Source organism: Longimicrobium sp., assembly GCF_036399255.1.
Taxonomy (GTDB): domain Bacteria; phylum Gemmatimonadota; class Gemmatimonadetes; order Longimicrobiales; family Longimicrobiaceae; genus Longimicrobium.
In genome coordinates this window covers 1-57671 of record NZ_DASWNM010000014.1, presented here as the reverse complement: position 1 = coordinate 57671, position 57671 = coordinate 1, and the positions used below count along the sequence as shown (strand labels likewise).

Genomic DNA, 57671 nt, shown 5'->3' with positions numbered 1-57671 from the left:
CATGCAGATCACGCTGGGCCCGGAGCATCCATGGACCACGACCGCGGCGTGGCACCTGATGCGCACACTCGTCGCCATGGGCCAGCGGGGAGCCGCTGGTCAGGTTTTCCGTGATTCCCTGCAATGGCTCATGGATCGTGACCCCGATTCATTACCGAAGGAGCAGCGGGAGATCCAGGCGGACCTGCGGGCACGGATGGAGGAACGAACAGACCATTCCATCGAACTCGCATAGACGCCGTCGCATCTGCGCCGCGTCATCTCACCCGTCCCAAACGCGTGGACTCCCGCTGACCTTTGTCGTCAGCGGGAGTCCTGTTCATGCGGGAAGTGGTGGTGCCGAATCCGGCTGTCGCGGCGGCTGTCCGACGACGTAGCCGCGACGCCCGTCGCGGCGGTCGCGAGCGCCCTGTCGCGCGCAGCGTTCATCCACTCCGTGAGCGCGGAGTAGACAGGTGACGACCGCACCGCTTAGGTGAAGAGCATCTTGATACGCACCTCAGTGAGGACGAAAGCTGAGGGCATGGGGCGATCAGTCCCATTCCGCACGGGGCCCGCGACAACGTCGCCGTCGCGCTGGGCAACTGGGGCGCGCCCGAAGCCGTCCCCGCGCTCGCCGCCGCGCTGAATGACGAGGAGCCGCTGGTGCGCGGGCACGCCGCCTGGGCGCTGGGGCGCATCGGCACGGAGGGGGCGCGGCAGGCGCTGTCCAGACGCGCGGCGATGGAGGAGGACGCGTGGGTACGGGAGGAGATCGCGGCGGCGCTCGGCCAAGAAGAATCCTGACGGCACTTTGTGATCAGTGTGACTGGTGTGAGGAACCCGAAACGTAGTGATTGTCGCCTTAATGTTTGCCTGCTGATCGGCTCGACGACTTAGGACCTTGAGATCTTCGTCCAGCGTTGACCCTGCTCGTTCACGCGGACCTCGATACTGAGTAGGCGCGTCGGAGGTGCGCCTAAAACGTCATGATCGTCTGCAGTGCCGCTCATAGTCAGGTCAGGGATTGGACGGCTAAGATCAGGCGTTCACGATCGGTTCGCAGCGCCTCCCGCCGCGGCTTGCACGTCGAATCCATCACGCGATTCACCGATACGCCCCAGATCCCCGACGTCTGTTTCCTTTCACCTCCTCGCCCTGGATTCCCTGTCCCGCGTGGGATGGCGATCCGGACGACGCTGTGGGACTCCGCTGACAGCGTCTCCTCCTCCGTCGCACGCACGCCTATTTAGAGTCAGAGATACTGGCGCCAAACAATCCTGAGCGTTATCGTTGCCAAGGTTGTACGCGCACGGATGCGGAGCGCTTCCGGTCGACTCTGAGCCAGCGGTACCATCCAGATGTTCCCATACGGTTCCCATATACAGTTTCTCGTCTGCCCTTATCGGCCGTGAGGTGCACTGCGGCGGTCCCGTAGGTCTCAGCAGATTGGCGGCGACGCTTGCGGTCGCTTGGATTTGTCTGCAGCGAGCGGTTCCCACCCGCATTGGGTTGGATAGGAGCCCAATGAAGGATAGTGCGTTCCACATGTTGCCAGTCTAGTCCTTGCCCACATGCATACGGTGCAAGAGATGCCCGTGACTAAGAACGCCTTGGCGGAAACCTGCTTGTCTGATGGTCGAAACGGAGTTCACGCCGTTCCACCCCAGTCCGCGTTAATCCAGAGCGTCTTCCATGGGTTTTATGAGCAACTCGTCGCATCCGTCCGCTGAATCGTCGATCGGAGAGTCATGCACCATCAGTTCGCCTCAGGCTGATGCCGCGGCGGGTTTGAAGACGTCAGAGCTTGCGAAGTCGTTGGCCGCGTCTGCCACCCTGCAGCTCGGAAAAACATTGCGTGTCAGTGCGTCTTCAGTTCATTCAAGAGTTGTCGGTGCGCGGGTCTGAGCGCAGGGCCCAGATTCGGCGTGCTGCTTGTGATGCACGCGACAGGCTGAGCCGGGTCGTGGATACGACGGACGCTGACGTGAGGGCGGCAGTTCGCCGCTACGGCTTCAGGGTTGTGGCGATAGAAGGCGCCGCCCGGCGTCGCTTTCATGTTTTCATTTCGACGCTGATTCCTGTCTTGCTGCTCTTGGATGCAGCGCCTTTCATGCTGCTCGCACCTGCCGCCCAGCCTGTCTTGGGCCGCCTTGCCATCCAGTCGTTCGGATTCAGCGATGCGTTCGCGATGTCGCTCCTGTTCGCGGTATCGTACTTGGTGTGTGCTTGGCCAGCGCTGGTGCCGCCTCCTCTCAAATCGCGCTATCGTTACCTGGCGTTTCCGGCTGTGACCTGGATCTGCATTTCGTCTCTGGCGTCGGCTATCATGGCTGGACTGGCGTATCCTACCAACCCGGCGCTTGGCATCAGCTTCGCCGCGGTTTCGCTGCTGGTTCCTGCTTCGTTCCTGCTGGCTTCGTGCGCGGGATGGTATCTGATGCGGTCCGAGAGGGCCTCTCCCGATTCACTCGCTCTCTTGCTTCGAAATCTAATCGATACATGGCATGATCTTCAGAATGCCCGCCGCTGGGCCAAGCCTCAGTTAAGACAAAGAACCACGAAGCGGTTGCAAGATGCCGAACTGGTTTCCCAGAACCTGTGGAAGCTCTTCAACCCACAGAACAGCGAACAACGAAGGTGGGCAAAAGAACGAGGGGAAGAGATCGCACGTTCGATCCGTCGCGTACATCGCGAAATGATTTTTTCCGCATCGGACACTAGGCCCCGCTTGGCCGATGAGATTAGCCGAATCTGCTTTTGCCTCGTCACATTTGATCTTCGCGATATCGGGAGTGAAAGCGCGCCCGAGAGTGTCACTCGCCTCACAGCCGGGACGCTGTTTCTCGGCAGTGTGGTCATCGTCGCCCCTCTTGCCGCCGTACTTCTTGTCAAGCTGGCGGGTGTTCCCATCAAGAATGAGGACTATATCTCCTTTGCCGCTCTTCTGTGGCTACTGCTTGGTGTTGTCGTCGTGAGTGGACCGCTTCTAGGGAATCAACTACCTGTTCTGGGTAGTTTCATGCGGATCATCGGAGGGAAGTGAAATGCAGCGACGTCCCGCACGTGATCCTGTGAGTGGCCGCCGCGGCGGAGATCGGTGCCTCAGCTGGGCACGCGCGGAACCGTGTTGATCCGCGTCTTCACCCATCATCACAGCCAACGTGTCAACTTCAGACTTCGACGCAGCGATCCCTGGCGGAGCCGACGAGCCCGGAACGATCCCGGAGCCCATACGGGATCCCGCAGCGCCACCGTCTCTGGCCGGCATCGCCGAAGGCGGCGCGGACACACCGGCAGCCGAAGCCACCGGAGAGTACGGTGTCGCACCGGCGGCAGTGTCCATGCCAGATCCGGCTGATCTCGTGGCGGCGATACTACAGCTGGAAAGGCACGTGTCCGCAGAAACCGGACGGATCCTGCAGGCATTCACCGAAAAGCTGGCGTTCGACAGGTTCAAGGAAGATCAGGTCGCGCAGCTGCACGCGGAGCTTCAGCAGCATCGTGAAGGGATGCTCGAACGCGCCACGCGTCCCTTGCTGAATGCGGTGATCCGCGTACACGACAACCTGGGCAAGGTGGTCGCCTCGTTGCGCACCCGGCCTCAGGAGGAACTCACGCCCGAACGGACCTTTCGCGTCCTCGACGGATTCCGCGAAGATCTGGAGCTGCTGCTGGCGCAGCATGGCGTGGAGCCATTCGATCCGTTGGACGATCGTTTTGACCCGCGGCTGCACACCGCATTGCGCACCGTCCACACGGATGACCCGGTGTTGACCGGACGAATTGCGGAGCGCCTTCGCCCTGGCTTCAGCCACGGCGAAGCGCTGCTGCAGAAGGCCCGCGTGGCCGTGTTCACGGCCCAGAGCGCCCCGAGGGCCCCTGGCCAGCCTACCGCACCCATCGAGAGCCCGGCGAACGGAGAACAGGGATGAACGCAACGCGCGTGTACGGAATTGATCTCGGCACGACCTACTCGTGCATCGCCTACGTGGACGAGCACGGAAAGCCCGTGGTGCTCCCCAACGAGGACAACGAGCTCACCACCCCCTCCGTAGTGTTTTTCGAAAGCGCCGAGAACCTCGTCGTGGGGCAGCAGGCGAAGTCGCAGGTGGCGATCTACCCGGAGCAGTGCGTCTCCACAGTCAAGCGGGCCATGGGCGATCCTCACTGGCAGTTCGAGGCGTTCGGGCAGACGTACCGGCCGCAGGACATTTCCTCGTTCATTCTGCGCAAGGTGGTTCGCGACGCGGAGAAGATCGTGGGCGAGGACATCCGGAACGTGGTGATCACCGTGCCCGCCTACTTCGGGCAGAACGAAAAGGAGGCTACACGCCAGGCGGGCGAGCTGGCCGGCCTGAACGTGCGCAACATCATTCCCGAGCCTACCGCCGCCGCGCTTGCCTACGGGATGGAGCGCGACACGGACGAGGTGATTCTGGTATACGACCTTGGGGGCGGCACGTTCGACGTCACGCTGATTGAGGTCAAGGCCGACGAACTGAACGTGATCTCCACCGGGGGTGACCACCAGCTGGGCGGAAAGGACTGGGATGATGCGATCGTGGAGTTCTTCGCTCAGACCATCGCCGCCGAGACGGGCACCAGCGCCGAAGCAGTCACGGAGGATCAGGAAACCTACCAGGAGCTGCTGAACATGGCCGAGCGCTTCAAAAGGGCGCTCACCAGCCGCACCTCATTCGCAGAGGCCACGCGCTTCGAGGGCGAACGGGTGCGGGTGGAGCTGAGTCGCGAAAAGTTCGAGGACCTCACCCGGCACCTGCTGGAGCGTACGCTGGCACTGACCGACCAGGAGCTGGAAAAGGCGCGTGAGCGCGGATACAGCCGGATCGACCGGCTGCTGCTGGTGGGTGGCAGCACGTTCATGCCGCAGGTGACGGAGGCGGTGCAGAAGCGCTTTCCCTTCGAAGTCCGCCAGTTCGATCCCAACCAGGCGGTAGCGAAAGGCGCGGCCGTCTTCGGCTTCAAGAGCTACCTGGACGACCAGATCCGGATCGGGGTGGCCCAGGCGACGGGACAAGAGGCTGAAGCCGTGGACCTGCAGTCGGTGGACGCCGGGGTGCTCGCCGCGGCGCAGAAGGAGGTGGCCAGCGTCCATGGGCTGTCCCTGCCTGGTTTGCAGAAGCTGGTGGACAAGAAGATGGTGGACGTGACCTCCAAGAGCTTCGGGATCGTGGTGATCGACGAGTACGACCAGGAGGTCGTGGCAAACCTGATTCAGCGCGACCACCGCGTACCCACGGAGAGCACGCAGAAGTTCGGAACGCACGCGGAGGGACAGGTGCAGGTAGACCTGCGGTGCATGGAGAACTCGTTCCGCGACGAGAGCACCGTGGCGCCGGCGGACTGCAAGGAGATCGGTGTGGCGGTACTGGAATTTGGCCGGGCCATGCCCAAGGGGTCGCCCATCGAGGTGACGTTCGCCCTCGGGCCGGACGGGCTGCTGCGTCTGCGCGGCGTGGACCTCTCGACGGGCCGGGACATCAAGGCGGAATTCCGCACCGAGTCCATCATGAGCCACGAAGAGGTGGAGCAGGCCCGCAGCCGCAACCTGGCGCTGGCCGTCTCCTGACGCTCCCGCAGCGGCGCGGCGCATTGTCGGCTGCGGCGGGCACGGCGAAATCGATTGCGAGGCAATGATGGGGATTCGTGTCGGGATTGACCTGGGAACCACCAACTCGGCCGTGGCTGTCATCGACGCTCATGGGCGCCCGGTGGTGCTGCCCAACCGGCTGGGCGATCGGACTACCCCATCGGTGGTGTGCTTCCGCGACGGCGAAGTGATCGTGGGCCAGGAAGCCAAGGAGATGCAGGCGGCGGGCGAACCCGATGTCGCCGCGTTCTTCAAACGGCAGATGGGCGTCGCCGACTTCGTTTTCTATGCCGGCGGCCATGACCACACCGCCGTGGATCTCTCGGCCATGGTGCTGCGCACGCTGCGTGAGGACGCAGAACGAGCGCTCGGCGAGCCGGTGACGCACGCCGTGATCACCGTCCCCGCATACTTCCGCAACCCACAGCGGGAGGCGACCATCGCTGCGGGCCGTCTGGCCGGGCTCGAGGTGCTGCAGGTAGTGAACGAGCCTACCGCGGCGGCCGTCGCCTACGGGTTGCGCGGGGCGGGGCAGTCCCGGACGCTGCTCGTGTACGACCTGGGCGGCGGCACCTTCGACGTCACGCTCCTGCGGCTTGACCCGCAGGAACTGCGGATCCTGCATTCCGACGGCGACCACGAGCTGGGCGGCAAGGACTGGGACGACCGCATTGTCGAGTACGTGGCCAATCGGTTTCGAGAGGAATTCGGGGCTGATCCGCTGGAGGACCGGGAGAGCATCGCCGACCTGCTGGTAGGCGCCGAGGAACTCAAGAAGCGCCTTTCTACGACACAGAGCGCCGCGCTCACGCTGGTGCACGAGGGCCAGCGGGGTCGCTACACGCTGGACCGGCCGACGCTGGACTCGCTGACGGCGGACCTGATGGAGCGTACGATCTCCCTCACCACGCGAGTGCTGCACGATCAGGGAATGTCGCCCGCAGAGGTCGACGGGGTGCTGCTGGTGGGCGGCTCCACCCGTATGCCCATGGTGCACGAGTTCGTGCGGCGCACCTTCGGCCGCGACCCGTTGACGGGGGTGAACCCCGATGAGGCGGTGGCGCTGGGCGCGGCGGTGGTGGCCGCCGAGCACGCGGACCCGGCAGCCCCGCCCCGCTACACTCTGGGGGGGCCCGCGCGCCGCGTTGACGTGACCAATCACAGCCTGGGGATGATCGCGCTGAACGAGAGCCGGTCGGCGTATCTAAACACGATCATCCTTCCCAAGAACACGCCGATCCCACGGCAGGACGTCCGCCCCTACCAGCACCGCACCCGGCGGGGCGGCGCCAACACCCTGGAAGTGTTCGTAACGCAGGGCGAGTCGGAGTCGCCGGGGGACGTGACGTACCTGGGCAAGTACGTCCTGAACGGGCTGGTGCACGTGGAGGGAGGCGTGGCCGTGGTGGACATCGAGTACAGCTATGACGCGAGTGGCACCGTTCAGGTGTCCGCGCGTTCTCGCGCCGCGGGTGAAGCGCTGGAGGTGGTGGTGGAGCCGCTCCCGGACGACGTTCCCGCGCGCTTCCTCCGTCCGCCGGAGGAGCCCGCCCCGCCCCCGCATGTGACGGCGTACCTGGCGTTCGACCTGTCCGGCTCCATGTCCGGACAACCGCTGGAGGAGGCGAAGAAGGCTGCCTGCGGCTTCCTGGCGAACACCGATCTCGCGAACTGTTCCATCGGGATCATCGCCTTCGCGGACCAGGAGCGGGTCAAGGCGGCCGCCACGCAGAATGCGCGCACCATTGAGCGCGCCATCAATGGGCTCACGGTGGGTGAAGTAGGATGGGGCAACGACACGGACCCATTCGGCGCGGTCCTTCGCATGCTGCGGAAGGTGGAGGGTCCTCGCTTCGTCATCACCTTGGCGGACGGCGTATGGGCGCACCAGACGCAGGCAGTCCGGCGCGCGCAGGCGTGCCACGCGGCGGGAATCGAGAGCATCGCCATCGGCTTCGGCAGCGCCGACCGACGCTTCCTGGCCCAGATCGCCTCGTCCGACGAGGCCAGCTTCTTCACGAGCATGAGCGGCCTGGCGGAGACATTTGCCGGCATCGCGCAGGTGATTACGGAATCGCAGGGCACGCCTGTCGCGGCTCCGGCTGCTAGGCGGTCTCTGCTGGCCCGGCTTCGGGGATAGGACGCGTGTCTCAGGATCCCAACTACTACGAGCTCCTCGATCTGGATCCCTCGGTCGACGATTGGGAGGCCATACAGGCGCGCATCCAGGAAAAGCAGCGGAGCTGGTCGCGCGAGAAGGCGATGGGGAACCCCCGCGCCAAGCGCATGGCTGACCGTAATCTGGCACTGCTCCCCCGTATTCGCGCCGTCCTGGGAACGGCCGAGGGGAGGCGCGCCCAGGCGGACGCCGCCCGGCGCCAGCTCGAGCAGGCGCGGCTGGCGGGAATGGCCGAGGTTGACAAGGCAATCGAGGTGTTCCGCAGCGGGAGCCAGAGTTACACCGAAGCCCAGTTCAAGGGGCTGATCAAGCGCTTCGCGGGTACCCTGTCGGAAGGTGAGCTGGAGCAGCGGTTGCGCGCCCACGGTCTGCGTCCGGCGGCCGAGGCGGAGGGTGAGGGACGAAGCCCGAGGGCCAAGGAGCGGATCAGCGACGAGGAGGCGAGCGGCATCCGGGGCAGCTTGCAGCTGCTGGGGATCGCTACCCTGTACGACTTCCTGGAGCTGGCGCCGCAGTCGTCGCCGGCGGCCTTGTACGACCGTGCCACTGCGCTCTACCAGGAGAACCAGCGCAAGGGAAAGACGGACGCCGCCAGCTCCGCGCGCAACGACCTCGCGGGTCGCTGTCAGAAGCTCTTCGCGGACGCGGCGGGGAAGCAGCGCTACGACAACTTCCTGGCGGTGGAGGCGATGGATGGGCTGAAGCCCAACATCGACATCGCCGGCGACAACCGCTTCATCACACACGCTGAACTGGACGCGCTGGTGCGCCAGGGGCGGGAGCGCGGTGTTTCGGCCGAGGACGCGCGCGACTACATCGAGGACTACGCTACCCGGCGCGGCTGGGTGGTGCAGCGCGATGGGAAGCTGACGGCGGAGACGCTGCGCCGGTGCGGCGCCTGTGGGAACTTGTCGTCGGCCGGTGCCCGGAACTGCGCGAAATGTGGACGCGGTCTGGAAGTGGAGTGCCCCCGCTGCGGCAGCGCCACTCCCACGCAGAATGCGGCCTGCGAGCGTTGCGGCGCGCATGTGGGGGATGCCTCGCTGGTGCAGGCGCTGCTGCACGAGGGCGAGCGGCTGGCGGGCGAGGGGCGGTTTGCGGAGGCGCTGGAGCGCTTCGACGCCGCGCTGCACTACTGGCCCGGCTGGGCTCCCGCCACGACGGCACGCGAAAAGGCCGGGGCGCGGCAGAAGGCGCGCGAAGCGGCCCTGCGTCCCATTGAAGACCTGGTGCGTGCGCGCAGGCTGTGCGAGGCGCACGGTGAGTTGGAGCGCTTTTGCCGCGAGTTCGGGTCGGGAGGCACCGATGCCCTCGCGCAGGCGATCCGAGACGGCCAGGCGCAGGCGCAGGCCGCCTGCGAACGCGGGCGGCAGGCGAGTGCGCGCGGTGACCAGGATGGGGCCTTGGAGGCGTACGAGGCGGCGCTAACCCTGTGCGCTGACCTGGAGCCGGCGCGGCTCGCGACGGCCGCGCACCCCCCCCCACCGCCCGGCGGGCTCACCGTGCGCGCCGTGTCCGGCGGCTTTCACCTGGGCTGGGATGCGGCGCCTTCGGTGCGGCCGCTTACGTATCGGGTGGTCCGGAGCGCCGGGGCGGCCCCGGCCGGAGCGCACGACGGCGTGGCGCTCCCCGATACGAGCGGCCTCGCCGCCAGCGATGCAGCTCCCGAAGGAGTGCCCGTTTACTACGCCGTCTTCTCGGTGCGTGGAGGCGTCGTCTCCGCGCACGCCGCGCAGAGCGGGCCGCACCTGCGCACCGCAGAGGTAACGGAGCTGGAGGCGGTGGCGGGCGACGGACAAGTCCTGCTGCGCTGGCGCAGGCCGGTGGGATGCCGCCGCGTGGAGGTGTGGCGCCGCGCCGGTACCCCTCCAGGCATACGCGAGGGCGAACTGCGGATCGTAGCGGGGGACGAGATGCACGACGCCGGCCTGCGCAACGGCGAAGGCTGGGGATACCGGGTGGTCGCCGTCTACGACGACCCTGACGTGCAGGGACGCGAACTGCGCACGGCGGGGGTCACGGTGACAGCCGTTCCCACCGCGCCCCCCGCCGCGGTGATGGATCTGCGGTGTACGCGCGAAGGGCGAACCGTGCACCTTGCCTGGACCCCGGTTCCCGGCGCGGCGGTGCAGATCCGCCAGACCGACCAGCTGCCTGCTTTCACCCCGGGGCAGGTGATCGCGGCCGACGACGCGGCGCGCTTCGGGCGGCTGGTGAGCTCGGCTGGGGGACGCGCCGCGGAGGCCACCCTGGCTGGCCAGGGACGCACCTTCTTCGTCCCCCTCTCCATTGCGGCGGGGACGGCGACGTTGGGCAGTTCGGCGGAGGTCACCACGCTGGATCCTGTCACCCGGCTCACGGCGCGGCGGACTGGAGGGGCGATCGCCCTAACCTGGGAGTGGCCGGCCGGCGTGGACGAGGTGGTGCTGGCCTACGCGTACGACGGTTATCCCGCTACCCCGGCGGACGCGGCCGCGGTGCGGGCCACGGTGACGCGCGCGCAGTACGCGGCCGCTGGCGGATGGGAGCTGCGGGCAGCGGAGCGGCGGCGCCACTACTTCAGCGTGTTTGCCCGCGCGCCGGGTGTAGAGTTGCATGCCCCCGCCGCGCACGCGCTAGAGAGCATGGGTGAGGAGGTGGCCGTGCACTATCGCGTGCGGAGGCAGTGGCTGCGCAGGCAGGCGTGGCTGGAACTGCAGGTGACGGGCGCCACTACCCTCGTGCTCCCGCCCCTGGTGCTGGTCTCCAAACCCGGTGCGGTGCCCATCGACCCCGGCGACGGGCATACGCTGACGGCCGTTCCCGGACTGCGGCTACAGGATGGGCGCGCCACCATCGCCGTGCCTCCGCAGTTTTGCGGGACCGGCCAGTACGTAAAGCTGTTCTTCAGTGATCCGGCCCACGCCCGGGAGATCCGGCTGCTGCCGGCCGAGAAGGAGCAGCTCCGGCTTTCGTGAACTCGCAAGGGAAACTTTCATGATCGGCACCCTCAAGGCCGCCCTGCAGACGGAGATCTGCCCGTACTGCTTCGAGAGCTACAAGCTGCGGGATACGCCGTTCCGCTGCGCCAGTCCCCCGGGCCGTTGCAAGCCGGAAACGGACGCGGTGCGCGCGCGCGCCTGGGAGGAGAACGTGCCCCTGGGCCATGTCCTGCCTTCCGCCGGAAAATTCCAGGAGGAGACTCGTTGTTCCGTGTGTAGCCAGCTTACGCGCAAGCGGCTGTGCCCGCACTGCCATATGGAGCTCCCCCACACCGTGGGCAAGTTTCCCCACTACATCTTCGCGGTCGTCGGCGCGAAGGAAGCGGGCAAGAGCCATTACCTGGCCGTTCTCATCGACCAGATCCGGACGCAGCTGGGCCCGGCGCTGGACATGCTGCTGGAGCCCCTGAACGACCATACCATCAAACGGTACCGCGAGGACTTCCACCAGCCGCTGTTCAGGAACCGGCGCACCATTACCGGCACCAACTCCGCGCTTTCCGATCGCCGCGTGCAGATGCCGCTGGTGTATACCCTTACCTTCAGTGGCAAGGACCTTTTGGGGCGCAAGCGTATCAAGAGCGTGGTGACCCTCGTCTTCTTCGACACGGCGGGCGAGGACCTGGATGACGAGGATACGATCGCGACGGTCAACAAGTACATCTACCACTCGCAAGGAATCATCCTGCTGCTGGACCCCCTGCAGCTCCCGGAGGTGCGGGCGAAGCTGGAGGGCAGGGTGCCGCTGCCCAACGTCAACACGGAAACGGCGGACATCCTGACCCGCATGACTCGGCTGGTGCTGGCTGGGCGCAAGCTGCCGGCGAACGCCATGATCCCCGCGCCCCTGGCGGTGGCGTTCTCGAAGTTCGATGCGGTGGAGCCGCTCGTCGATGCACAGATGCAGTTGAACGCGGCGGCGGACCATCGCGCCGGGTTCGACATGGCGGACTTCGACGCGGTGAACGCCGAGATGCAAGCGCTGCTGACGCGCTGGGACAGCCACGTGCTCGTGCAGCAGGTGCAAACGCATTACCGTCGCTTTGGCTTCTTCGGCCTTTCGGCGTTGGGATGCAATCCGCACGGGGACCAGCAGGTTCCCCGCGTGCTGCCGCGGCGCGTGGAGGACCCGTTTCTCTGGCTGCTGCACGAGCACGGCCTCATCTCGTCCCGCAAGCGGAGCTGAGGGAGATCGCGATGAAAGCGCTTCAGCTGTATTACACCTCCTGCCGCCGGGGGCAGGCTCCGGGCGCGGGATTCCAGACGCGGGCGGTCACGCCCGGGATACTGCCGGACGAACTGCGCGAGATCGAACGCCGGGGTCTATACCGTCCGCCGCGCGATGCGCCGCAGGAACCAACGGCGGAGCAGATCGAAGCGGAGTTCCCGCGCTCCTTGCGCTTCTACACGCTGGAGTCGGGTCGTCGCGCGCTCACGCGGACCGGCTACGTGGGCCAGGACTACAGCGGCCGCTGGGGGAACTACTTTGCCCACACGCTCGTTTTCGAGAGCGACGTTCCCGGGATCTGGCCCGTGGACTTGTACGAGTGGGAAGGCTGGGTCGACCGGCTTCCGCCGGCCGACGACACCGACGCCGAGCCGGCGCCCCTTCCTCCGGTGAACCTGGCGGCGATCGTTCCTGGCGAGTCGTTCACACCGGAGGATCTGCGGGAGTTTCTGCACGAGCAGCCGGAGCGGGTGCAGGTGCTGGAAAGGATGGCGCGTGCCGCTGTACAGCACGCGGAGAACGGCCGGCCGGTAGTGGTGCGCGACACGCCCATCAACGGATTGTACTGGGTCGCCTGCGTGCAGAAGCTCTTTCCACCGCGGCACGCGCTGAACCTGAGCTTCAGCAGCTATCAATACGATGCGCGGGGAGCCGCACTGCTGAACGCGACCAGCGGAGAGACGGACTTCACCTTCGGCGAGACGGAGCGGCGCTATCAGTTCCAGGTGTTCGATCTTCTGGCGGGAGTGCAGAGCGAGATCCCCGAGGCGGACGACGACTACCCTGCGCTGGCCGTGCGCTGGCTGGTCGAGGAGCCCGCTGTGCTGGACGAGTTCATCGAATTCAGTGACTTCTTCACCCACGACCGGCCGGACGGAGAACTGGCGCACCCCGCACGTCTCTTTCAGCTTTCGCGCGGCGGGGCGGGCGACCTGAGTGGACCGCAACTCGTTGGATTGCTCGATTTCGTGCAGCGCTGCATGCTCTCGGAGGCCCGGCAGCAGGTGCTGCCGATGGTGCTTCAGGCGGCGCGGCAAGCGTCGGGCGAAAGCTGGGCGGCGGAGGACCACGCGCGCTTGGCCGGATTCCTGGCTGGGGAGGCCCGCGCCAGCCACGAGCCAGCCTACCGCGCAATGGCGCTCGCCGCATGGCGATCACTTCTGGAGCGCTGCGTCCTGGCACGCGGAGACGGGATCGCGGCCGCCCAGGGTGCGTGGGTGCAGGTGCACGCGGCGTTCGCCAGCGCGCCCGAGGAGTTGGAGGAGCATGTGCTGGACGCCGGGCTCTGGGAGCGGGTTTTTCCCCGGCTGCGTGGCTTATCGCCGGACGTGCCCACGCTCCTGCTGTACGTGGTCGGGACCGCGCTCACGGCACACGGCGAAGCCTCGCTCCGCCGCGCGGGCGAGGTGCCGAGGATCCTGATGGATGCATTGCTGCGGGCGGCGGGCGACGGGGCTTGCGGCACCCGTCTGGCGCTCGAGGCATTGCGTGGGGCGGGGATGGGTCCCCTTGTGCTGGCGGACGCGTGCCGGATGCTGGCGGAAGTCGCGAAGGCGCAGCCAGCCGGCTCGCCCGCGCGCTCGGCGCCGGCGGCGATTGGCGCCGGGCTGGGCGAGGTGTTGGCGGTGCTTCCCGCAAGTGAGGCCACCCGGGTGCGCGCGTCCCTGGACGACGCGGGTGAAAGCGCGATCCTTTACGGCGAGTGGGCCGGGATACTGGGGCGAAGCCGGGACCCGGCCGCAGACTTTAGCCATTATCGTACGGAGGTCCTGGCTCGGCACCCGAACTACGCACGCGCCTGCCGCGGCGCGGTGATGGCGTCGCTGCTGGAGCGGATGCCGGATGGGGCGGCAGGTACGCAGGTGTTGGAGTGGCTGCGTTCCGGCGAGTTGGACGCAATTCCTGCAGAGCGTCGCGGCAGGGCGGTGGTGCTTGCGGGCGAGGCCGTACCTCTGGACCGCCCGTCGCATGGGGCGCTCCAGCTCGCCAGGCAAGTGGCTGCGGCGGCGACGGCCGCAGGTGTGGCTTTGCGGCCGGACCGGCCCCGGCTCCTGGAGGCCCTCGCCGCCGCGGAGGGGCGCGGTGGCACCATCGACGAACTGCGACTGGACGAAGTGGGGCGGGCGCTGGAGGGTCTCGACGCTGCAGGGTACGGCCGTTTTTTGGACGGCTTTCTTCTCCAATCGCTGGACCGGGCGCGCAATCGCCCCGAACACCGACGGGTTCTGGATACCCTCTATCGGGCGGAGCACCACGCTACCTTCATCGAGCGGTACCGTGCCTATGTTCGCGCCCCGCGAAAGGGGCGCCCCGCGGAGCCCTTCCGGGTGATGATCAAGTTCTGGCTCCTCGTCGACGAGAAGGAAGCACCAGTCGACCACCTGGCGGCTCTTGCGCCCGTGGGCGAACAGGAGTGCATTCGCGCATTGGCCGCCATGGAGCCGGAGGCGACCGACTGGGTGGGCCGCGACCTGCGCCTCACGGGGAAGGCGCTCGAGCGGTGGGAGCGGTGGCAGTCCGCCGCGGAAGTGCGTCGACGAGGTCCGCTCGCGCGGCTGGGGCGGCTCCTGTTCAACCGGTAGATATTCATCCACATCCTTTAACAGGGGGGAAGCAATGGCAAACAACGACAACGGTGGTGAGGCAATTGGTGCGTTGATCGTGGTCGTCTTCGTCGTGATGGCGGTCGTGGTGGCGGTGATGGCGCTGATGAGCCTTGGCGCGGCGTACGGCGCGGGGACGGCGCTGTACAACTACGGCAGATCACTCAAGGAAAGCATCCAGCCGGAAAGGGCCGCCGTATGAGCTCGCCGCCCGTGCCCGCGCCGGCCATCCGCAGCTACTTCTTCGGCAAGGGCTTTCAGGACCTGCAGGATACCATTCGCGCCAGCTGGAAGCGCAACCAGGATTCGGCGCAGGAGCACTTCCGCCGCAGTGGACCGCTATTCTCCAGCGACGACATGGCGGAAAAGGCTCACGGGCTGGTGCTGGGTACGGCGGGGGTATCGGTGGTGGTGTTCGGGACGCTCGTGTTCCTGGCCGCCTCGGCCGTGCACGTGCTGATCCTGGGAATCTTCCTGGCGCTCATCTACACGGGGTTCACCCTGGTGTACCTGACCGAGCGCGGCTACCTCCTGGCAAAGCGCTTCTTCACCGTGTGCCCGGTGTGCCACACCAAGGCCCAGCTCCCCCAGTACTTCTGCCCCGGGTGCGGCGTGGTGCACGACCGGCTGATCCCCTCCAGCTACGGCATTCTGCACCACACCTGCCGGTGCGGGCACAAGCTGCCGGCCACCTTCTTTCTGGGCCGGGGCACGCTGCGCTCGCAGTGCCCGGAGTGCACGCAGGCGCTGGAGCAGTCGCACACCGAGTCGCGCAAGCTGTTCGTCCCCGTAACTGGGGCCAAGTCGGTGGGCAAATCCGCCTTTCTCTACACGGCGCTGCAGGAGCTGGTGGAGCACAAGGCCGGAGAGCTGGGCCTCTCCCACAGCTTCGTGGAGGCCAGCACCGAGCGCGACTTCGAGCGGGTGCGCGACCAGTTCGCGCGGGGGCGCAGGCCGGACGTGACCATGGATGCGCTGCCACGCGCGCTCACGGTGCGGCTGGACCGCCCCGGCCAGGATCCGCGGGTGCTGTACCTGTACGACCCCGCGGGCGAGGCGTTCGCCGACACCCAGGGCACCGGACTGCACAAGTACCAGGAGTACCTGAGCGGCCTGGTGTTCCTGATCGATCCCTTCGCGATCCCGGCGGTGGCGGACGAGTACCGGACGCAGATGGCCGCTCACGCCGACGCCCTGCGCGCCAGCGAGGTGCCCGTGGAAGACACCTTCGCCCGGATCCTGATCGGGATGGAGGAGTTCTTTGGGCTCAAGAAGGGGGAGCGGATCAAGGTTCCGGTGGCGGTGGTGATCAACAAGGCCGACGCGTTCGACCTGGAGGACCGGATCGGCGAGCGGGCGGTGGACGCGCGCGCCGCCGCGTCGCCCACGGGGAGCCCGCGCGAGGCCGTGCGTGACGCGCTTATCCGCGAGCAGTTGCGCGAATGGGGCGAGGGTCCGTTCGTGCAGCAGTTGGAGACGCGCTGCGCGAAGGTGCGCTACTTCACCTGCTCCAGCCTTGGGCGCATGCCGGATGCGACTGGCCGCGCCTTTGAGGGCCGCGGTGTGCTGGACCCGGTGCTGTGGATCATCGGGGAGACGGACGGCGCGCTGGTGGGCCGCCGACGCTTGCCCTTCGCCAGCGCCGGCGCGCGGTAGCTTCGGCGGCTCGTTCGATATCGGCGGGATCGTTCCCACCCCGCGCTTCCACGGGTGACTTGGTCGCGCGGAGGTGGATGGTCCTGCCTCATCCTCCGGTATGCACATCCATGCAACTCTTATTCGATGGGATGCCCGGCGTCTGGGGGGCAATTGTTGGGACCGTATTCCAGGGATTCCCGGATACCCCGTCGCTGCGGGAGACGGGGCGGCAGATCGCGAGCATCCTAGGCATCTTCCTCCTCGCGGGACTGTGGCTCTACCTGCGGATGCACGCCAACAGCCGATTCGCGAGCTTGGTGGTTGTGGGCATCCTGGCCCTCGCAACCGGTGCGGGGTACGCGCTGGGCAGGGAATCTCGCGTGGAATTCCTCCGGGAGGGGCTTTCCTCAATCCTCTTGTTTCTTGAAGTGCTGATTGCGCTTCCCCGATTCGACGAGGTCTTCAGAGTCGTAGCGATGTTTCTGGTTGCCGGGGTGGCCGGCATCGTCGTCGGCCAGACGCTGGCGTTGTACGTGAGCAACGGCACTCTGGCCGGGGAAGTGATCGTGGAACTGCTCGTTATCCTCTTCTTCTAGAGCACGATGAGTGGCCAAGGACGGGGCCCTGGCTCGTGCTGAACTGGTTCAAGGGCCAGAGAAGCGCGGAAGCGGGTGGGGGAGCCCTGCAGGACGCGATCCGCGCGCGAGTCGACGATGTACGCCAGCAGCATGGGCTCCAGCGGCTGCAGCCGGACCGGGCGCTGGATGACGCCGCGCACGCCCACAGCCGCGCTATGGTGAAGCACGGCTTCTTTGCGCACGAGTCGCCGCTTCCCGGCTTGGCTGCGCCCGCCGACCGGGTGCGCGCCCAGGGAGCTCAATACCAAGGCGTGGGTGAGAACCTGGCGCTGCTCTCCGGCTGGATGGCCACGGCGGAGCAGTTCGTGGACGGCTGGATGAAGAGCCCGGGGCACCGCGCAAACATCCTTACGCGGGAATGGGAGACTACCGGCGTGGGCGTGTTCGCGGCCCAAGACGGGACGGTGTACGCGACGCAGCTCTTCGGTGTGCCCGCGCGGCTCGTGCTGGATGCGGCGGAGGTGCGCCCCGCAGGCCGGGGATGGAGGCTACGGGTGCGGATGCGCATTGGCGCGGGGTACTCGCTGGCTGCATTCATCGGCAGCCGACCGGCGGGGACGGTGAACGCCGACGCGCGCGGCGAGGTGGTTCTGGAGGTGGAGGCGCCCTCCTCGCGCGAGGGCGGCCGCGTGACCTTCTCCCGGCGGCGCAGCAATGCGCCCGATCCGTGGACCGACATCCATGCAGCGGAGATCGAGGGTCCCGCTACCGGCCCACCGACGCTGCGGCCCGCGCCCCCCGTCCGTGACAGCCGGTTCGAGATCCTGGAGCAGCGGCTCGTAGAGGGAGCGGCGGAGGGGCCGCGGCTCTACCTGCGCGGCCATGCTAAGCAGCCCGCGGTGCTTGTGGTTTCCGACCGGCTGGTGCGGCGAATCGAGCCCGGCGCGTTCGAGATCGAGCACCCGCTGGCCGTCGGCGGCACGCATCGCGTGGCGCTTGGGTTTCCCGACGCCGGCTCGCGGTACATGGTCGCCCGCCAGTTCGACGCGAACCCTGCTGCCGGGCAACTGGACGAGATTTTCTGACCAGCGGAGACCGGTCGCGGAGCACGAAACCGCACGACGACCGTGACCAGCTATCGATCGGCTGGGGGAGAGATGGCGCGCGGCGGCTCCGACCGTTCCATCTCTTCCAGGACGGCGTCGATCACGAGATCTCGCTCCTCTGGAGTGAGGACCGCGGGCACGTCCACTTGGACGCGGATCTGCAGGACGATCGACTCGCGGGTCTTCTCGCGGTTCGCCGTGCTGTCGCGGTAGATATGCCAGACAAACTGCGCGATCGACACCACGAGCCCGGCGATCGCGATTCCCACCGCATCGAACCGCGCGGGGGAAGATTCGTAACGGGCGGGGACGAGCAGGCGCTCCACTGCGACCTCCAGCCCGGGATCGAGTTCCAGAGCCAGCCGTCGTCCGGCTGCGCGCGCTAGTTCGACATGATCAAGCATTGTTGGCCTCCAAGCGTTCGAGTTGATCGATCATCCACAGGACGGCCTCCCTTGCCTCCATCGGAAGCGGTGTGCTCGTAAGGCGCCGCCACGCGGCTTCCAGCGTGGGCATCCCCAGGGCGCGGGTGAAGCGTGCCAGGTGATACGGCGCCGGGCCCGTCGCTTGGTTCCCGAAATCCGGGAACAATGTGTTGGCACGAACCATCCATTCCAGCGCCGTGTGCAGGTCGTTTTTCTGCTCCTCCAGCAACCCCATCTGGCCGTAGCTCAGCGCCAACTCGGGCAGACGCTCCAGCGTCTCGCGGATCGTGAGCGATCTGCCGTACCATTCTTCCGCTGTCGCGAGGTCACCCCGCTCCTGCGCTACCATGCCGAGCTGCTGGTATGCCGTCGCCACGCCGGACCGGTCGCCGATGCGATCGGTAATCGCGAGCGACCGGTGATACCACTCCTCCGCAGCCCCGGGATCTCCCCGGTCCTGCGCCAGCCTCCCGAGTTGGAAGCAGCTGGAGGCCATGCCGGTCCCGATCCCCAGTTCCTCCATGATCGGCAGCGCCTTGCGGTACCACTGCTCCGCCGCGGAGGGGTCGCCTCCCAGTTGCGCGACGATCCCGAGCTGGTGAAAGCTGTGCGCCACCCCGGCCCGGCTCCCCAACTCCTCCCAAATCAGGAGCGACCTGCGGGCCCACTCCTCCGCCATGACCAGGTTCCCCCGCCTCTGCGCCACGATGCCGAGCTGGTGGAAGCTCGACGCTGTTCCGTGGCGGTTTCCCAACTCCTCCTCGATCGCGAGTGACCGGTGGTACCACTCTTCCGCCGCGGAGAAGTCGCCTCGATCCTTCGCGATCCCCGCGAGCTGGTGGAAGACGGACGCCCTGCCGGGCTGGTCCTCCAGCGCTCCGCGGATCTCGAGCGCCTTGTGGGCCCACTCCTCCGCCGCGGGGAGATCGCTTCGCAGCTGTGCAACCACTCCGAGCTGGTGGCAGCTGTCCGCCACGGAGGATCGGTTCCCCAGTTCCTCCATTACTGCCATCGATCTGCGGTACCACTCCTCCGCCGCGGCAAGGTCGCCCTGCAACTGCGCCGCGATTCCGAGGCGGTGATGGATCGCCGCCAGCGAGAAGCGGCCCGCATCGTTCCGGGAGTCGCGGAGAACCGATTCGATGCGTCGGAGCGCCGATTCGGCCCTCGCCGCGTCGCGCTCCAGGAGTGCGATGCCTGCGTCGGCCGTGAGGACCAGTATCCAGAGCGCTCTGGCGGCCGAGCCAGGTTCGGGAGCTTCTCCCAAGGGCCCCTCCACCGCCTTCCGGCAGTAGTCCGCCCAGCCGCGCAACTCGACCCAGCCGCCCTCCGCCTCCAGGATCTTCACGAGTGGCCGGAGAATTCCATACGCCTCAATGAAGTCTCCGGAACCTACCGCCGACACGGCCATGCCGCCAAGCGTGCGCCGCAGCCCCTGGACCCAGGAGAAGGCGAACCCGGCGTCTCCCCCCTCGATCTGCGACACAGCCCACTCACCCAGCTCCGCGCACCCATGGACAGCCGCGCGAAGCGCCTCCGCGCGCTCCGAGTCGTAGTCGCTCCCGGCTTGCTCCCGCCACAATCCTTCCAGGAACGACGGTAGCGCGGGGTGGATGCGGTACATGCCGTCCTCTACGCCCGTCAGGAGCCCCACTGCCACGCACCGATCCAGCATGGCGTCCCACACCTCCCGCACGATGCCATGGAACCGGTGCGGGGAATCGGGTTGTTCGCTCATCACCCGCAGCACGTCCGTGTCACACATCCCTTCGAATAGCGCCAGGGCAGGGAGCAGGCGCCGATCGCCGTCGGGGAGGTGCCGGAAGGAGTAGCTCACGCAGGCCGCGAGGGAGTCCAGCCGGCCGTCTGGAGGGTCCAAGGGCGCTGCTTCGCGAAGTTGCCGCAGCAGTTCCGGCGCGCCTGACCGCGCGAGGTGTGGCAACGTGAGGCGCATGCCTAGCGGGTTGCCCCCCAGCGTCTCCAGCAGCTCGCCAAACGCCCTCTCCTCCCGGCGCGGCTGCGCCGCCGGATAGGGCGCGAGCAGGACGTTCGCGTACTCCACCGCATCCTGCGAGTCCAATGCTGGCACCTCAAGCCGCTCCACGCCCCCTAGCCACGCCTCCGGGGTGCGGCTGGTGATGATGACCCCACTATTCGCGCCCTTCGCCACCTCCGCCAGGAATTCCTGGATCTCGTCCTGCTCCGCCGGGTCCAGCGGAGGCGTGGTACCGGTGGGATCCGGCATCGAGCGGACGGTCTCGAAGTTGTCCCACACCAGCAGGATGCGCTTCCGGCGCATCAGGTCCAGGATTGCGGACGTGTGCTCCGCCGTGTTTGGCGCGTCCCGCACGAAGTCCGCGCCGAACAGCTCAATACCGATCGAAGTCACCACGCCGGAGAGGCCGAACGACGCGACGCCCGGCTCGAACGAGTGGAAGAACACCAGCCGAGGGTCGGCCTCCGGAAGCGGACGAGGAATGGCATCCACCCCGCCCGTGTCACGTAGCCAGCGCGCGAATCCCTTCGCCAGTTCAGTCTTCCCCGTTCCGCCTTGCCCGTGCAGCACCAGTACCCGCCGGTGCCGCAACGCCCGCTCCAGGCGCAGGAACTCGCGGTCGCGCCCCACGAACACGCCGTTTGCCGCGTCCAGCACGCCTTCCCTGTCCCCCGTTCCGGTCGTCTGCGCCGCTGTCCCCGGCTGCGTCTCCGGCATCGGCGCATCGGGCGACGGAGGCGGCGATGGGATCCTCGGCGCAAGGCAGGGAAAGCGAACGGCGGAGCGCGCGTAGTGGACGGGGACCATCCAGTCGTCCAGCGGCATAGGCCCTCTAGGGCTGTGACGCAAGGCGGCGCGGTGCATCCGCCGCCGCCCGGAGCGCATCGCCTCCTCCACACTCTCGCCGTTGAAAAGTGATTCGTAGAAGGCAGCCATGAACTCCGCCGCCGCTGCCACGTAAATAGAGTAGCCCATGGCCACGACCGCTGCGGCGCCCGCGCGCAGCACCCGCGTAGCCACAGCTGCCTCCACCGCCCCGGCGTTCGTCAGCGTTCCGGACTGGCAGGCGTTGAGGACCAGGAGCGGCACCCCCGCGCCCGCGAGCACCGCTCCGAAGTCCTCCGCCGGGATGGGGTCCTTATCCCCTCCTTCATTCTCAAAGAGGAGGTATCCTCGGGGCTTGCGTCCTCTGGCCTGATAGGTTCCGTGGCCATCGAAATGGACCACTTGGTAGGGTCTTCCTTCCTGTCGCGCCTCTTGCATCCGCCGCCGGAGTTCGTTCAGGGTGGGTGGGCGCGCCACGTCCACCGTCACCCGCCCGGAGACTCCCGGAAGCCGCGCTACCAGTGGTCGCGCGATCGCTCGGTAATCCGCGTTACGTACGCCGGCCGGCCGCGCAATCACCATCAGCACGCGCAACTCCTCGCCGGAAGCTGACAGGGCCGCAGAAACCATGTCGGTGGTACGGCTCACCGGAACCTCGAGCGCCAGCGGCGTCGCGTCAGACGGGTCACGCATCAGCTCCCAGGGGAGCGAAAGGAAAGCGGGCGAATCTGACGCTATCCACAGACTCCACCCGTAAATGGATGAGCGAGCCCGCAGGTACGCGTCGCGTCCAGGCTTGCCTCGACCGAAAAGCGCTTCGAAGAGCCTTGTGCCCCACTCCCCAATCCGTCCCTGGATCGCCGATCCTCGTTCCTCGTAAACGGCGAACGGTGCCTGCAGGTAATCCTCAAGATACCAGCGTAGATCCTCCAGCTCTCTCGCAGAAAGCGGCACTATGGACGGACTGGGCAACATTGCTGGTTCCGGCGCCATGATACCGGATGACTGGAGTAGCACCTGAATCGACCCTGAAGTCTCACGAACGATCAGCCGAGTGGACATGAAATTCACCTCAATGCACGGACTGGAACGATCCAGAGTGGAGCCAAGCCACGTATGACTGCCGCGTATGCAGTCGTGGAGCAAGCGAGAGCGCCGAGTATCTAAGCTACTTCGGTGCCGCTCAGCCTCAGAGCAACGGCCTGAGTCTCTGTAGCCCGTCTGTAGCCCGATACAGATTCCCGGAGGCCCGGACAACTCGCACATCTCGGACATTTCCGACACCCCCCGGCTCTTCGGCTCTTCGGCTCTTCGGCTCTTCGGCACCCCGGCACCCCGGCACCCCGGCACCCCGGCACCCCGGCACCCCGGCACCCCGGCACCCCGGCACCCCGGCACCCCGGCACCCCGGCACCCCGGCACCCCGGCACCCCGGCCTGCACACTCGCTACAGACCTCACGTCACTATCTGTCAGCGAGCCCTCGGGAAACGCGCCTGACAAGGATGTCGGCCACCGCGTCAGTCTTGGGGCTTCGCTCGGACCGTCCGTCGTCCCGTCGAAAGTGGGATCGAGAAACGGGAATGTCGACACATCTCCCAGGAAGTCTGCCCGTGGAACCGCTTCGCCACGCCGTCGTCCGAGGAGGCGTTCCTGGCGCGCGAGGGGCTGGACGGGCCGTCGCTCATCGAGTGGATGACGATGACGCAGGAGGAGTTCAGCGCGCGCTTCAAGGGCTCGCCGATCAAGCGGGCCAAGCGCCGCGGCCTGCTGCGCAACGTCGCCGTCGCGCTGGGAAATTGGGGCGTGCCGGAAGCCGTCCCCGCGCTCGCCGTCGCGCTGAACGACGAGGAGCCGCTGGTGCGCGGGCACGCGGCGTGGGCGCTGGGGCGCGTCGGCACGGAGGCGGCGCGGCAGGCGCTGCGGGGGAGGGAAAGGGTGGAGGAGGATGCGTGGGTGCGGGAGGAGATCGAGGCGGCCCTCGGCGAGACCGACGGCCGCTCCGGACCAATGGCGACACGTCTGGAGCCGTTCGTAACGTGACCCGCGAGGTCGGCCGTTCGCGGGATCCGGGCGCCTCGGCAGCTGGACAACGTCCAACGTGTCCGCCGGTTGGCCGGCACCGCTCTCGCGCTCATTCGCGACCTGCTGGGGCTTTCACGAGCCCGATTCGCCACGACCGCCTGGACCAGGCCTTATCCGCGAACGGAATGGCACGGGTACCCTGTGTATCTGCCGGAAGAAAGTCGGCGCCGGACGTACCTGATTTGGGCAACCCGGCCAAAGAATCGCGGCCGTTCCAGCGTGGGACGGCCGCGACTGTGTTTTTGAAGCTGGAGTTGCGAGCCCGAGCGGCCGCTGACAAAGCGCGCTGCGCCGTGAATCCGCAATCGACCGCGGACCCCGTACTTATCGCTCGGCCGGCGCTTTCTGCTCATTCAGCCCGTACACCCGGCCATCCGGTCCGCGGAAGTGGCGGAAGGCGTAGCCCATCTCCGGGAAGCGGTTGATCTGGCCGAGCAGCTCGCCGTCGGCGGCCTCCACCGCCCGGGACGCGGCCTCGATGTCGTCCACGCGGAAGCCGAACGCGACGCCACCCTCGTTGTAGCCGAAGGGCGGCAGGGCCTCCGGCAGGTACAGCTCCAGAATGGTGCCGTTGGCCATCGAGAACACGCTGACGCCCGGCATCTCCATCATGGGGGTGAGGCCCAGCGTCTCGGTCGCCAGCTTTTTCATCGCCGCGAACTTCGTTTCGTCTTCGAGCGTGACGGCGTGCCAGGTGATGCCTTCCACTTGCATGGTCGTTTTCCTTTCTGGAGTGCTGGATGAGGATCGGCGCCTCAGCGCGACCCGCGGGGGTGACGGGCCGGCTCACGAGGGAAGCCGGCCAGTGCATCGGAACCCTGGGTGATCGCCGCCTTCAAGCGCGCACGGCGGCGGACACTGCCGCACGTGGGGTGGTGGGAGACCGGCCGATCAGCCGGGCCAGGTCGCCGCTGTCCGTGAACAGCTCCCCCCGGGCGATCCCCCGGTCGGAGTCCGCCAGCACGTGGGCGAACGCCTCGGGCAGGCCCACGCCCGCCAGCACGCCGACGTACGCCTCCTCCGGCAGGTCGCGGTACTCCACGGGCCGGCCGCTCGCCTCCGCGATGATCCCGGCCAGCTCGGCGAGCGTGAACGACTCGTCGCCGCCCAGCTCGTAGACACGGTTCTCGTGGCCGGTGCCGGTGAGCACCACGGCGGCGGCCGCCGCGAAGTCCGCGCGCGTCGCCGCGCTCACCCGCCCCTCCTCCGCGCTGCCCAGCAGCGCGCCGTGCTCCAGCGCGGGGGCGAGGTTCCCCGTGTAGTTCTCCAGGTACCAGCCGTTGCGCAGAAAGACGAAGGGGATGCCGGAGGCGCGGATGCCCTCCTCGGAAGCCCTGTGTTCGGCGGCCAGCTGCATGGCACTGGTGTCCGCCTTCAGGATGCTGGTGTAGGCCAGCAGCTTCACTCCCGCGGAGCGAGCCGCCTCGACCACGTTGCGGTGCTGCTCGGCGCGCCTGCCCACCTCGCTGGAGGAGACCAGCAGCAGCTTCTCCACGCCCTGCAGCGCCGGACCCAGCGTCTCCGGCCGCGAGTAGTCCGCGTGGCGCACCTGTACGCCGCGGGCGGCCAGGTCACCCGCCCTGTCGGGGCTGCGCACCAGCGCGACGACCTGGCCCGGCTCAACGCCGCGCTCCAGCAGGTTCTCGACGACCAGGCGGCCCAGGTGGCCGGTGGCTCCGGTTACAGCGATCATGCTCATAGCTCCCTGCCCATCCACGGGCATCCATCGTGTGGTTGGCGACGCGAGTGCCCGTGCGCACGCTCGCGGTTCACGCCGCGGCTCCGGTCAGGCGACCGAGACCCAGGCCGGCGCGATTCCGGTCCCGCGGCCGGCCATGTATCCAAGGTGGATGTTGAGCATCGCCAGCGGCTCCAGGTACCGCGCGTTCGAGAGCGGACCGGCGTCCACGGCCTCGAACCCGGCGCTCTCGATGAGGCCGCGCACCGCCTGTTTCGCCGCCTCGTCGTCGCCGGCGTAGAACACCTGCGCCTTCGCGGTGCCCGGCTCCGAACCGAGCACCTGCGCGAAAATGGTGTTGAAGGCCTTCACGACCCGCGCTCCCGGCACCGCCTTCTGGATCTCCTCCGCCGCCGAGGTGGTGAGGCCGACCAGCAGGCCGGAGAAGTCCGGCTTGCCCGGGTTGCTGATGTCGATGACGGTCTTGCCGCTCACGTCGCCCGCGCCGTTCAGCGCCTCGGCGGCCGCGGTGTACGGCGTGGCGAGGATGAGCAGGTCGGCACCCGCGGCGATCTGGGCGTGCTGCACTGCGCGCACGTTGCCGCCCGCAGCGGAGGCCGCTTGCTCGGCGTGCGAGAGGTCCTGCGCCGTGATGCTGACCTCGTGGCCGGCGGCCGCGAGACGCTTCGCGAAGGCGGAACCCATGCTGCCCGCGCCGATGATCCCGATCTTCATCTCATGCCTCTTTCTCGTGTGAGTTGATTACGCGCTTACGCGTCCCTGACGTCAGGCGGTGAGCCGCAGCCGGTTGCCCGCGGGGTCCGTGACCCACGATCCGGCCGCATCGTGCTCGGCGTCGGGAACCCGCTCCAGCACCGCGTTCAGGCGAGCGGCGGAGTCGAGCCGGATCGTGTAGTGCCGCAGGCCGGCCGTCCCCGCCGGCTGCCGCGGCGCACCCACCCCCTGCCACGTGTTCAGCGCGAGCCGGTGCGGAAACCGGCCGCCGGCCTGGAAGTCCGCCATCCCCAGCTCCGGTGCGTACATGTGGTCGGTGAAGCCCAGCACCTCGCTGTAAAACCGGTGCGCCGCGTAGATGTCGCCCAGGTGGAAGTGGACGTGGCCTACCTTCGTCCCGGACGGCACCGGACGGTCGTAGTCCGTGTCTGGCAGCCGCCGCAGGAGCCCCTCCACGTCCAGCGGATCCCGCCCGCTGCGCTCCCGGCCCTCGGAATCGATGACCACGGGACGGCTGCCGACCATCCCCATGGAGCGCATGCGCTCCGGCGTTTCCAGCGTCAGCTCCAGGCCGATCCCGTCCGGGTCGTCCAGGTAGATCGCCCTGGACATCACGTGGTCGGTCGGGGCGATGGGCCACCGGCGCGTGATCAGCCGGGCGAGCACGCGCGCGAACTCCGGCTCATCGGGCAGGTGGATCGCGACGTGGTACAGCCCGCTGAAGCCTCGCCGGGGCCGGCTCGTGGCGCCCGGATGCAGCACGAGCAGCGTTTCGTCCGCGGTGCCCAGCTCCAGCGCGGTCTCGTCCCGGCTCCGCAGGTGCAGGCCGACGACGTCCTTCCAGAAGGCCAGGGACCGCTCGGCGTCGATGACGTCCAGGTGCACCGGGCCGAAGGTCATGAAGTCGGCGGGACCGGTGCGGACGATCCCGGGCGCCTGCCTTTCCAGCGGATACCCTGTCGTTGCGTTGCTCATGGCCGGATTCTCCTTGACCAGGTGAACGTGAACCGTGTTTCAGCCGCGCGGCGTGATGAGCGCGGCCTTGCCGCGGCCCCAGGCCACGGAGAGCGCCAGCAGGCCGATCACCAGGTTCATCGGCAGCATGGAGGCCTCACCGCGCGTAAGGTGGAACGCCGACGCCAGCGCCATCACCACCGCCAGCCCGAGCGCCGCCAGCGCGGTAAGGCGCGGCTGAATGCGGGTGAGCGACGGGAGGATGAGGCCCAGCGCGCCGGCGAACTCCGCCGCGCCGATGAAGCGGACCAGCATCTCGGGCACGCTGGTGACCCACGGAAGCGAGGCGGCGAGCGCGTCGATCGGCTGCGTGAGCTTCATGAGCCCGGCCATCCCGAAGAGGGCGGCAAGGGCAACCTGAACGACCCACAGGGTCACGGTCAGGCCGGTGCGGCGAGCGGGGGCGGCGGTCAGAGCGGCGGTAGTCATGGCGAGCGTTCCTTGAGTTGGGTTGTTTGGACGTTGATTGTTATGACAATCCACCGGGCGCAAGGCAACGGGGTCGTGTGCGATCCGTCGGCTCTCCAGAAGTGGAGAGAAGCACCGATCAGAGCAGCTGGCCCCGTCCAAACATGATATAACAATAATCGTTACAACAGTTGTTGTCAACACCCCGGCGTTCGCGCTCCGCCAGGTGATGCCGGAAGGCGCGCAGGTTGCCCCGCGCGCCGCGGCGCTGGATGGAAGCATCTGGAGGGCGGTCGATCATCCCCCGCGTACCACCACGACGAGCGATCCCCGGCCAATCCGCGATACGCCCCGCTCCCGGTCCCGGGCGATCTCCCGGAAGACCTCCTTCGCCTCGGCCTGAATCCTACGGTGCTGGCGCACACCCTGTGGCATGAAAACGAGGCTGTCATTCCGAGGCCCGGCCACACCGGGACCGGCTTTCGCGCGACAGGTTGCAGGGCCGAGGAATCTACTGTCGGGTTGCTGGAGGGTGGACGCGGCAGCCCGCGCAGGAGTCGCGGTCGCGCCGCAGCCAGACAGGGCCAGTACCGTGGCTCACGACAGGCCACCAGCCAGGGCGAGTAGATTTCTCAGTCGGCGCGCAGGGTTTCGGGGTGAGGGATGGTGCGTCGCGGCGCCTCCTTCGAAATGACAGATCGGCGTGTGAGTTTTCCACCTGCTGCGCAGACCCTTGCTCACGGAACCGCTGGCAGCCGTAGCCGCGCCGCCCGTCGTGCCGGCTATTCCCTATTCCCTATTCCCTGCCAGATCCGGCTTTTCTATTCATGGTCACGGCAGGAACACGCGAAAGGGGTCCGGCGTTTCGTGGCAAGCAACGCGGCCCCTCCACGGCGTGAGGGCGGAACGGCGAGCTACTGCGCGAACACCATCTGCTCCGCGGCCGTGCCGCCCGCCTTGCTGACCGAGATCACCATCTTCCCCTCGGCGGTGTTCTCCAGGGTGCAGCTCCAGCCGGGCTCCGCGCCCACCTGCCGCTTGAGGTCGGGGTTCCGGTTGCTGATACTCGCTACGGGCGATCCGCTCACCGCCGGCCTGGCCGTCCCGGGCTCGAGCAGGTTCGAGAGGATGTACTCCTCGGAGATCGCGCCGTCCCGCCACTTCGCGACGGTGACCATCTTCATGTTCGCGGGTGGTCCCGACATGCCGACCATGCACGTCCACTCGCCCTCGGCGATGATGGGCGCGTGGCGGGTGAGCTCCGAGCCGGGCTGCCACATCGGCTGCAGCGCCTGCACGTGTGCATCGATCCCCTCCGTCGTGCCCCCGCCGAAGTTCACCTTGACGTCGGCGGTGTGCAGGCGCCGGAACATGTCGACGTCGCGGTTGTTCCACGCGACGAAATCCAGCAGGTGGAAGTTCGTCGCGTTCGTCACCGCCTGATCGGCCGGCGCCGCCGCTTCGGCCGGCGGGGACGCGCCTGGTGCGGCGTCCGCGGTCTGGCTCCCGTCCGAGGACGAACAGGCTGCCGCTCCGAGCAGCAGTGCGAGGGTGCACGTAGCGAGACCACGGCCCATCCTGTCGGGGAGGATGGTCCCTTCGATGCTTCGGTTCATGCGCTGATGCTCCGGTGGGTGTACACGGCGGCGACTTCACGCCGACGAATCTGCCCACCGTCACTCGTCCGGGACAGGAGTTACCATCGGGTAAGTACCCTTGACCCGCCCGCGATCCCGGGCTGTCTCATCATACCGGATGCGCGACTGCTCGATGCCGTTGCCGTGAGTGCGAGCCCATTCGAGCAGGGCGCGAAGGGCCGGCTGCAGAGCCGCGCCGCTCGCCGTCAGGGAGTACGACCCGGTTCCGCCGGCGTGATCGGGCGGGGTCCGGGCGACGAGGCCGTCGCGCTCCATGGCCCGCAGCGCACCTGTGAGCACCTTGCTGGAGACCTCCAGCTCGCGCCGCAGTTGATTGAAGGGCGTGGGCTCTACACACAGGCGCGTCAGGATCGGAATCACCCACCGCGCCCGGATGACGTCCACGGCGAGGCGGACGATCGCCGCCTCGCCCTGTCCGTGGCGGACGGAGGTGTCGTCGCCAGAAGGAATCTCCGTCACCCTCGTCTGCCCCGTGCTCCCTCCGCCAACTCCGGGTCCGGGCTCCGGGCACGTCATGATGCGCGTGGATCCACCGAGACACGGAGCGGAATGCCCCAGGGGTCGGCCACCGTGAAGGCGTCGGGGCCCGCGGGAGTGACGTGCACGCCGCCCGCCTGGAGCCGCGCGCGGGCGGCGTCCACATCCGCCGCCGCGGGCAGGTAGATGCGCCACTCGCGCAGTCCCACATGGTCCGCCGGGCGCGGCGGCGCGCCCTCGCCCCGCCACGTGTTGAAGCCGAGGTGGTGATGGTAGCTGCCCGCCGACGCGAGGGCGCCGTTCCCAAAGTCCACCTGGGACTCAAACCCCAGCAGGTCCAGGTAAAAGGTGCGTGCCCGCGGCATGTCACCCACGTGCAGGTGCACGTGCCCCACGCGTAGCCCCGGCGCGGCGTGCGGCGCGGGCGGCTCCGCGACGGCCAGGGTGAGCAGCCCCTCGGCGTCCAGGGGCTGCATTCCCACTTCCATGAGCTTCGCGAGCGTCGTGGGCCACTGTTCGCGCGGCGTGTCCCACGCCAGCTCCAGTCCGTTGCCGTCCGGATCGGACAGGTAGATGGCCTCGTGCGTCGCGTGGTGCGAGCCGCCGACGGGCCGGCCCGCCTCGGCAATGCGCCGCGCGGTGTGAGCCAGCTCCAGGCGCGACGGATAGTTGAGGGCCACATGGTAGAGCCCCGCGTTCGCCAGGTGCTTGCCGGCGGGACGGGCGCCGGGCTCCTGCTGGAGCACCACGACGTCCTCCCGCCCGGCGCCGGTGTTCAGGTGCGACACCTCGTGCGCGCCCTCCCGGCCGCGCGCGGCCACCTGCAGCCCGATGACGCGGGTATAGAAGTCCACCGCGCGGTCCAGGTCCGCGACGGCCAGGCGCACCGGCCCAAGCCGGAGCGCGTCCGGCAGCAGGGCGCGCGACTCCCGCGTGTATGGCATCAGATCACTGCCGGCGTTGCTCATGGCGATTCCCCTTCGGATACGGCGTGAACGCGAGGTGCGGTCTCAGGCGCGCGGCGCGATGGGCGCGGCCTTGCCGCGGCCCCAGGCCACGAAAGCCGCGAGCGCGCCCAGCACCAGGTTCACCGGGATCATCCCGAACTCGCCGCGCGAGGCGTGCGTGACCGACGCCATCAGCATCACCACCACCAGGCCGAGCGCGGCGAGCGCCGTCAGTCGCGGCTGAACGCGGGTCAGCGCGGGAAGGATCAGGCCCACCGCGCCCGCCAGCTCCGCGATGCCGATGAAGCGGACCAGGGCAGCCGGCACGCTGCCCACCCATGCCATCTGCGTCGCGAGGTCGGCCACGGGCTGCGTCAGCTTCATCAGGCCGGACATGGCGAAGGCGATCGCCAGAAGGATCTGCACGACCCAGAGCGTCACGTTCAGGGCGCGGCGGGACTGCGGGGCGGTGCGGGCGGAAGCGGTGGTGGTCATGGCGGATTCTCCTGTGCTGTGTTGGAACGTGGTTTGTTGTAACAGGTTAGTGCCCAGCGAAAGCCTCCGTGGCAGCGGAGGCGTGGTGCTCAGGTCCTGGCGGCGCCCTCGGGTTCGTCTACGAGCTCGAGCAGCGAACGCAGCGTCGCAAGCTGTTCGGGCGAGAAGCGCCGAAACTGCTCCCGGTGCAGGGCGTCGACTGCCGGCGTGGCCTCCAGCAGCATCTCCCGCCCGGTGTCGGTGAGCCTCGCCCTCACGAAGCGGCGCTGCCTGGGGTCCCGCTCCCGCACCACGAGCCCCGCCTCGGCCATGCGGTCGAGCAGGCGCGTCATGTCGGGCACGGGGGAGAGCAGGCGGCTGCCGATCTCCGTCCCGCAGAGGCCTTCCGCGCCCGCGCCGTTCAGGATGCGGAGCACGTTGTACTGCGTGGGCGTCAGGCCGTACGGCTTGAGCAGCTGTTCCATCCGGTATATGCCCCGGACGACCACGCGCCCCATTGCGACTGCGGCCCGTTGTTCAGGCGACACCGGCAGCGATACTGCGCCCTTGGCTTGGTCACTCATGGCTGAACGATAGCTGTTATAACATTCGTTGTCAACCCTCACCCTTCCCGCTGCGAGCGGATCCCGCTGTACACCCGCTACATGGCCCGATCGCCGGGCGCCCGTAGAGGTAACGTGATGAGGACGCCGGCTGCCGAGTGGGTCACTCTTTCGGCTTTGCCCGCACCATCCGCCGACCTGTCGAGAGCGGGATCGAGAAACGGGAAAGTCGACACATCTCCCAGGAGGTCTGCCCCTGGAACTCGTTCGCCCACGCCATCGTCCGAGGAGGCGTTCCTGGCGCGCGAGGGGCTGGACGGGCCGTCGCTCGTCGAGTGGATGACGATGACGCAGGAGGAGTTCAGCGTGCGCTTCAAGCGCTCCCCATCAAGCGGGCCAAGCGGCGCGGCCTGCTGCGCAATGTGGCCGTCGCGCTCGGCAACTGGGGATCGCCCGAGGCCGTCCCCGCGCTGGCCGCCGCGCTGAACGATAAAGAGCCGCTGGTACGCGGCCACGCGGCGTGGGCGTTGGAGCGCATCGGCACGGAGGCGGCGCGGCAGGCGCTGCGGGGGAGGGAAGAGGTGGAGGCGGACGCGTGGGTGCGCGAGGAGATCGCGTCGGCGCTCGCGGGCTGACGTCGCCCGCCTGGTTCGCTACTTTGGACTTCATCCCTGGTGCACCGCTCCGAATGTCCGTGCGAGCGGTCTGGGTTCAGTATGTGGGTAGTAGTAGAGAACCAGAGCCACGTCAAAGGGCCGCCGCCCCCAACCCGTCCCCGAACGCATCGCATCCCATGCTGATCGCCCTGCTCTCGCTCGCCCTGCAGACGCCAGTGCCCGCGCCCGCCCAGGCACAGGCGGACACGACGCCGGCGCAGTACGTGGTCCTGAACCACGGCCGCCCCGCCGGCGACATGCGCGTAAGCCGCGACGCGGACTCCGTTGTCGTGCGCTTCATCTACCAGGACCGCCAGCGCGGCCCGCGCGTGGAGACGCGCTACTGGTTGGCCCCGGACGGCAGCCTGGCCAGGATGGAGTCGCGCAACCTCCCCGCCGGCGCTCCGCCTTCATCGGTGTGGGACCGCTTCGAGGTCGTTGGGGAGCGGGTGCGGTTCGGCTCCCCGAGCGACTCCGCCGGCGTGCCGCGCGAGCCGGGCACGTTCTACAACCCTCGCGCCGGCACGCCGTACGACCAGGCGCGGCTCGCGGCGCACCTGCTGCGCCAGCCGAACCGCACCACCCGCATCCTCCCCATGGGCACCGCCACGGCCGAGGTCGCGGGGGATGCGACCGTGACGGTGAACGGCACCCCCCAGCGCGTGCGCCTGGTGATGGTCGACGGGCTGGGACTGTCGCCGGACGGCGTGTGGCTGGACGAAGCGGGCGAGCTGTTCGCGAGCCAGGCCGCCTGGTTCATTACCGTCCGCCGCGGCGCGGAGGACGCGCTGCCCACGCTGCGCGCCATCGAGCGCGCGTACCACGCCCGGCGGGCAGAGGCCGTGGCTCGCCGCTTCGCGGACCATCGCACGGGCCCGCTCGTGATCCGCAACGGCGACGTGTTCGACAGCGAGCGCGGCACCATCCGTCCCCGCACCACCGTCGTCATCCAGGGCGACCGCATCACCGCCGTGGGTCCCGCGGACTCCGTGCGCATCCCTGCCGGCGCCCGCGTGATCGACGCGACCGGCAAGACGGTGATGCCGGGGATGTGGGATATGCACACCCACCTGCACTTCATCGGCGAGGAGGTCAACGGGCTGCTGTTCCTGGCCGCGGGCATCACCACCGTGCGCGACGTCGCTGCGGACATAGACGCGGCGCTGTCTGAGCGGGAGCGGGAGAAGGCGGGCACCTACCTGGCGCCTCGCCCGATCCTGGCGGGCTTCATCGAAGGCCCGGGGCGCTGGGCAGGGCCGTCCGGCGTGCTGGTGCGTACGGAAGAGGAGGCGCGGGAATGGGTGGCGCGGTACGACTCCATGGGGTACCGCCAGATCAAGCTCTACAACCTGGTGCACCCGGACCTGGTGCCCACCATCGCGGAAGAGGCGCACAGGCGCGGCATGCGGCTGAGCGGGCACGTGCCGCGGGGGCTCACGGTGCAGGGCGCCGTCACGCTCGGCTTCGACGAGATCAACCACTCCGCGTTCCTGTTCTCCACCTTCTTTCAGGACTCGCTGTACCTGCCGCGCATGCGGGCCTACAGCCAGGTGGCCACCGGCGTGGCGCCCACGTTCAACGTAGACTCGCCGGAGATGACGCAGCTGATCCTGTTCCTGCGCGAGAAGGGGACGGTGGTGGACGGCACCTTCAACCTGTGGCAGGACCGCTCGCCGCTGCCGGACGGAACGGATCCCGTGTTCGGGCCCACAATCACGTGGCTGCCGGAGGTGCTGCGCCGCAACATGACGGTGGGCGGGACGGGCAACCCGCAGGAGGCGGCGCGGGCGCAGGCCGCGAGCGCCAACTACCGCCGCCTGCTCAAGCGCCTGTTCGACGCGGGCGTTACGCTGGTGCCGGGCACGGACAACTTCCCCGGCCTGTCTTTCCATGGCGAGCTCGAGATCTACGAGCGCGCGGGCATCCCCGCCGCCAGGGTGCTGCAGATCGCCACGATCGTTCCCGCGCGCGTGATGAAGGAGGACACGGACTACGGCAGCATCACCACCGGCAAGGTGGCTGACCTGGTGATCGTGGACGGCCGTCCTGCCGAGCGCATCACCGACATCCGCCGCACCACGCACGTGGTGCGCGCCGGCAAGCTGTACGATACGCGCGCGCTGTACGAGGCCGCCGGCCTGACCCAGCGCTTCGAGCGCCGCTGACCACGTGCCGGACCCCGGAGAAAGCGAGGAGGACCGCGCGGTGTGCCGCGCCGCGAAGGGCTGGACGGGCCGTCGCTGATCGAGTGGATGACGATGACGCAGGAGGAGTTCAGCGCGCGCTTCAAGGGCTCGCCCATCAAGCGCGCGAAACGGCGCGGCCTGCTGTGCAACGTGGCCGTCGCGCTGGGCAACTGGGGCGCGCCGGAAGCCGTCCCCGCGCTGGCGATCGCGCTGAACGACGAGGAGCCGCTGGTGCGCGGGCACGCGGCGTGGGCGCTGGGGCGCATCGGCACGGAGGCGGCGATGCAGGCGTTGCGGGGGAGGGAAGAGGTGGAGGCGGACGCGTGGGTGCGGGAGGAGATCGGGGGGGCGCTGGTTTGGGCCGGTCCGGTAGCGTCTGATCGCACCGGACCGGCAGGAGGATGAGAAGGGCGCCCTCGCGAACGCGGGGGCGCTCTTCTCTTTGGCGCAGGAAGCCAATGCTCCGGGACGTCCGTTACGGGCGGGCCGAGAGGGTTGCGGCCCCGGCGGCTACGGCACCCGCGCGCTGCGGATTTGCGAAGACGAGTGCGCGGGATGGCTCCGTCAGTGGTTCGTGCCGGAATCGCGGCGATCACTCCCGGAGACCCCGATCCTCTAGGATGACGCGGCCATCGGGCCTGTGTTGAAAGCGATCCACCCGCAAGAGGTGCCGTAGATTGCAGCAAGCGCTTGGGCGGCGAGGAAGACGTAGATGTTCTTTCCGAAGGGCGACAGCATCCCGCCGAGATCGAACGCCACGTTTCCGGCGAACCCTATCGTGTCGGGGCGCGTCCGCTCCTTCACGTACGCGTAGATAAGCAAGGCGTCGACCAGCCAAACGCCGTTGAGCGCAATTTCGGCCAGCGGCGAGAATTCTTGCCACCCGGACGTCTTGTAACCCCACTCGGAATTGTCGACCCCGGTCTTGCCGATGCTGACGAGTGCAAGGAGAACGTTTGCGGTGTACCGCCGGCCGCCTTCGCTGTCCCACAAGACAAGGAAGTTCGGAGCTGCATAGAAGGTGTACGCGGCCAAGGAAAGGCCCCTTATACCCAGGCTCGGAATCTCGGAGAGGTCTTCCGCGGAGGCGTCGAGGCCCCCGTCTTGGGGCAACAGCGCGTTGACTTCAGCGTCACCACCATTTCCCATGTGTGTCAATTGGATGTCGCCTGCAGGTTGTCTCGCACTCCCGCCGCTCCCCGACCCGCCGCGTCGTTTGGCGGCGTTGGTTGCGATGACGAGCGGCATCGCAACGCCAGCCCCCAAGTTCATGCAGAACGCAAAGACATCCCACCATGACCATTCGCCCTGCGCCCGCGATGCCTCTGTCCCTGGTGTTGACACCGCGCTTCCTGACGTCGCAGTGCTTGGCGGATCTGCCGGGGAGGCCGACGCGTCGTCCCCGACCGGCGCCATCATGGCGTATACGCCACCGCGCACGGCAGATCCTGGAGCAGCAGGGGGCGCGAGCGGCGGAAGGGCGGCGAGGCTGGACCCCGCGATCAGCGTCGCCGTGGTGGCGTTATCGGGGAAAGGTGCCATCTTTGCGACCATCTTGAAGACCACGGTCGCGGGTACCGCGACGACGAGGCACACCAGGTCCAGCATGCTCAGGTCGTTTCCGGAGATCTCCTTGTAAAGCGGCGACAGCACGGGAATGCTGATCGGTGCGTCGAGCATGTCCAGCAGGCTGTCGGATACGGACCGCAGCACGTCCAGCACCGCGAGAATGATGTTCTCGCCCTGAGCAAGCAGCAGTTCGCCCAGAACGGCGACGATCCGCTTGGCTGCTTCTTTCAGCGAGATATCGTTCCACGCATCGAACACCTGTGTCTTGAGCGAATTCGCCGCGGTGGAGAACGCCTCGAGATCATTCTTCAGCAGGGTGAGCAGATCAGTCACCACGTTGCCGGCTGCGTCGGGTGCGGCGGGCTCTGCGCCGGCCGTCGAGAGGTTGTAGAGGTTGCTCTTCGTGTGGTACAGCGCCCAGTTCGCCTGCGGCGCGTTTTGCCCAGGCTGGGCGGGAGCCGCTGCCTGGTAGCTGCCCAGGGTATCGGCATCGTCGGGGAGGTCCGCCCAGGCGTTGAGGTGTTGATCAAGCTCCGCGAACCGACTTTTCACCTCCTCTTCCGCCGTCGCGAGCGCGGCGCCCACCTGGGCTACTGAAATCCGGACGAGGTTCTTGATTACGTTGTGGGTACGGACGATGTCGCCCCACTCGAAGAGGAAGCCCAGGAACTTGATGGCGTCCTCGATGCCGATCTCGATCTTCTTTAGGACCATCTCCACGGTCTGCAGCACGCTGCCCAGGTCGTGGAGCACGGTGCGGAAGGTCTGGTCCACCCAGGTGATGACGCAGTGCCACGCGTCCTCCGCCGCGTGGATGACCACTTCCGCGTCCTCGACGACCGTCGGCGCCACGTGGTTCAGCCAGTTGAGCAGGTCCCCCGCGGCGACCTCGATGATGGACTCGCCGCCGCCGCCCGCCGCTGCCGGGGCGGACGGGGCGGCGGTGGGAGGCGGGCCGTCCGGCGGCGCGGCTTCCGCGCTCCCCGTGCCGCTCGCGGTACCGGCGCCCGTGGCGGCCGGGGGGGAGGCGGTCTCGCCGTTCCGCGGCAGCGTGCCGGCGACGGCCGACAGCTGCCCCAGCGCCTGCGCGGCGGCGGCGGTCTGGTCCGCGCTCACGCCCGCGGGCACCAGCGGCTGCCGGGTGCCGTCCGCGTTGGTCACCTGCACGGCGGCCAGGTCGGCCCCGCTCTGGATGGCGGAGAGGCGCTGGACCACCTTGTCCATCGGGTTCACGTCCGCCGACACGCTCCCGGACGGCACCTCCACGTGGTACGAGACCCCCGCCAGCCCCTGCGTGGGCTGCACGATCGTCAGCACCCCCGTGACGTCCGCCGCCACATTCACCGCCACGTCCGGCGACAGTACGTAGTAGACGTCGTTCAGGTACACGCCCACCGGGCTGGACGAGGTGAGGGAGAGCGGCGTCGCGCCGGCGCCCACGTTGCGGTCGTCCGTGACCTGCAGGTGCGTGGTGTAGCTGGTGAACTTCACCACGTCGCCGGGGTCGGTGGAGGGAAGGAGGACGGCGCGCTGGCTCCACGCCGTGGTCACCGGGTCCTGCGTGAGCCGCACCAGCGTCTGCCCCGACGTCTCGGCGAAGATCACGCTGCTGTCCGCGCCCTGGTTCAGGTACGACGCCATCTGCTCCACGCCTGCCAGCAGCGGGAGGGGATACGACCAGGCCGTGGGGTCCGCCTCGCGCCCCGCGGGGCAGCGGAGGTAGAAGAGCTGGTCCTGCGCGTTGATCCCCCACACCGCCGTCGCCGCGGCCGTGGTGGCGGCGGAAAGGGCGCGCACGCCCGCCAGCACGGGGTTCGCCGCCACCTGCACGGCGACGGCTCCGTCGTGCTGGTTGGCGGGCGTGAACAGGTACAGCGCCCCGCCGCCGGCCACGAACACGCTGCTCTGCCCGGCGCCGTTCAGCGCCGTGGCCATGGCCGCGGCGCCGGCGGGCACGGTCAGCCGCGCGGGGGAGGGCGGGAGCGCCTTGTTGAACGCGTTGTACAGCGGCGTGTAGAGGAGCTCCTGCGTCCCCCCGATCTGGCCGAAGGTATACACGCCGGCCGTGTAGTCTCCCGGCCGCATCCCCAGGCGGCTGACGATGCTCCCCGCCGAGAGGTCGGCGGCCAGCGCGTGCTCGTTCCACTTCGGCGCGCCGGAGGGCGTCACCCAGTAGCGGTCGATGAGGTTCAGCGCGCTCGCCGGCTGCCGCATCACGTCCACCACGATGTACTCCGCGCCCCCCGCCTGCATCACGTACACGTCCGCGATGGAAAGTGACGGCATGGCGCTGCTTCCGTCGTACGGCACCGCCGTCCACTGCACCCCCGCGCCCCACGAATCGTCCGTGTTGGCGTTTCCCTGCGACACGTACAGGAAGTCGCCGCCACCCGCGGTAACGGCCAGCGCCAGGTCGATGTTCCCCGTCTGCGGGTCCTGCGACACCCCGAACGTCTTTGCCGTCACCGCGGTACCGGCGTGCTGCGCGGCAAGGGTGCTGCTCAGGTCCATGCGGCTCCACCCCGTCTTTCCGCCTGCGGCTCCCTGCGTCAGGTAGAAGACGCCATCGGTGCCGATGGAGAAGAAGAGGGAGAAGCCGTCCCGTGTCTGCAGCGCGTCGAAGCGCTGGTCGGGCGAGAGAACCGTGGCGTGCTTCTGGTTCTCCATCAGCTCGGATTCGAATGCGATCTTCATCGAGTGTCTCTCATCGTGTGGATGGATGGCGCTCTCCCCGGGCACCCCAGGATGAAGGCCCGGGTGAGGGCGTGTCTGTGGCCGCGCCCTACGCGGGGTTGGCGTAGGTGATGTGGGCCACCAGGTCCTGGTTGTCGGAGAACGCCACGTCCTTGAACATGAACGTCTTTCCGCCGGGGAACACGAAGTTCTGGAACACCGAGAGGGGGATGTCCTGCAGGCTGGTGGCGGCCATCGCGCGGCTCCTGTCGACGATCGGCTGCACGTCATTGCTCAGGCCGAAGATGTCGATGTCTAGGCTGCCCTGGCCGCTGAGGTCCTGCGAGTTCTCGACGGGCTGCGACTGCACCGCCGCCGTGATGCGACCGTTTTCGTCCACGGCCAGCGTATAGGTGTCGGTGATGGTCCGGTCGACCGCGTTCCCGCTCATGTTGCTGAACAGGTTCTTGCTCGCGGATACGTTTACGCTAAGGTGCTGCGTAACGGTGAGCGTGGTGCCCGAGGCCTCCACGTCCAGCGTGTACGTGGGCTTGATCACCGCTTTCCCTACGTCTCCGCCAAGACCCGCCTCGTCGCTGGCCGAGTCCGTCCAGCTGTAGCCGAGAAGCCGCGGACCGGTGGCAGGGGTCACGACTTGCGGCGCGCCCGACGGGGTCATGTCAAGGTTGAAGTGCGCGTTTGCGCCGGAGGTCACCACCTGCGCGGTGGGGACGAAGCAGTTCTTCTGGGCCACGGCGTCCAGCTGGCTTCGCAGGTAGCCCACGAAGGTGTCGCGGTTGATGGCGATCACCCCGTCGAACTGCGCCGCCTCCGGCGCCTCCACCCAATTCCACGAGAGGTCGGCGGGCGCGGGGAGCGGGTGGCCGTTCACCGCGCACAGGTAGTTGAGCGTGTACAGCGACTGCTGCGTGGCGGTGGGGCTCAGCACGGGCTGTCCGTTGCTCCCCAGGAACGGCGAGCTCCAGAAGTTCAGGTCCGTGAGGGTCAGCGTCGACGTCGGTGCCGTGGACTGCGTGACCGCGCAGCAGAGCACGGGCGAGTTCCTGGTCTTCATGGCGGCGAAGTACGCGCCTACGAAGTCCTTCTGAAGCACGGCGAACGCGTTGGAGCCGGGATCCACGCCGGAGATGGTGGGAAGCGACTCCAGCGCCGCGCTGTCCAGGTCAAACAGGAGCTGCTGCACGCTGAAGGCGCCCCCGCCAACGTTCTTGATCTGCGCCTGGACGGCCGGCGGCAGGCTGCCGAAGTCGCTGGTGGGCGTCAGGCTCAGGTTCACCCGCGAACTGAACAGCCACGCCTCTCCCTCTACCTGGGAGGTGCTCGTCCACCGGGCGGGGCTGTAGCCGCTAGCCGGCGTGTATTGCACCACCACGAACTCCGAGCACATCAGGTTGTAGGTCACCGTGGAGGTGTCGGCGCCCAGGGTGACGATGTCGGGGATCTGGTCGGGCGCGTACCCCGGCGGCAGTCCCAGCCGGGCCCTGAACCCGGCCATGAAGCGCGCGGCGAACAGCTTCTGCAGGTCCGGGCTGGTCGCGGGGTCCGCCCCGTCCGGCACCGCGAACGGATCCGCGCCGCTGGTCGTCTTCAGCGTCTCGTAGTCGTAGGGGGTGGGGTTGCCGTTCTGGTCCGCCACGTAGCAGATCACGGATTCGGCCGGTTCGCCGCCGCTCAGGTATTCCTTGAGGGTGACGTTCAGGCTTGCCTGGGTAGTGGCAACCACGACGTCGTACCCGTAGATGCCGAGCGAGAGGTTGGACTGGCGTGCGCTCATTGCGGTCCTCGGTGAGTGGGTGGGTGATCGGGCTCCAGTGCCTTGATGCCCGGCTCACTGGACGGCGCGGCGGTGCCGCGGCGGCTATCACGGGAACGGGGCATGGCACCGCCTGCTGCGGGATCGACGACGCGGAGCATGGCGGAGCGGCGGGCGTCCAGCGGAAGGGCCTGCACATGCGCGACGATGCGCCGCCGCAAGGCGCCCTGGGCGCGCTGAAAGCGGCGCTTGGCCGCGCTCTCCGGGATCCCGAGCGCGGCGGCCACCTCTTTCCACGACCGCCCTCCCACCAGCCGCAGGCGCAGCAACTCGGCAGTGGGCTCGGGAACTTCGGCCAGCACTTCCGCCGCCACGCTCTCCAGCAGGCGAGGCGGCGGCGCCTCTTCACCGGGAAGCGGGCCGCCGGCCTCGGTGTGCGCCCAGTGAGCGTCGCCGCGCACCTCACCGCGGCCGCGGACCTGGCGCAGGTGGTCCAGCAGCATGTTGCGCGCGATGGTGAGCGCCCACGAAAGCAGCCGCCCGTCGCTGGTGAAGGTGCTCCGTGGGAAGGCGGCGGCCGCCCGGATCAGCGTCTCCTGGCACAGGTCGTGGGCCAGGTCCTCCGCGTCGGCGGCCGCACTGAGCCGGCCCAGGAGGTAACGGTACACGGGGCCTTCCATCTGGCGCAGCAGGTGGTCCAGGGCACGCGCGCATCCTGCCTGGGCCATGCGGCCCAGATCCACGAGCGAGCTGCAAGTCTCGCCCGCGTGGTTGCGCGGGCTCACTCCGCCCGCAGAGGCGCGGGGCGGGAGGGGTGCGCGTGCCGCGCGTCTGCAACGGGAACTTCCATTGTGGGGACGCCGATGACGGGTTGAACCCGGCGCGGCATCCCGCCCGCAGGAGGCCGCCCGAGCGGATCGCTCTCCCGTGGGAACGAAACGCGGCACCCCTCCCGCCGTACTTTGCTTGAATTGCGGTGTCTTTCCCGGCGCGATCGCCACGGTTGCGCAGAAACAGATGCGCCCGGCCTCAGGTGAGGACCGGGCGCGCTGTTTTGGCGGCGAGGTGAGTTGCCGCAGGCAGTGCGCGGCACGGCAATCCGGACATGCGAACGCCGGGAAGGTGCCGGTTTGCGTTACCGGGACGGACGCAAGCGCGCGGTTCCTCCCGCGCCGCTACCCCTCACAACGCTTCCGCCGTCAGTGGCTACGTGAAGCCGGGCCGCTCACGCACGGGGCGGATCGCAGCGGGGAGGATGGTCCTGCCGGGACGCGGTGGAGGATGGCAGTCCGCCCGAGCATGAATGGGCTCGCGGACGTTCACCAGAGCCTGTAGAGGCTCGACAATGGAGAGCAGAACATGGCAAGTCTGGAAGGCGTCGACGTATCCCATCTGGAGGGAGCGATCAACTGGGAGCAGGTCAAGGATGCCGGCATCGCGTTCGCGTTCCTCAAGGCAACCCAGGGGAACGGCTTCGTCGATCCCAGGGCGCAGGAGAACCTCGCCCAGTGCCGCAAATTCGGGATCGTTGCCGGGATGTACCACTTCTATCGCCACGACGTGGACCCGGAGGCGCAGGCGAGGCACTTTCTCGACAACCTCGGTGCCCGGGAGCCCGGCGATCTCCTTCCGGCGATCGACGTGGAGGGGCCGGACGACGGCGGCGGGTCGTTCGACTATCCGAAATCCGAGGTTGTCCGCCGGGTCGGGGTGGTGGTCGGTGCGGTCCAGGCGGCGATCGGACGTGCGCCGATGATCTACACGTATCCGTCCGCCTGGGCGGAGCTCACGGGCAACTCCACCCAGTTCGCGGGCGAATGCCCACTCTGGATCGCCAGCTACGGCGTCGCCACTCCCAGCCTGGTCGGTGGCTGGAAAGACTACACGGTGTGGCAGTACAATGACCACGGAACCGTGAAGGGGATCGGGGGTGCCGTGGACCGCGACCGCTTCAACGGCGACGAAGTCCAGTTGAACGCATTCCGCATCGCGGCGCTGGCGAAGGTGGCAAGGCCGTCCTGAACGGGGATGCCAAGGTCCGCGGCGCTCCGGGCACGGACTAGGCTGAGGCCGCGGTGCTGCACCGTGGCACGCCGTGGCGGTCCGTGACCGGGCCGGTGCCGGCGGATGGCCACGACTGGTGGACGATCGACGATGGCGCCGGGACGGCCGGCTCCAACAGCACGGTTCCGAGCCCCGCCTGACGTGGCCGATCATCCGGGACGCCTCGACACGCAGGAGCCACCCGCGATCCTCGTGACGGTCTCCCCGCCCTCCCGGACGACAATGGCCGAGGCATCGTACGCGGAGCCCCACCTTCAGCTGATCGGGTCAGTTGAAGGTGGGGCTCCGGTTTCGCAACGCGGCAGGTCATCCGCCGACATCATCGCACGAGACGCGTCTGCGACAAAGGGGACGTGCTCGCGCGCAAGCCTCCACGTCGTTCCGCCCGCGCGCGGGCTCGCGTCGGATGCGGCGTGGCGCTCGATGGACGCAGACCAGCGGCACCCGGCACCCCGGGCTGTACACTCGGTACAGACGCCAACGGGAATCGAGTCGCCGGGGAGCATCGGTAAAAGCAGCCTGACGCCCAACCTCAGCTGCCGAACGGTTTGCTCCTCGGGCTTCGCCTCGAGGGGCTGGACGGCCCGTCGCTCATCGAGTGGATGACGATGACGCAGGAGGAGTTCAGCGCGCGCCTCAAGGGCTCGCCCATCAAACGCGCCAAGCGCCGCGGCCTGCTGCGCAACGTGGCCGTCGCGCTCGGCAACTGGAGCTCGCCCGAGGCCGTCCCCGCGCTCACGGTCGCGTTGAACGACGAGGAGCCGCTGGCCTGCGGGGTTGGGGCGCGTCGGGACGGAGGCGGCGCGGCGGGCGCTGCGGGGGAGGGAAGAGGTGGAGGAGGACGCGAGGGTGCGGGAGGAGATCGGCGCGCGCCTGGACGAGGAGAGCGGACGGCCGACGCCGACGTAGCGCGGCCCCCATGAATTCGGCCCCGGCGAGCGAGCTCGCCGGGGCCGAATCGTGATCCACCACTCCTCCGTTGTCCCTTCGCGCGAGGACCGCGGCTCCCGTTCAGGCGAGCGAGGGGTAGCGCGCGGGGGACGTCTCGGCGACGATGTCGTAGACCGCGTCGAAGACGGTCTCCACGCTGGGCTTGGACCAGTAGTCGCCGTCGCGCCCGTAGGCCGCGCGGTGCGCCGCCGCCGAAAGGGTGCGCGGGGCCGCGTCGAGCCAGTGGAACCCGCCCTGCCGCTCCACCACCTCCTGCATCATGTACGCGGTGGCGCCGCCGGGGACGTCCTCGTCCAGGAAGAGCACCTTGCTGGTCTTCTGCAGCGACCGCACGATGGCGCCGTCCACGTCGAAGGGAAGCAGCGACTGCACGTCGATCACCTCCGTGCTGATCCCCACCGCCTCCAGCGCCGCCGCGGCCTCCATGGCGATGGCGCAGCACGCGCCGTAGGTGACCACCGTGCAGTCCGTTCCCTCGCGCATCACGTCCACCACCCCCAGCGGCAGGGTGTACGTGCCGATGTTGGCGGGAAGCCGCTCCTTGACGCGGTACCCGTTCAGCACCTCGACCACCACGGCCGGGTCGTCCGAGCGCAGGAGCGTGTTGTAGAAGCCCGCCGCCCGCGTCATGTCGCGCGGGACGAGCACGTGCATCCCCCGCAGGGCGCCCAGCATCATCGCCATCGGCGAGCCGGAGTGCCACACCCCCACCAGCCGGTGCCCGCGGGTGCGGATGATGACGGGCGCCTTCTGCCCGCCGGCCGTGCGGTAGCGCAGCGTCGCCAGGTCGTCGGAGAGGATCTGCAGGCCGTAGAGCAGGTAGTCCAGGTACTGGATCTCGGCGATGGGCCGCAGGCCCCGGATGGCCATCCCGATGGCCTGCCCCATGATGGTGGCCTCGCGGATCCCCGTGTCGCCCACGCGCAGGGGGCCGTAGCGCGCCTGCAGGTCCACGAAGCCCTGGTTCACGTCGCCCAGCCGCCCCACGTCCTCGCCGAACGCGATTACCCGCGGGTCGCGCTTGAGCGCCGCGTCGAAGCAGGCGTTGAGCACCTTGTAGCCGTCCACCTCGACCGAATCCTCCGTGTACTCGGGCGGCAGCACGGGAACCTTCGTGGCGGCCTGGTCCGACTCGGAAAGGAGGTGCGTGTGGTAGCGCTCGGCCATCCGCGCTTCCTGCTCGCGCCGCCAGCGCAGGAGCGGCTCCGCGGCCGGCGTGCCCCGCGCGGCCACCAGGGCCCGGTGCGCGGAGACGGCCAGGTCGCGCCGGAGCGGGTTCTTGCGGCGGCGCAGGTCGTCGCGCTCGGCCTCGAGCCGCGCGCGCGCCTCGCCCGCCTGGGCCAGCGCGCCGTCGAGGGTCGCCGCCAGCGCCTCGGCCTCCTGGTCGATCGGCGACTGGTACGCCTGCCACGCGGCGTCGCGGGCGGCGCGGACGTGCTGCACCTCCTCCTTCTCCAGCGCCTCCAGGGCCTCGGCCGTGGCCATCCCCTGCTCCACGATCCACGCCCGCATGCGGGGGAGGGCGTCGTGCTCGCGCTCCCACTGCAGCCGCTCGGCCGACTTGTAGCGCGCGTGGCTGCCCGAGGTGGAGTGCCCCTGCGGCTGCGTGAGCTCCACCACGTGCACCAGCGCGGGAACGTGCTCGCGGCGGACGACGTCCGTGACCCGCTGGTAGGTGTCGACCAGGGCGGGGTAGTCCCACCCCTTCACCACCTCGACCTCGTAGCCCACGGGGCTCTCGGGGGTGCGGCGAAAGCCCTGCAGCAGCTCGGAGATGCTTCCCTTGGCCACCTGGATCTCGTTGGGGACCGAGATGCCGTACCCGTCGTCCCACACGGACATCAGCATGGGCACCTGCATCACCCCCGCGGCGTTGATCGCCTCCCAGAACACGCCCTCGGCGCACGACGCGTTGCCGATGGTGCCGAACGCGACCTCGTCGCCGTTGCGCGAAAAGTCGGTGAACGGGTGCAGCTCCTCCAGCTGGCGGTACAGGCTGGAGGCCCACGCCATCCCCAGCAGCCGGGGCATCTGCCCCCCGGTGGGGGAGATGTCGGCGGACGACTGGTAGCCCTCCGTGAGCGGAAGCCAGTGCCCCCGCTCGTCCAGCATGCGCGTGGCGAAGTGGGCGTTCATCCCGCGCCCGCCCGAGGCCGGCTCGGCCTGGACGTCGGTGTGCGCGTAGAGCTGCGCGAAGAACTGCTGCACGTCCAGCAGCTCCAGCGCGAACATGAGCGTCTGGTCGCGATAGTAGCCGGAGCGCATGTCGCCGGGGCGGAAGGCCCGGGCCATGGCCACCTGCGCCACCTCCTTGCCGTCGCCGAAGATGCCGAACATGGCGCGGCCAAGCATCACCTCGCCGACCGCGAGCGTGCTTACCTGGCGGCTGCGAAAGGCGATGCGGTAGTCCCTGATGACGTCGTCAGGTGTAAGCAATGGACGTATTCCCGTGCAGTGGTGTTTCTCGTGGCCCGGGCGCAAACCGCTGGCGCGGGCGGAGAAATGCGCCGTGTCCCCCCGGCCACGGCCGTCAAAGCGTTCGCGCCGGAGCACACGCGGCGCGCGGCGGCGGTCCCGGGCCACTTCAATGCAGGGGATTCTACAGCCTGACCCGTGGGTGAGCCAGTCGTACCCCGGAAAAAGATCATGCCCGGCTGGATCTCCAGCCGGGCATGCGTCCTTCTCGTCCCGGACTCCGCCCCACCGGGAGGGCCGGCGGGGCAGCGCCGGGAGGCGGATTCGCGGCCCCGTCCCGCACTCCGCACGCGCCCGTCGCCAGGCTGCCGTCCCCCGGCGGTGACGCTTCAGCGAAAGGCTCAGCCGCGCTCCAGGGGCTCGCCGGTCAAGCGCCAGACGCCGCGCCCTGCGGCAGTTGGCGCGCCCGAGGCCGTCCCGCGGTTGCGATCGCGCTGAACGATGGACGAGCCGCTGGTGCGCGGGCACGCGACGTGGGCGCTGGGCGCATCGGCACGGAGGCGGCGGCAGGCGCTGCGGGGGAGGGAAGGGGTGGAGGAGGACGCTTGGGCGCGGGAGGAGATACAACTCGCGATGGGGGGCAAAGGCTGGGCTCTAGGCGTCGCAACGGGAGGAACGGTCTGTTCCCCACTCCTGGAGCGAACGCTGAACGCGGTCGGCGTTCACATCCCCTATCTCGTTGAAGATGAGCCGTGCAGCTTCGGCGTTGGCCCTTGCGCTCTCCGTCTCACCCAAGTCCCGGCAGGCGAGGCTGGCATTGAAGAGCGCGATCGCCTCTCCGCGCCGGTCCCCCAGCCCGCGAGCCGCCTGAATCCGGTCCTCCAGGAGTTCTATGGTGCGATGCGGGTTCCCAAGGTTGCGCTCGAGGACGGCGAGATTTCCAATCGCCTGTGCTTCACCAAGCCGGTCCCCGATTTCCCGGGAGAGGTCGAGGTTGCGCTGCATGTACTCCTGTGCCCGGTCGAACTGTCGAAGCCGCCGGTACGCCGCGCCCAGGTTTCCCAGCATGCGTCCTTCGCTCACACGGTCGCCTGCGGCCCGGCTGATTTCCACCCGCCGTTCGAACAGCTCCACGGCTTTCTGAACGTCCCCCAGGGCGAAGTACGCCGCGCCCAGGTTTCCCACGGCCCTGTTCTCCGCCTCGGCATCACCTGCGGCCTGTGCAAGGTGCATCCGCATCTCCAGGAGCTCGATGGCGCGCTCGGGCTGCCCCAGCCGCGTATAGGCGGATGCAAGATTGCCCAGGTGGACGATCTCTGCGCGGCGGTCGCCGCAGCGGCTCGCGCCAGCGCGGGCCGCATGCAGCCATTCCACTCGCTCCAGGGGCGTGAGACGAAAGGCGATGACCTGCCGCCCCGCGTCCGCGAAGCGGCTGCACAACCGAGCCGCGTCTTCCTCGTGTGGCATACGCGCCTGGACCCAGCGCTGCGCCAAGACGATATTGGTCCACTCTTGATCAAGCCACGCAACGATCGCCTGCACGCCGTCGCCGCCGTGGACGAACCGCCGGTCGGCGGCCTGAAGCACCGCCAGATAGCAGCGCGCATGGCGCAGTCCCGCCTCGCGAAGGGTGGCCACGTGGGCGACTTGGTTGTGGGTCTCGGTTGTGGACGATCTCCACTTCATCTTCTGCGGGTGGAGAGCTTCCGACGTCCGTCCGTGTGCGACGCGTACAGCCCGGGTTCGCCCGCGTACGCGCTTCCGCGGGTCCCCGCGCCGTAGACGGCGTGGAGCGTCTGAGCCCAACGATCACGAAAGGAAGATTGGATGCCCGCGGCCTTTCGCGACGCGTTCGTGCGGACTTCACGGCACTACCTGCGGCTGCTCGGCAGGATCGACGCCCTGTACGCGGAGGGTGGAGGTTCGCTCACCCGGGCCGTGCAGCACTTCGACGCGGAATGGATCAGCATACGGAACGGGCAGAGATGGGCCGAACTGCACGCCGGCACGGATCCCGAGGCCACGGCCTTCTGCAGCGCGTACGCCGACGCCGGGGCATACGTCATCGGCTTGCGGCTCCCCCCGGTGGAGCGCCGCCGTTGGCTCGAGGCGGCGCTGGAAGCGGCCGTGCATCTCGGCGACCAGAACGCGCAGGCGGTCCATCACGGTAACCTCGCACACGTCCTGTCGCACCTGGGGCACCCGGCGCAGGCCGCGGAGCACGCTGCGGCGAGCCTGCGGCTGCATCGTGCCACGGGTAACCGCGAGGGGGAGGCGGACGCGCTGGGAAGCCTGAGCTCCGCCCGCATGGCCGAGGGCGACTTCCGCACGGCCGCGGAACATCACCTGGAGCAGCTGCGGATCGTGCAGGAACTGGGGGACCGCCGCCGCGAGGCGAACGCCCTGGGCAACCTGGGGACCGCCCACTACGCACTCTCGGAATACCACCGGGCCGTGGAGCACCACGAGCGTGCCCTGTCCCTGGACCATGAGGATGGGAACCTGCTGGGCGAAGCAACGAGCCTGGGCAACCTCGGCCTGGCGCTCTTCGCCCTCGGCGAGACCCGCCGCGCCGCCGAATGCTACGAGGCGGCGCTGAAGCTGGACCGGGAGCTGGGGAACCGGCGGGGTGAGTGCGCCGATCTGGGCAACCTCGGCAACGTGTACGCCACCCTGGGAGACTGGCGGCGCGCGCTGATCTTCTACGAGGAACAGCGGGCGGTCGCGCAGGAGACAGGTGACCGCCAACTGGAGTCGCTGGCGCTCTGCAACGCGGGCAACGCGTACTCCGAAGCCGGCGAAACGGAGCGCGCGCTCGCCTGCTACGGCGAGCAGCTGGAGATCGCCCGCGGCATCGGCGACCGGCGCGCGGAGAGCATCGCGCTCAACAACTTCGGCAACGTCTCCGCGGCCATGGGCGACCATGGACACGCCATGGAGTTGTACCAGGAAGCCCTGCGGATCTACCGCGCCCTTGGAGACCGGCAGGGCGAGGCGCGTTGCCTGGGCAACCTCGGCAGGAGCCACCGCGCCCGCGGCGAGCACGACGCCGCGGGCGAGTACCTGGCGCAGTGCCTGGCTCTCGCGCGCGAGATCGGCGACCGGGAGACGGAGGCGTCCACGCTCGTGAACGTCGCGATGAGCCAGCTGGGCGAGGGTGAAGCCGAGGGGACGGCGGAGATGCTGGAGCGGGCGCTCCTGATCTTCCGGGAAACACAGGACGTGCGCGGGGAGGCCAAGGCGCTGACCGGGCTTGCGATGGCCTATGACCTGACGGGGGAGCCACGCCGCGCCCTGGAGGCCGGGGAGACGGCCCTGGAACGGTTCCGCGGATGCGACGACCCGCGTGCCGAGAGCGTCGGCGAGTTCGTCACCACACTGCGGGGGCGCCTGGAGAAGCGGTGGTGGCAGGTCTGGAAGTAGCGGCGCTCGCGGCTGCCCTCGAGTTCGCGCCGTTCCAGTCGGCGCGCGTTTTTGAGCGCGGGCTTCGGCCAGCGGGTGCGTGCCGTCGGATGCGGGCGCAGGAATGACGAGGGAGTGCGCCGGCGGCCGGAACGGCCGCCGCGGAGCTCCGCTGTCCGTGCGGCGACGTCGCCGGCATCGCGGTATCGCGCAGATGGGCGGCTCGCGGGCTGTGCATCCCTGGATCAGGTCAGCAACGACAGGGCGTGCTTCACGAGCAGGGCGTGCATCTGGAACCTCCCGGCGCCGGCCGGCTCCAGCAGTCCGTGCTCCACCAGCTCGCGCACCACGGGCTTGGCGTCGTCCACCTCCCACACCGCCTGCATGGCCTCCAGGTCGAAGGTGGCCGGCTTGGGCGCGAAGGCGCCGAGATACGCAAAGCAGTCACGCGCGTGGTCGTCGAGCACGTCGGTGCTCTTTTGCAGGAGCGCGGCCACCGTGGGAATCGTCCCGCGCTCGACGCGGTCCGCGGGCGCTCTGGCCTCGATCAGCGCCGCCCCCTCCCTGATGTCCCTCAGCAGGTCCGACACCCCCAGGCCCAGGCGTGCCTCCGCCCGCAGCAGCCGTGCGGCGACGTGGAGCGCCAGAGGGAGGCATTCCAGATCGTTTACCAGTTCCCGGCACTCATCCGGGTGCTGTTCCACGACTGCGGGGGCAAGAATGCGCATCAGCGTGACCGCGTCGTCCTCGGCCAGGACGGGCAGGGGGTAGATGGCGTTCTCGGTCTGTGCCAGCGCGTCCGCGACTTCCGGCAGGCGGGTGGTGATCAGCAGCCCGCAACTGCTGCTCCGCGCCTGCTGAAACAGCGCGCCGTGCGCCGCCTCCCAGACATCGTCGGCGATCAGCAGCATCTTCCTGTCGCGCATCAAGGCGGTCAGCTGCTGAACCGCCTCTTCGGGGGACGCCAGACGCAGCAGGTCGTCCCGGCCGAGCGCGCGTCCCCATCCCGCGAGGATCGTCATCAGGGACGGGTTCTGATCGAGCGAGGTCCAGAGCACGCCGTCGGTGTACTGCTTCGCTACCTCCGGATCGCGCGAGAGGACGCTGACCAGGGTTGTCTTTCCGACGCCGGGCCAGCCGCGCACGATGGCGGTGCGCGATGGCGCCCCGGGTGCGCCGCCCACTCCCAGGAGTTCCTTCACGTCATTCAGCGCCTGTTCGCGGCCGATGAACAGGAGTTCCGGGAACGGCGGGGCGATGCCTTGCGGCGGCGGGAAGAGCCGCTCCCGCAGGGTTTCGTAGTCGTGCGCCGCGAACTCGAGCTTGCGTTGGTTCTGGTCGCCCGTAATGATCAGCGTTCCCGCGGTGCCTCCGCCGGCACCGGCCGCCCGCTCCCCCGCCGTGTAGACGATTCGTCCCGCCAGCAGTGCCTGCTGCACGTGGCTACGATCCTGGCCCGTCGCGCTCCCCGCGACGAGGCGTTCGATCGCCGCGCGCAGACCTCCGGCATTTGTGGTACCCTCCCGGTCTTCGCCGCGGACCACGAATATATGGGCGGGGTCCACCCCGGGGCCGGCGATGATCCGCGGGGTTTCCTCCTCGCCCGGGTGCTCCAGCGCGAGCGCCGCGCACGCTTGATCGAACGCCGTCTGCACGGAATGTCCGAACGCCAGGGCACGGTAGAACGATGCGCCGAAGGTAATGGCGGCGTCGTCCGAGATCTTTTGCCGGGTGCCGATGGCACACCCCACGGTTTCGGCGATGGCCTGTGCCTGCGGAAGGGTGAGGCAGGCGTTCAGCACCACCACCCGGATGTCGCCGCGAAAGACCTTGAAGAGCCGCCTGAGCGCGTCCGGGCCCACCGGGTGGGGCCCGCCGTCGCTGCCCACCAGCACCAGTCCCTCGCTGGACCCGTGGCCACTGAAGTGCACCACCTGCGGCGGCGTCTCGTTGAGTGCCTGGATCAGGTCGTCCGGGCGCGCGGCCAGGCGCAGGTCGAACACGAGCGCGTCACGGTGCTCCGCCGCGCGCACCTTCTCGCGGGTGCGCCGGACATCCTCGTCCAGTTGCAGCCTTGGGCTTGGCCGGGTGGGATGTGTTGAAAGGGGATCTGCGGCGAAGAAAAGAACGGTGGCTTTGCTCATGAATCCGGCTCCTCACTGAAACGTAATGCCCCTGCGCCTGCTTGAGCACGATGGAATAGTAGGCTGCGTGGCGCTGTTTTGCCTGAGAGAAGGCGCCGAGAAGATGCTTTCCTTGCAGATGCCGTCGCCCAGGCCTCGTTTTCAGGTGCCGCGGCGTGGTGAAGGCCCGCTGTACGCGAAACGAAAGTGACACACTGGTTTCCTGGACGAGGCGCCGCGTCGAATCCGGCAGGGACTGCGGGGCCTGCGCGCCGGCCGAAGGACCTCGCCGGCTGAACAGGGACGCGGGCGCGACGCCACCAATGCAGCCCTCGTGGCCGGGGGGAGATCTTCGGTCCCGCACAGGTTGCTTTGTAGTCCGACACGGCACCCCGGCACCCGGCCTGTACGCTAAGCAGGTGCTTAGAAGGCTTGCAGGTGCTAGCGGCGGCCTCGCCCGCACAGAACAGCCGCTCGGGACAAAGAAGTCTGCCTGCCAGGTCTGGTCGAGATCCTCTGCAGGACTTTTGGCAACCTACTGGGCTACACAACCAGTCGCCAGAGAGCTCGTGAACGCAGGGTGACGAGGGACGCTCGCGGCCGGGTGGGGCTCACTCTTTCGGCTTCGCTCGCACGGTACGGCGCCTTGTCGAGAGCGGGATTGAGAAACGGGAATGTCGACCCATCTCCCAGGAGGTCTGCCCTGGAACCGCGTCGCCACGCCCTCGGCGGAGGAGGCGTTCCTGGCGCGCGAGGGGCTGGACGGGCCGTCGCTCGTCGAGTGGATGACGACGAGAAGCCGCTGGTCCGCGGGCATGCGGCGTAGGCGCTGGGCGCATAGGCACGGAGGCGGCGCGGCGGGCGCTGCGGGGGAAGGGAAGAGGGGGAGGAGGGCGCGTGGGTGCGGGAGGAGATCGCGTCGGCGCTGAACGGCCGCTGATCAGGGTCGAGGGGCGTGGCACACGGTCCGGTGATCTGCTCCTCCGCAAACCCGCTCTTCGGCATGTTCCTCCTCCTCGGCTGAGTCCCGCTGGACAGGTTGCGCTGTTCGCGGGTGCTGCTCCCGGCGACCAGGGCGGCGGGCGCCGATCCGCTGCTGGTGGTGAAGGAGGCGTGACCGGGACTCGCGCCTGCTCCCCCGTCCACCGCCACTCGGCGGCTCCGAACTGCCATTCGACGGATGATGCGTTGAAGGGACCAGCACCGCAGCCTACCCTTCGTCCGTGCCCCGATCGCCGCGCGCCCGCCCGGGCCGTCTGGCGCCGAGCCGATCGGATCCCGTGATGCGCAGACCCCATCCGTTCAGAGGTGCCCCATCATGTTCCACCCGTTTCGCTACGCCGTGGCGGCCCTGCTCGCCGCGACACCGTCGCTCCTTACCGCGCAGCAGAAGCCGGTGAGCGGCCCGCCGTCCGCCGCGGCGCTCGCCGCGCTCGTCGATTCCGTGGTGCGGGCCGGCCTGCTCAGCCAGGGCGTGCCCAGCGCCTCCGTCACCGTGATGCGCGGCGGTGAGACGCTGGTCCAGCGGGCGTGGGGGCAGGCGGACGTCGCGGGCGGCCGCGCGGCCGACCCGTCGGCCCTCTACGCGATCGGATCGACCACCAAGCAGTTCACCGCCGCCCTGGTGCTCAGGCTGGTCGATCGCGGCCGGCTGACGCTGGGCGACTCCATCGGCCAGCATCTGTCCGGCCTGCGCCCCGAGTGGCGGGGGATTACGATCGACCAGCTTCTCAACCACACCTCCGGGCTGCAGCGGAGCTACGTGAACCAGGCCCGGCTTGCGGAGAACCTGCCGGGCGACTCGCTGGTCGCGCAGGCGGCGCGGGACACCATGGCCGCGCGGCCCGGCACCACGTTTCTCTACTCGAACACCGGCTACATGCTCCTCGGCGTCCTGGTCGAGAAGCTGTACGGCAAGCCGTACGCGGCCGCGCTGCGCGACGAGATCGCGGGGCCGCTGGGGCTGGCCACGCTCCAGCGCTGCGGAGAGGTCGAGGCGGGTCGCAGGGCCACCGGGTACAACCGCTCGTTCGACGGGACGCTCTCGTCGCCCGTCGCCTTTCATCCGTCGCAGCAGCTGGGGGCGGGCGGCATCTGCTCGACCGCGGCCGACCTGGCGAAGTGGAACCGGGCGCTCCACGGCGGGCGGGTGCTCTCCGAAGCCTCGTACAGGGCGATGACCACGCCGCGCGGTGCGGCGACTTCGGAGAACTACGGGTTCGGGCTGTACGTCAATCCGGCGCCGTGGGGCGGCCCGGCCATCACGCACGGCGGCCAGGATGTGGGGGGATTCGTCTCGGAGCACGGCTGGTACCCGGCCGATTCGCTGTCGGTGACGATCCTGTACAACGCCTACCCGCGTGTCGCTCCCGGGGGCACCCACGTCATCGCGGCGCTCGCGCTGGGCCACACGCCGCCGGCCATGCGCACCCCGGCACCGGAGCCCGCCGTCGCCGCGACGCCGGCCACCGGGATCGTTGGAGAGGAAGCGCGCCGGCAGTTCGTGGGCGAGTACGCACTGAGCCCGCGCTCGGTCTTCAAGGTCGATTGGGAGGAAGGCGCCTTCGTCCTCACGACGCCCGGGGGCGAGAAGAGCCCGCTGGTGCACCAGTCGGGGGCGACCTACGCGGTGGGAAGCGTCGGTTCCGGGACCGCCATCACCTTCCTCGCCGACGCGCAGGGCCGGGTGGTCGGGTTCCTGGCGCAGGCGGCGGGCAGCCCCGACCGGCGCCTGCGGAAGGTCCGGTGACGGCGCATTGCGCCATGCGTCGTGAGCCACGGCGGTAGACGGGTCGAAGATCCACCGTGTGAGCGCGGAGCCCGCCGCCTCCTTGGAGTGTGTTGAGAATGCGACGCTGCGCACCCGGGCCGATCCACCAGGGCTGTCATTCCGAGGCCCGGCCACACCGCAGCTTGTTTTCACACCAGAGGTTGCAGGGCCGAGGAATCTACTGTCGGCGTGCTGGAGGGCAGACGCGGCAGCCCCCGCTGCACGTGAGGTCACGGCGCAGGCAGACAGGGCCAGTGCCGGGGCGCACGACGGGCCACCAGCAGCAGACAGTAGATTTCGAGGTTCGCCGTGCGAGCACGAAGCCCGCCGCCTCCTTGGAGTGTGTTGAGAATGCGCCGCTGCGCACCCCGGGCAGATCCACCAGGGCTGTCATTCCGAGGCCGGCCACACCGTAGCTTGTTTTCACACCAGAGGTTGCAGGGCCGAGGAATCTACTGTCGGCGTGCTGGAGGGCAGACGCGGCAGCCCGCGATGTACTTGAGGTAACGACGCAGGCAGACAGGGCCAGTGCCGGGGCGCGCGACGGGCTACCAGCGGCAGACAGTAGATTTCTCAGTCGGCGCCCGGGTTTTCGCGCGAGCGGATGGTGCGGTGTGGCGCCTCCTTCGAAATGACAGATGGCGCGAGTGCAGGGAGGTGCCTGCGCTCTGCCGCGGCTCGCCGGAAGAAGATCGAGGCATGGTGAAGCAGCGGGCGGTTGCCTGGCCCATCGACCGCTGTCCCGTGCTTTCGAGTGACACCTGAACGCAATCATCCATCGCAATGATGATCCACATTCGCATCCTTCTCGCCGTCCTCGCGGCGGCGATGCTCCCGATCTCGGCGCTGGCGCAGTCGCCGCCGCAGGCACCGTCGCTGGTGCGCGCCGCGCCGGAGCAGCCCGTGGAGGTCGAGCTCCGGAGCGCCGCGCGGGCGGTGGCGCCGGGGGACACGATCCCCGTGGCGATCCGGCTGCTCCCGAACCGGGGCTACCACACCTACTGGCGCCACTCGGGCGACGTGGGGAGCGCGCCGGCCGTCACCTGGCGCCTGCTGGAGGGCTTTACGGCGGCGCCGCTCCGCTGGCCCGCGCCGGAACGGATCGAGGCGCCACCGCTGGCGTCGTACGGCTACGAGGGCGAGGTGCACCTGCTGGGCGCGGTGCACGTGCCGACGTCCGCGCGCGTGGGATCGACGGCGAAGGTCGAGGCGACGCTCACGTGGGTGGTGTGCCTGGAGGAGTGCTATTCCGGGGACGTGGACGTCGCGCTCGCCGTGCCCGTCGCCGCCCGGACGGTCCCCGACGAGGCGGTTGCCCGCGTGTTCGCGGCGGAGGCCGCGCGCATCCCGGCGCGGCGGGACGGCTGGACGTTCCGCGCGGCGGCCGATTCCGCGGGCGTGCTGCTGCACGTGTATCCGCCTGGAGAGGCCGCGATCGCCGCCGTGGGGACCGCGCCGCGCGTGCAGTTCTTCATCGACTCGGCGGGGGTGATCGACCACGCCGCCAAGCCCGGGGTGCGCACGATCCCCACGGGCCTGGAGCTGCAGATCGGCCGCTCGGCGTACGCGGCCGGGACGCCATCCCGCATTACCGGGGTGCTCGCGATCGACACCGCGGCCTCGGCGGGCGGCGATGCGCCCCGCATGGTGATGGAAGTGGATGCGCCGGTGGTGGCCAGGGCGCAGCTCGCCGCCGTCGCGCCACCGGCTTCTGGCGGGGCAGGGGGATGGATCGCGCTCCTGACCGCGGGGCTGCTCGCCCTGCTGGGCGGGACGCTGCTGAACCTGATGCCGTGCGTGCTCCCCGTGCTCTCCATCAAGGCGCTGGGGATGGCGGAAGCGGCCGCGCACGACGGGCGTACGGCGCGGCGGCATGTGGGGTTGTTCGGGGCCGGCGTGCTGGTGTCGATGTGGGCGCTGGTGGGCGTGCTGCTCGCCCTGCGCGCCGCGGGGACGGAAGCAGGGTGGGGCTACCAGCTGCAGAACCCCGCGACCGTCGGCGCACTCGCGCTTCTCGTCTTTGCGGCGGGACTGAACATGATGGGCGTGTTCGACCTGATGCCCGTCGGCGGAGGCCTCTCCGCCGCGGCGAGCCGTGCGCCCCGCGACGTGGAAGCCTTTCTGAGCGGCGTGCTGGTCACCGCGCTGGCGACCCCGTGCTCCGCCCCGTTCCTCGCGGCGGCGGTCGCGTACGCGGTCACGGCGGGGGCGGTCCCGTCGTTCGTGGTGTTCACGGCGCTGGGGCTGGGCCTGGTCTGGCCGCTTGCGCTGGTCGCCTCGGTGCCACGCCTGCGCGCAAGGCTGCCCAGGCCGGGCGCCTGGATGGTCACGCTTCGCCAGGTGCTCGCCTTTCCGCTGTTCGCGACCGTCGTGTGGCTTGGCTGGGTGCTGGGCCGGCAGGCCGGTGTGGGCGCGCTGGTGGCGCTGCTCGCCGCGTGCACCCTGCTGGCGTTCGGCCTGTGGGCGCTCGGCCGGTTCGGCACCCTCGCGGCGCCGGCGGGCCGCCGCCGGCTCGCGCAGGGGCTGGCGATCGCGTCCGCCGCCGGCGCCATCGCGCTCGTCTGGGGTGCGGGCGCGCAGGGTGGATCGATGCCCGGCGTAGCGCAGGCGGGGAGCGCGGCGCCGGCCAGCGGGATCGACGGCGCGCTGGCGTGGCGGCCGTACAGCGCGGAACTGCTGGAGGCACAGCGCGACAGCGGCCGCGTCGTCCTGGTGGACTTTACGGCGGACTGGTGCCTCACCTGCCAGGTCAACGAGCGTGTGGCGTTCGGCTCCGGGGCCGTGCGCGCCGCCATCCGCGACCACGGCGTCACGCTGCTGAAGGCCGACTGGACCACCCGCGACCCCGCCGTGACGCACGCGCTCGCCGCGTTCGGGCGTAACAGCGTGCCGTTCGTCGTCATCTACCCCCGGGCGCGTGACGCGGCGCCCATCATCCTGCCCACGCTGCTGACCTCCGGTATCGTGACCGGTGCGTTCCAGCGCGCCGCGGCGTCATCGTCCCCCGTCCAGACCTCGGCCGCGCTGACGAGCGGCCGCATCGTATCCTCATCCTCCATCGAGACAACACCATGACTTCCACGACCACGCCCTCGCGGCGCTCCCGCAAGCTTCGCATCGTCGCCGCGCTTGCCGTTGCCGTACTGCTGTTCGGCGGCTTCTCCGTACGCCGGATGTTGGCCGCCAAGGCGGACCCGGAGAGCCTGCCGGACCTCCTGACGGTCGGCGCCGCCGCGCCGGCGTTCACGGCGACGGACACGCGCGGCACCTCGCACTCGCTCGCCGGCTACGCGGGCAAGTGGGTCGTCCTGGAGTGGTTCAACCATGGATGCCCCTACACCAGGAAGCACTACGCCCTGGTGAACGGCGTCGGGAACTCGCAGGCGATGCAGCAGGAGTACACCCGGCGCGGAGTGATCTGGCTCTCGGTCGTGTCGTCGGGCCCGGGACGGCAGGGGTACACGTCCGCGAAAAAGGCCGACGACGAGGCTCGCAAGAAGGGCGCGGCGCCCACCGCCATCATCCGCGACACCACAGGCGTGCTGGGACGGCTCTACGGCGCCCGCAACACGCCGCAGTACGCCATCATCGATCCGCAGGGTGTGCTTCGCTACGCCGGCGCCATCGACGACCGGAATTCGCCGAGCGCCAAGGACATCGCGGGCGCCACCAACTACGTCCGCGCCGCGCTGGACGCGGGCCTCGCGGGCCAGCCGATCGCCGTCGCCCAGACCCAGCCCTACGGCTGCGAAGTGAAGTACTGATACCACTCCACAAAGAATGGCCTCACACGGAGTCAGCGGAGTTAACGGAGTTTTCTCGTGCTGTTTCCCAAGCTCTCTGACCGTTTGGCGGAGATCTGTAGAGCGGTAGAAACAACTCCGCTAACTCCGTTGAC

At 68.9% G+C, this 57671-nt stretch carries 40 protein-coding genes and 1 pseudogene (1 of these 41 running past the window's edge); 23 read left to right on the top strand and 18 right to left on the bottom strand.

Features of this window, described 5'->3' with window-relative positions; genetic code table 11:
• The 13 genes from VGC13_RS01010 to VGC13_RS00950 all read left to right on the top strand — a co-directional run.
• Positions 1-235: the end of a tetratricopeptide repeat protein gene (locus VGC13_RS01010; protein WP_331123322.1), read on the top strand. 1121 nt of this gene lie to the left of the window's left edge; 235 of the gene's 1356 nt are visible here — the last part of the coding sequence; its start codon lies beyond the left edge, outside the window; its stop codon occupies positions 233-235.
• Between the two features lie 296 nt (positions 236-531).
• A complete protein-coding gene (locus tag VGC13_RS01005) occupies positions 532-786 on the top strand; it encodes a HEAT repeat domain-containing protein (RefSeq protein ID WP_331123345.1) in 255 nt (84 codons plus the stop codon).
• Positions 787-1945: 1159 nt separating this feature from the next.
• Positions 1946-3025, top strand: a complete 1080-nt coding sequence (locus tag VGC13_RS01000; protein WP_331123321.1) for a hypothetical protein — start codon at positions 1946-1948, stop codon at positions 3023-3025.
• Positions 3026-3143: 118 nt separating this feature from the next.
• On the top strand, positions 3144-3914 hold the full coding sequence (locus VGC13_RS00995; RefSeq protein WP_331123320.1) for a nucleotide exchange factor GrpE: 771 nt from the start codon (positions 3144-3146) through the stop codon (positions 3912-3914).
• Positions 3911-5572, top strand: coding sequence for an Hsp70 family protein (locus tag VGC13_RS00990; RefSeq protein WP_331123319.1), 1662 nt, complete (start codon positions 3911-3913; stop codon positions 5570-5572). The genes VGC13_RS00995 and VGC13_RS00990 overlap by 4 nt, the downstream gene beginning before the upstream one ends.
• 64 nt (positions 5573-5636) lie before the next feature.
• Positions 5637-7733, top strand: coding sequence for an Hsp70 family protein (locus VGC13_RS00985; protein WP_331123318.1), 2097 nt, complete (start codon positions 5637-5639; stop codon positions 7731-7733).
• A gap of 5 nt (positions 7734-7738) precedes the next feature.
• The gene (locus VGC13_RS00980) at positions 7739-10729 is read left to right on the top strand and encodes a hypothetical protein (protein ID WP_331123317.1); all 2991 of its coding nucleotides are present in this window, start codon (positions 7739-7741) and stop codon (positions 10727-10729) included.
• 19 nt (positions 10730-10748) lie between these two features.
• Positions 10749-11939, top strand: a complete 1191-nt coding sequence (locus VGC13_RS00975) for a hypothetical protein (RefSeq protein ID WP_331123316.1) — start codon at positions 10749-10751, stop codon at positions 11937-11939.
• 11 nt (positions 11940-11950) lie between these two features.
• Positions 11951-14563, top strand: coding sequence for a hypothetical protein (locus VGC13_RS00970; protein ID WP_331123315.1), 2613 nt, complete (start codon positions 11951-11953; stop codon positions 14561-14563).
• Positions 14564-14597: 34 nt separating this feature from the next.
• Complete coding sequence (locus VGC13_RS00965) at positions 14598-14786, top strand: hypothetical protein (RefSeq protein ID WP_331123314.1); 189 nt, start codon at positions 14598-14600, stop codon at positions 14784-14786.
• Entirely contained in the window at positions 14783-16240 is a 1458-nt protein-coding gene (locus VGC13_RS00960) for a TRAFAC clade GTPase domain-containing protein (RefSeq protein WP_331123313.1), read from the top strand. The genes VGC13_RS00965 and VGC13_RS00960 overlap by 4 nt, the downstream gene beginning before the upstream one ends.
• Before the next feature lie 131 nt (positions 16241-16371).
• Positions 16372-16818, top strand: a complete 447-nt coding sequence (locus tag VGC13_RS00955) for a hypothetical protein (protein ID WP_331123312.1) — start codon at positions 16372-16374, stop codon at positions 16816-16818.
• 35 nt (positions 16819-16853) lie between these two features.
• Positions 16854-17885 (top strand): CAP domain-containing protein, encoded by a 1032-nt coding sequence (locus VGC13_RS00950; RefSeq protein WP_331123311.1) that lies wholly within the window; start codon positions 16854-16856, stop codon positions 17883-17885.
• Positions 17886-17935: 50 nt separating this feature from the next.
• On the opposite strand, the gene VGC13_RS00945 is transcribed toward VGC13_RS00950, so the two are convergent.
• Together VGC13_RS00945 and VGC13_RS00940 are read right to left on the bottom strand one after the other, a co-directional pair.
• Positions 17936-18310 (bottom strand): hypothetical protein, encoded by a 375-nt coding sequence (locus VGC13_RS00945; protein WP_331123310.1) that lies wholly within the window; start codon positions 18308-18310, stop codon positions 17936-17938.
• A complete protein-coding gene (locus VGC13_RS00940; RefSeq protein ID WP_331123344.1) occupies positions 18303-22127 on the bottom strand; it encodes a tetratricopeptide repeat protein in 3825 nt (1274 codons plus the stop codon). The genes VGC13_RS00945 and VGC13_RS00940 overlap by 8 nt, the downstream gene beginning before the upstream one ends.
• 719 nt (positions 22128-22846) lie before the next feature.
• Here VGC13_RS00940 and VGC13_RS00935 point away from each other — a divergent pair.
• Positions 22847-23194, top strand: a complete 348-nt coding sequence (locus tag VGC13_RS00935; RefSeq protein ID WP_331123309.1) for a HEAT repeat domain-containing protein — start codon at positions 22847-22849, stop codon at positions 23192-23194.
• Positions 23195-23560: 366 nt separating this feature from the next.
• On the opposite strand, the gene VGC13_RS00930 is transcribed toward VGC13_RS00935, so the two are convergent.
• The 10 genes and pseudogenes from VGC13_RS00930 to VGC13_RS00885 all read right to left on the bottom strand — a co-directional run bounded on the left by VGC13_RS00930 (position 23561) and on the right by VGC13_RS00885 (position 31112).
• Positions 23561-23950 (bottom strand): VOC family protein, encoded by a 390-nt coding sequence (locus VGC13_RS00930; RefSeq protein WP_331123308.1) that lies wholly within the window; start codon positions 23948-23950, stop codon positions 23561-23563.
• A gap of 121 nt (positions 23951-24071) precedes the next feature.
• On the bottom strand, positions 24072-24929 hold the full coding sequence (locus VGC13_RS00925) for an SDR family oxidoreductase (RefSeq protein WP_331123307.1): 858 nt from the start codon (positions 24927-24929) through the stop codon (positions 24072-24074).
• 93 nt (positions 24930-25022) lie between these two features.
• Positions 25023-25655 (bottom strand): annotated as a pseudogene (locus VGC13_RS00920) (NADPH-dependent F420 reductase); the annotation flags it as partial.
• A gap of 45 nt (positions 25656-25700) precedes the next feature.
• The gene (locus VGC13_RS00915; protein WP_331123306.1) at positions 25701-26624 is read right to left on the bottom strand and encodes a VOC family protein; all 924 of its coding nucleotides are present in this window, start codon (positions 26622-26624) and stop codon (positions 25701-25703) included.
• A 39-nt stretch (positions 26625-26663) separates the two neighbouring features.
• Entirely contained in the window at positions 26664-27092 is a 429-nt protein-coding gene (locus VGC13_RS00910) for a DoxX family protein (RefSeq protein ID WP_331123305.1), read from the bottom strand.
• An 893-nt stretch (positions 27093-27985) separates the two neighbouring features.
• On the bottom strand, positions 27986-28507 hold the full coding sequence (locus VGC13_RS00905) for a nuclear transport factor 2 family protein (protein WP_331123304.1): 522 nt from the start codon (positions 28505-28507) through the stop codon (positions 27986-27988).
• Between the two features lie 240 nt (positions 28508-28747).
• Complete coding sequence (locus tag VGC13_RS00900; protein ID WP_331123303.1) at positions 28748-29188, bottom strand: helix-turn-helix domain-containing protein; 441 nt, start codon at positions 29186-29188, stop codon at positions 28748-28750.
• Positions 29189-29241: 53 nt separating this feature from the next.
• A complete protein-coding gene (locus VGC13_RS00895; protein WP_331123302.1) occupies positions 29242-30150 on the bottom strand; it encodes a VOC family protein in 909 nt (302 codons plus the stop codon).
• Between the two features lie 66 nt (positions 30151-30216).
• Positions 30217-30648: a DoxX family protein gene (locus tag VGC13_RS00890; RefSeq protein WP_331123301.1), complete on the bottom strand. Its 432-nt coding sequence runs from the start codon at positions 30646-30648 to the stop codon at positions 30217-30219.
• An 89-nt stretch (positions 30649-30737) separates the two neighbouring features.
• On the bottom strand, positions 30738-31112 hold the full coding sequence (locus tag VGC13_RS00885) for a MarR family transcriptional regulator (RefSeq protein ID WP_331123300.1): 375 nt from the start codon (positions 31110-31112) through the stop codon (positions 30738-30740).
• A 413-nt stretch (positions 31113-31525) separates the two neighbouring features.
• Here VGC13_RS00885 and VGC13_RS00880 point away from each other — a divergent pair, with 413 nt between their 5' ends.
• The 3 genes from VGC13_RS00880 to VGC13_RS00870 all read left to right on the top strand — a co-directional run bounded on the left by VGC13_RS00880 (position 31526) and on the right by VGC13_RS00870 (position 34437).
• Positions 31526-31825: a HEAT repeat domain-containing protein gene (locus tag VGC13_RS00880; protein ID WP_331123299.1), complete on the top strand. Its 300-nt coding sequence runs from the start codon at positions 31526-31528 to the stop codon at positions 31823-31825.
• 158 nt (positions 31826-31983) lie between these two features.
• Entirely contained in the window at positions 31984-34011 is a 2028-nt protein-coding gene (locus tag VGC13_RS00875; RefSeq protein ID WP_331123298.1) for an amidohydrolase family protein, read from the top strand.
• Positions 34012-34053: 42 nt separating this feature from the next.
• Positions 34054-34437 carry a HEAT repeat domain-containing protein gene (locus tag VGC13_RS00870; protein ID WP_331123297.1) on the top strand — a complete coding sequence of 128 codons (384 nt, stop codon included), beginning with the start codon at positions 34054-34056 and terminating at the stop codon, positions 34435-34437.
• Between the two features lie 210 nt (positions 34438-34647).
• Here VGC13_RS00870 and VGC13_RS00865 read toward each other — a convergent pair whose 3' ends face one another.
• The 3 genes from VGC13_RS00865 to VGC13_RS00855 form a co-directional block, all read right to left on the bottom strand.
• Complete coding sequence (locus VGC13_RS00865; RefSeq protein ID WP_331123296.1) at positions 34648-38295, bottom strand: hypothetical protein; 3648 nt, start codon at positions 38293-38295, stop codon at positions 34648-34650.
• An 88-nt stretch (positions 38296-38383) separates the two neighbouring features.
• Positions 38384-40069, bottom strand: a complete 1686-nt coding sequence (locus VGC13_RS00860; protein WP_331123295.1) for a hypothetical protein — start codon at positions 40067-40069, stop codon at positions 38384-38386.
• Positions 40066-40833 (bottom strand): RNA polymerase sigma factor, encoded by a 768-nt coding sequence (locus VGC13_RS00855; protein WP_331123294.1) that lies wholly within the window; start codon positions 40831-40833, stop codon positions 40066-40068. Before VGC13_RS00855 ends, VGC13_RS00860 begins: the two co-directional genes overlap by 4 nt.
• Positions 40834-41407: 574 nt before the next feature.
• Here VGC13_RS00855 and VGC13_RS00850 point away from each other — a divergent pair.
• Positions 41408-42070: a glycoside hydrolase family 25 protein gene (locus tag VGC13_RS00850; RefSeq protein ID WP_331123293.1), complete on the top strand. Its 663-nt coding sequence runs from the start codon at positions 41408-41410 to the stop codon at positions 42068-42070.
• A 590-nt stretch (positions 42071-42660) separates the two neighbouring features.
• On the top strand, positions 42661-43035 hold the full coding sequence (locus VGC13_RS00845) for a hypothetical protein (RefSeq protein WP_331123292.1): 375 nt from the start codon (positions 42661-42663) through the stop codon (positions 43033-43035).
• Positions 43036-43123: 88 nt separating this feature from the next.
• On the opposite strand, the gene VGC13_RS00840 is transcribed toward VGC13_RS00845, so the two are convergent.
• Both VGC13_RS00840 and VGC13_RS00835 read right to left on the bottom strand, forming a co-directional pair.
• Positions 43124-45499, bottom strand: a complete 2376-nt coding sequence (locus VGC13_RS00840) for an alpha-ketoacid dehydrogenase subunit alpha/beta (RefSeq protein ID WP_331123291.1) — start codon at positions 45497-45499, stop codon at positions 43124-43126.
• Between the two features lie 633 nt (positions 45500-46132).
• Positions 46133-47116: a tetratricopeptide repeat protein gene (locus VGC13_RS00835; RefSeq protein WP_331123290.1), complete on the bottom strand. Its 984-nt coding sequence runs from the start codon at positions 47114-47116 to the stop codon at positions 46133-46135.
• Between the two features lie 189 nt (positions 47117-47305).
• Here VGC13_RS00835 and VGC13_RS00830 point away from each other — a divergent pair, with 189 nt between their 5' ends.
• Complete coding sequence (locus VGC13_RS00830) at positions 47306-48901, top strand: tetratricopeptide repeat protein (protein WP_331123289.1); 1596 nt, start codon at positions 47306-47308, stop codon at positions 48899-48901.
• Between the two features lie 224 nt (positions 48902-49125).
• Here the strand turns inward: VGC13_RS00830 and VGC13_RS00825 are convergent, their stop codons facing one another.
• Complete coding sequence (locus tag VGC13_RS00825) at positions 49126-51024, bottom strand: NB-ARC domain-containing protein (RefSeq protein WP_331123288.1); 1899 nt, start codon at positions 51022-51024, stop codon at positions 49126-49128.
• A gap of 1297 nt (positions 51025-52321) precedes the next feature.
• Here VGC13_RS00825 and VGC13_RS00820 point away from each other — a divergent pair.
• The 3 genes from VGC13_RS00820 (at position 52322) to VGC13_RS00810 (ending at position 57537) form a co-directional block, all read left to right on the top strand.
• The gene (locus VGC13_RS00820; protein WP_331123287.1) at positions 52322-53752 is read left to right on the top strand and encodes a serine hydrolase domain-containing protein; all 1431 of its coding nucleotides are present in this window, start codon (positions 52322-52324) and stop codon (positions 53750-53752) included.
• Between the two features lie 804 nt (positions 53753-54556).
• A complete protein-coding gene (locus VGC13_RS00815) occupies positions 54557-56848 on the top strand; it encodes a protein-disulfide reductase DsbD family protein (RefSeq protein ID WP_331123286.1) in 2292 nt (763 codons plus the stop codon).
• Positions 56845-57537, top strand: a complete 693-nt coding sequence (locus VGC13_RS00810) for a redoxin domain-containing protein (RefSeq protein WP_331123285.1) — start codon at positions 56845-56847, stop codon at positions 57535-57537. The genes VGC13_RS00815 and VGC13_RS00810 overlap by 4 nt, the downstream gene beginning before the upstream one ends.
• The last annotated feature ends 134 nt before the right edge of the window (positions 57538-57671 follow it).

Excerpts from the sequence above, each read along its gene's own strand:
- VGC13_RS00990 (WP_331123319.1), top strand. The coding sequence starts at position 3,911 with ATGAACGCAACGCGCGTGTACGGAATTGATCTCGGCACGACCTACTCG.
- VGC13_RS00985 (WP_331123318.1), top strand. The coding sequence starts at position 5,637 with ATGATGGGGATTCGTGTCGGGATTGACCTGGGAACCACCAACTCGGCC.
- VGC13_RS00975 (WP_331123316.1), top strand. The coding sequence starts at position 10,749 with ATGATCGGCACCCTCAAGGCCGCCCTGCAGACGGAGATCTGCCCGTAC.
- VGC13_RS00970 (WP_331123315.1), top strand. The coding sequence starts at position 11,951 with ATGAAAGCGCTTCAGCTGTATTACACCTCCTGCCGCCGGGGGCAGGCT.
- VGC13_RS00965 (WP_331123314.1), top strand. The coding sequence starts at position 14,598 with ATGGCAAACAACGACAACGGTGGTGAGGCAATTGGTGCGTTGATCGTG.
- VGC13_RS00960 (WP_331123313.1), top strand. The coding sequence starts at position 14,783 with ATGAGCTCGCCGCCCGTGCCCGCGCCGGCCATCCGCAGCTACTTCTTC.
- VGC13_RS00955 (WP_331123312.1), top strand. The coding sequence starts at position 16,372 with ATGCCCGGCGTCTGGGGGGCAATTGTTGGGACCGTATTCCAGGGATTC.
- VGC13_RS00945 (WP_331123310.1), bottom strand. The coding sequence starts at position 18,310 with ATGCTTGATCATGTCGAACTAGCGCGCGCAGCCGGACGACGGCTGGCT.
- VGC13_RS00940 (WP_331123344.1), bottom strand. The coding sequence starts at position 22,127 with ATGTTGCCCAGTCCGTCCATAGTGCCGCTTTCTGCGAGAGAGCTGGAG.
- VGC13_RS00935 (WP_331123309.1), top strand. The coding sequence starts at position 22,847 with ATGACGATGACGCAGGAGGAGTTCAGCGCGCGCTTCAAGGGCTCGCCG.
- VGC13_RS00930 (WP_331123308.1), bottom strand. The coding sequence starts at position 23,950 with ATGCAAGTGGAAGGCATCACCTGGCACGCCGTCACGCTCGAAGACGAA.
- VGC13_RS00925 (WP_331123307.1), bottom strand. The coding sequence starts at position 24,929 with ATGATCGCTGTAACCGGAGCCACCGGCCACCTGGGCCGCCTGGTCGTC.
- VGC13_RS00915 (WP_331123306.1), bottom strand. The coding sequence starts at position 26,624 with ATGAGCAACGCAACGACAGGGTATCCGCTGGAAAGGCAGGCGCCCGGG.
- VGC13_RS00910 (WP_331123305.1), bottom strand. The coding sequence starts at position 27,092 with ATGACTACCGCCGCTCTGACCGCCGCCCCCGCTCGCCGCACCGGCCTG.
- VGC13_RS00895 (WP_331123302.1), bottom strand. The coding sequence starts at position 30,150 with ATGCCATACACGCGGGAGTCGCGCGCCCTGCTGCCGGACGCGCTCCGG.
- VGC13_RS00890 (WP_331123301.1), bottom strand. The coding sequence starts at position 30,648 with ATGACCACCACCGCTTCCGCCCGCACCGCCCCGCAGTCCCGCCGCGCC.
- VGC13_RS00885 (WP_331123300.1), bottom strand. The coding sequence starts at position 31,112 with ATGGAACAGCTGCTCAAGCCGTACGGCCTGACGCCCACGCAGTACAAC.
- VGC13_RS00875 (WP_331123298.1), top strand. The coding sequence starts at position 31,984 with ATGCTGATCGCCCTGCTCTCGCTCGCCCTGCAGACGCCAGTGCCCGCG.
- VGC13_RS00865 (WP_331123296.1), bottom strand. The coding sequence starts at position 38,295 with ATGAAGATCGCATTCGAATCCGAGCTGATGGAGAACCAGAAGCACGCC.
- VGC13_RS00860 (WP_331123295.1), bottom strand. The coding sequence starts at position 40,069 with ATGAGCGCACGCCAGTCCAACCTCTCGCTCGGCATCTACGGGTACGAC.
- VGC13_RS00850 (WP_331123293.1), top strand. The coding sequence starts at position 41,408 with ATGGCAAGTCTGGAAGGCGTCGACGTATCCCATCTGGAGGGAGCGATC.
- VGC13_RS00830 (WP_331123289.1), top strand. The coding sequence starts at position 47,306 with ATGCCCGCGGCCTTTCGCGACGCGTTCGTGCGGACTTCACGGCACTAC.
- VGC13_RS00825 (WP_331123288.1), bottom strand. The coding sequence starts at position 51,024 with ATGAGCAAAGCCACCGTTCTTTTCTTCGCCGCAGATCCCCTTTCAACA.
- VGC13_RS00820 (WP_331123287.1), top strand. The coding sequence starts at position 52,322 with ATGTTCCACCCGTTTCGCTACGCCGTGGCGGCCCTGCTCGCCGCGACA.
- VGC13_RS00815 (WP_331123286.1), top strand. The coding sequence starts at position 54,557 with ATGATGATCCACATTCGCATCCTTCTCGCCGTCCTCGCGGCGGCGATG.
- VGC13_RS00810 (WP_331123285.1), top strand. The coding sequence starts at position 56,845 with ATGACTTCCACGACCACGCCCTCGCGGCGCTCCCGCAAGCTTCGCATC.